Source organism: Citrobacter sp. Cpo012, assembly GCF_030333015.1.
In the GTDB taxonomy this organism is placed as follows: domain Bacteria; phylum Pseudomonadota; class Gammaproteobacteria; order Enterobacterales; family Enterobacteriaceae; genus Citrobacter; species Citrobacter portucalensis.
This window is the reverse complement of sequence record NZ_JAOWGR010000034.1, coordinates 57672-113921: the sequence shown is the minus strand read 5'-3', so window position 1 is coordinate 113921 and position 56250 is coordinate 57672. Positions and strand designations below refer to the sequence as shown.

The 56250-nt window shown below is 51.6% G+C and carries 60 protein-coding genes and 1 pseudogene (2 of these 61 running past the window's edge); 33 read left to right on the top strand and 28 right to left on the bottom strand.

Annotated elements, in window-relative coordinates; all coding sequences use genetic code 11:
• A protein-coding gene (gene mobB, locus OGX90_RS06165) for a molybdopterin-guanine dinucleotide biosynthesis protein MobB (RefSeq protein WP_286623352.1) crosses the window boundary here: on the bottom strand, positions 1–225 show its 5' portion. Its footprint begins 294 nt before the window's first position; the window shows 225 of its 519 coding nt (coding positions 1–225); its start codon is at positions 223–225; the stop codon falls past the left edge of the window.
• Positions 207–791: a molybdenum cofactor guanylyltransferase MobA gene (gene mobA / locus OGX90_RS06160; RefSeq protein ID WP_003028614.1), complete on the bottom strand. Its 585-nt coding sequence runs from the start codon at positions 789–791 to the stop codon at positions 207–209. The genes mobB and mobA overlap by 19 nt, the downstream gene beginning before the upstream one ends.
• A gap of 69 nt (positions 792–860) precedes the next feature.
• Here mobA and OGX90_RS06155 point away from each other — a divergent pair, with 69 nt between their 5' ends.
• From OGX90_RS06155 to dsbA, 3 genes are all read left to right on the top strand, one after another.
• Positions 861–1130 (top strand): YihD family protein, encoded by a 270-nt coding sequence (locus OGX90_RS06155; RefSeq protein WP_003028616.1) that lies wholly within the window; start codon positions 861–863, stop codon positions 1128–1130.
• A 76-nt stretch (positions 1131–1206) separates the two neighbouring features.
• Positions 1207–2193, top strand: a complete 987-nt coding sequence (locus tag OGX90_RS06150) for a serine/threonine protein kinase (protein ID WP_286623349.1) — start codon at positions 1207–1209, stop codon at positions 2191–2193.
• 16 nt (positions 2194–2209) lie between these two features.
• Positions 2210–2833 (top strand): thiol:disulfide interchange protein DsbA, encoded by a 624-nt coding sequence (gene dsbA, locus OGX90_RS06145; protein WP_003028621.1) that lies wholly within the window; start codon positions 2210–2212, stop codon positions 2831–2833.
• A 13-nt stretch (positions 2834–2846) separates the two neighbouring features.
• On the opposite strand, the gene yihG is transcribed toward dsbA, so the two are convergent.
• The gene (yihG, locus tag OGX90_RS06140) at positions 2847–3701 is read right to left on the bottom strand and encodes a 1-acylglycerol-3-phosphate O-acyltransferase, YihG family (protein ID WP_225280869.1); all 855 of its coding nucleotides are present in this window, start codon (positions 3699–3701) and stop codon (positions 2847–2849) included.
• Between yihG and OGX90_RS06135 the strand changes: the two genes are divergently transcribed.
• From OGX90_RS06135 to spfP, 3 genes are all read left to right on the top strand, one after another.
• Positions 3595–3930 carry a hypothetical protein gene (locus OGX90_RS06135; RefSeq protein ID WP_228553268.1) on the top strand — a complete coding sequence of 112 codons (336 nt, stop codon included), beginning with the start codon at positions 3595–3597 and terminating at the stop codon, positions 3928–3930. The genes yihG and OGX90_RS06135 overlap by 107 nt on opposite strands.
• 215 nt (positions 3931–4145) lie before the next feature.
• Positions 4146–6932, top strand: a complete 2787-nt coding sequence (gene polA / locus OGX90_RS06130) for a DNA polymerase I (RefSeq protein ID WP_153753927.1) — start codon at positions 4146–4148, stop codon at positions 6930–6932.
• Positions 6933–7098: 166 nt separating this feature from the next.
• Entirely contained in the window at positions 7099–7146 is a 48-nt protein-coding gene (gene spfP / locus OGX90_RS23880; protein ID WP_071892919.1) for a small protein SpfP, read from the top strand.
• A 119-nt stretch (positions 7147–7265) separates the two neighbouring features.
• On the opposite strand, the gene yihA is transcribed toward spfP, so the two are convergent.
• A complete protein-coding gene (yihA, locus tag OGX90_RS06125) occupies positions 7266–7898 on the bottom strand; it encodes a ribosome biogenesis GTP-binding protein YihA/YsxC (protein ID WP_071845249.1) in 633 nt (210 codons plus the stop codon).
• Positions 7899–8107: 209 nt separating this feature from the next.
• Between yihA and OGX90_RS06120 the strand changes: the two are divergent.
• The 3 genes and pseudogenes from OGX90_RS06120 (at position 8108) to hemN (ending at position 10534) form a co-directional block, all read left to right on the top strand.
• Positions 8108–8293 (top strand): annotated as a pseudogene (locus OGX90_RS06120) (hypothetical protein).
• Positions 8294–8462: 169 nt separating this feature from the next.
• Positions 8463–8972 (top strand): Der GTPase-activating protein YihI, encoded by a 510-nt coding sequence (gene yihI, locus OGX90_RS06115; protein ID WP_003028627.1) that lies wholly within the window; start codon positions 8463–8465, stop codon positions 8970–8972.
• Between the two features lie 188 nt (positions 8973–9160).
• On the top strand, positions 9161–10534 hold the full coding sequence (hemN, locus tag OGX90_RS06110) for an oxygen-independent coproporphyrinogen III oxidase (protein ID WP_020996122.1): 1374 nt from the start codon (positions 9161–9163) through the stop codon (positions 10532–10534).
• 87 nt (positions 10535–10621) lie between these two features.
• Here the strand turns inward: hemN and OGX90_RS06105 are convergent, their stop codons facing one another.
• From OGX90_RS06105 to glnA, 4 genes are all read right to left on the bottom strand, one after another.
• A complete protein-coding gene (locus tag OGX90_RS06105; RefSeq protein ID WP_020996121.1) occupies positions 10622–10732 on the bottom strand; it encodes a YshB family small membrane protein in 111 nt (36 codons plus the stop codon).
• A 113-nt stretch (positions 10733–10845) separates the two neighbouring features.
• A complete protein-coding gene (gene glnG / locus OGX90_RS06100) occupies positions 10846–12255 on the bottom strand; it encodes a nitrogen regulation protein NR(I) (RefSeq protein WP_003825317.1) in 1410 nt (469 codons plus the stop codon).
• Between the two features lie 10 nt (positions 12256–12265).
• A complete protein-coding gene (gene glnL, locus OGX90_RS06095) occupies positions 12266–13315 on the bottom strand; it encodes a nitrogen regulation protein NR(II) (protein ID WP_008786986.1) in 1050 nt (349 codons plus the stop codon).
• A 282-nt stretch (positions 13316–13597) separates the two neighbouring features.
• Complete coding sequence (gene glnA, locus OGX90_RS06090; RefSeq protein WP_008786987.1) at positions 13598–15007, bottom strand: glutamate--ammonia ligase; 1410 nt, start codon at positions 15005–15007, stop codon at positions 13598–13600.
• 379 nt (positions 15008–15386) lie between these two features.
• Here glnA and typA point away from each other — a divergent pair, with 379 nt between their 5' ends.
• Positions 15387–17210, top strand: a complete 1824-nt coding sequence (gene typA / locus OGX90_RS06085) for a ribosome-dependent GTPase TypA (RefSeq protein WP_008786988.1) — start codon at positions 15387–15389, stop codon at positions 17208–17210.
• Positions 17211–17277: 67 nt separating this feature from the next.
• Here the strand turns inward: typA and OGX90_RS06080 are convergent, their stop codons facing one another.
• Together OGX90_RS06080 and OGX90_RS06075 are read right to left on the bottom strand one after the other, a co-directional pair.
• Positions 17278–18066, bottom strand: a complete 789-nt coding sequence (locus tag OGX90_RS06080) for a DeoR/GlpR family DNA-binding transcription regulator (RefSeq protein WP_008786989.1) — start codon at positions 18064–18066, stop codon at positions 17278–17280.
• A 39-nt stretch (positions 18067–18105) separates the two neighbouring features.
• Positions 18106–19002, bottom strand: coding sequence for a sugar kinase (locus OGX90_RS06075; protein WP_008786990.1), 897 nt, complete (start codon positions 19000–19002; stop codon positions 18106–18108).
• A 172-nt stretch (positions 19003–19174) separates the two neighbouring features.
• Between OGX90_RS06075 and yihU the strand changes: the two genes are divergently transcribed.
• From yihU to fabY, 10 genes are all read left to right on the top strand, one after another.
• Positions 19175–20065: a sulfolactaldehyde 3-reductase gene (gene yihU / locus OGX90_RS06070; protein ID WP_008786991.1), complete on the top strand. Its 891-nt coding sequence runs from the start codon at positions 19175–19177 to the stop codon at positions 20063–20065.
• 25 nt (positions 20066–20090) lie between these two features.
• A complete protein-coding gene (locus OGX90_RS06065) occupies positions 20091–20978 on the top strand; it encodes an aldolase (RefSeq protein WP_008786992.1) in 888 nt (295 codons plus the stop codon).
• A gap of 31 nt (positions 20979–21009) precedes the next feature.
• Positions 21010–22020, top strand: a complete 1011-nt coding sequence (locus tag OGX90_RS06060; RefSeq protein WP_008786993.1) for a zinc-dependent alcohol dehydrogenase — start codon at positions 21010–21012, stop codon at positions 22018–22020.
• 69 nt (positions 22021–22089) lie between these two features.
• Positions 22090–23523, top strand: a complete 1434-nt coding sequence (locus OGX90_RS06055) for an MFS transporter (protein ID WP_008786994.1) — start codon at positions 22090–22092, stop codon at positions 23521–23523.
• 104 nt (positions 23524–23627) lie between these two features.
• Complete coding sequence (locus OGX90_RS06050; protein ID WP_020996120.1) at positions 23628–24953, top strand: MFS transporter; 1326 nt, start codon at positions 23628–23630, stop codon at positions 24951–24953.
• 30 nt (positions 24954–24983) lie between these two features.
• The gene (locus OGX90_RS06045; RefSeq protein ID WP_100271692.1) at positions 24984–25874 is read left to right on the top strand and encodes an aldose epimerase family protein; all 891 of its coding nucleotides are present in this window, start codon (positions 24984–24986) and stop codon (positions 25872–25874) included.
• Positions 25875–25964: 90 nt separating this feature from the next.
• A complete protein-coding gene (yihX, locus tag OGX90_RS06040) occupies positions 25965–26564 on the top strand; it encodes a glucose-1-phosphatase (RefSeq protein ID WP_008786997.1) in 600 nt (199 codons plus the stop codon).
• On the top strand, positions 26558–27430 hold the full coding sequence (locus OGX90_RS06035; protein WP_008786998.1) for a virulence factor BrkB family protein: 873 nt from the start codon (positions 26558–26560) through the stop codon (positions 27428–27430). The genes yihX and OGX90_RS06035 overlap by 7 nt, the downstream gene beginning before the upstream one ends.
• Complete coding sequence (dtd, locus tag OGX90_RS06030) at positions 27427–27864, top strand: D-aminoacyl-tRNA deacylase (protein ID WP_003825289.1); 438 nt, start codon at positions 27427–27429, stop codon at positions 27862–27864. The genes OGX90_RS06035 and dtd overlap by 4 nt, the downstream gene beginning before the upstream one ends.
• 44 nt (positions 27865–27908) lie before the next feature.
• The gene (fabY, locus tag OGX90_RS06025; protein WP_003825286.1) at positions 27909–28850 is read left to right on the top strand and encodes a fatty acid biosynthesis protein FabY; all 942 of its coding nucleotides are present in this window, start codon (positions 27909–27911) and stop codon (positions 28848–28850) included.
• Positions 28851–28867: 17 nt separating this feature from the next.
• Here fabY and OGX90_RS06020 read toward each other — a convergent pair whose 3' ends face one another.
• The 3 genes from OGX90_RS06020 to OGX90_RS06010 form a co-directional block, all read right to left on the bottom strand.
• A complete protein-coding gene (locus OGX90_RS06020) occupies positions 28868–29314 on the bottom strand; it encodes a helix-turn-helix domain-containing protein (RefSeq protein WP_048215203.1) in 447 nt (148 codons plus the stop codon).
• Entirely contained in the window at positions 29311–29622 is a 312-nt protein-coding gene (locus OGX90_RS06015; RefSeq protein ID WP_048215202.1) for a type II toxin-antitoxin system HigB family toxin, read from the bottom strand. Before OGX90_RS06015 ends, OGX90_RS06020 begins: the two co-directional genes overlap by 4 nt.
• Positions 29623–29706: 84 nt before the next feature.
• Positions 29707–30636: an alpha/beta hydrolase gene (locus tag OGX90_RS06010; RefSeq protein ID WP_111466282.1), complete on the bottom strand. Its 930-nt coding sequence runs from the start codon at positions 30634–30636 to the stop codon at positions 29707–29709.
• A 219-nt stretch (positions 30637–30855) separates the two neighbouring features.
• Here OGX90_RS06010 and OGX90_RS06005 point away from each other — a divergent pair, with 219 nt between their 5' ends.
• Positions 30856–31167, top strand: coding sequence for a type II toxin-antitoxin system RelE/ParE family toxin (locus OGX90_RS06005; RefSeq protein ID WP_286623344.1), 312 nt, complete (start codon positions 30856–30858; stop codon positions 31165–31167).
• The gene (gene nadS, locus OGX90_RS06000; RefSeq protein WP_038635893.1) at positions 31168–31455 is read left to right on the top strand and encodes a NadS family protein; all 288 of its coding nucleotides are present in this window, start codon (positions 31168–31170) and stop codon (positions 31453–31455) included.
• Positions 31456–31498: 43 nt separating this feature from the next.
• On the opposite strand, the gene fdhE is transcribed toward nadS, so the two are convergent.
• From fdhE to fdnG, 4 genes are read right to left on the bottom strand one after another with little or no spacing between them, the layout of a single operon-like run.
• Positions 31499–32428 carry a formate dehydrogenase accessory protein FdhE gene (gene fdhE, locus OGX90_RS05995; protein ID WP_003028685.1) on the bottom strand — a complete coding sequence of 310 codons (930 nt, stop codon included), beginning with the start codon at positions 32426–32428 and terminating at the stop codon, positions 31499–31501.
• Positions 32425–33060 (bottom strand): formate dehydrogenase cytochrome b556 subunit, encoded by a 636-nt coding sequence (gene fdoI, locus OGX90_RS05990; RefSeq protein ID WP_003028686.1) that lies wholly within the window; start codon positions 33058–33060, stop codon positions 32425–32427. Before fdoI ends, fdhE begins: the two co-directional genes overlap by 4 nt.
• Positions 33057–33959, bottom strand: a complete 903-nt coding sequence (fdoH, locus tag OGX90_RS05985; RefSeq protein WP_003825273.1) for a formate dehydrogenase O subunit beta — start codon at positions 33957–33959, stop codon at positions 33057–33059. The genes fdoI and fdoH overlap by 4 nt, the downstream gene beginning before the upstream one ends.
• Before the next feature lie 12 nt (positions 33960–33971).
• Complete coding sequence (gene fdnG / locus OGX90_RS05980) at positions 33972–37022, bottom strand: formate dehydrogenase-N subunit alpha (RefSeq protein WP_100247862.1); 3051 nt, start codon at positions 37020–37022, stop codon at positions 33972–33974.
• 194 nt (positions 37023–37216) lie between these two features.
• Here fdnG and fdhD point away from each other — a divergent pair, with 194 nt between their 5' ends.
• Complete coding sequence (gene fdhD, locus OGX90_RS05975; RefSeq protein WP_286610517.1) at positions 37217–38053, top strand: formate dehydrogenase accessory sulfurtransferase FdhD; 837 nt, start codon at positions 37217–37219, stop codon at positions 38051–38053.
• Here the strand turns inward: fdhD and OGX90_RS05970 are convergent.
• Together OGX90_RS05970 and OGX90_RS05965 are read right to left on the bottom strand one after the other, a co-directional pair.
• Positions 38020–38526 (bottom strand): YgjV family protein, encoded by a 507-nt coding sequence (locus OGX90_RS05970; protein WP_128612241.1) that lies wholly within the window; start codon positions 38524–38526, stop codon positions 38020–38022. The two genes, fdhD and OGX90_RS05970, sit on opposite strands and share 34 nt — an antisense overlap.
• A 58-nt stretch (positions 38527–38584) precedes the next feature.
• Entirely contained in the window at positions 38585–39106 is a 522-nt protein-coding gene (locus OGX90_RS05965; RefSeq protein WP_286610520.1) for a Crp/Fnr family transcriptional regulator, read from the bottom strand.
• 129 nt (positions 39107–39235) lie between these two features.
• On the opposite strand from OGX90_RS05965, the gene OGX90_RS05960 reads away from it, so the two are divergent.
• On the top strand, positions 39236–39448 hold the full coding sequence (locus tag OGX90_RS05960; RefSeq protein ID WP_003825262.1) for a YdgH/BhsA/McbA family protein: 213 nt from the start codon (positions 39236–39238) through the stop codon (positions 39446–39448).
• Positions 39449–39490: 42 nt separating this feature from the next.
• Here OGX90_RS05960 and OGX90_RS05955 read toward each other — a convergent pair whose 3' ends face one another.
• Complete coding sequence (locus OGX90_RS05955) at positions 39491–39814, bottom strand: AzlD domain-containing protein (RefSeq protein WP_003825260.1); 324 nt, start codon at positions 39812–39814, stop codon at positions 39491–39493.
• The gene (locus OGX90_RS05950; protein ID WP_003825259.1) at positions 39814–40473 is read right to left on the bottom strand and encodes an AzlC family ABC transporter permease; all 660 of its coding nucleotides are present in this window, start codon (positions 40471–40473) and stop codon (positions 39814–39816) included. The genes OGX90_RS05955 and OGX90_RS05950 overlap by 1 nt, the downstream gene beginning before the upstream one ends.
• Before the next feature lie 101 nt (positions 40474–40574).
• Here OGX90_RS05950 and OGX90_RS05945 point away from each other — a divergent pair, with 101 nt between their 5' ends.
• On the top strand, positions 40575–41123 hold the full coding sequence (locus tag OGX90_RS05945; RefSeq protein ID WP_103015338.1) for a helix-turn-helix domain-containing protein: 549 nt from the start codon (positions 40575–40577) through the stop codon (positions 41121–41123).
• An 83-nt stretch (positions 41124–41206) separates the two neighbouring features.
• Here OGX90_RS05945 and rhaM read toward each other — a convergent pair whose 3' ends face one another.
• The 5 genes from rhaM to rhaB form a co-directional block, all read right to left on the bottom strand.
• Entirely contained in the window at positions 41207–41521 is a 315-nt protein-coding gene (gene rhaM, locus OGX90_RS05940; RefSeq protein ID WP_003825253.1) for an L-rhamnose mutarotase, read from the bottom strand.
• Positions 41518–42666, bottom strand: a complete 1149-nt coding sequence (gene fucO, locus OGX90_RS05935; RefSeq protein WP_020996115.1) for a lactaldehyde reductase — start codon at positions 42664–42666, stop codon at positions 41518–41520. The genes rhaM and fucO overlap by 4 nt, the downstream gene beginning before the upstream one ends.
• Before the next feature lie 74 nt (positions 42667–42740).
• On the bottom strand, positions 42741–43568 hold the full coding sequence (gene rhaD / locus OGX90_RS05930; protein ID WP_057066661.1) for a rhamnulose-1-phosphate aldolase: 828 nt from the start codon (positions 43566–43568) through the stop codon (positions 42741–42743).
• A gap of 143 nt (positions 43569–43711) precedes the next feature.
• Complete coding sequence (gene rhaA, locus OGX90_RS05925) at positions 43712–44971, bottom strand: L-rhamnose isomerase (RefSeq protein WP_286623340.1); 1260 nt, start codon at positions 44969–44971, stop codon at positions 43712–43714.
• A complete protein-coding gene (gene rhaB / locus OGX90_RS05920) occupies positions 44968–46437 on the bottom strand; it encodes a rhamnulokinase (protein ID WP_219988282.1) in 1470 nt (489 codons plus the stop codon). Before rhaB ends, rhaA begins: the two co-directional genes overlap by 4 nt.
• A gap of 303 nt (positions 46438–46740) precedes the next feature.
• On the opposite strand from rhaB, the gene rhaS reads away from it, so the two are divergent.
• Positions 46741–47589 carry an HTH-type transcriptional activator RhaS gene (rhaS, locus tag OGX90_RS05915; protein WP_008787013.1) on the top strand — a complete coding sequence of 283 codons (849 nt, stop codon included), beginning with the start codon at positions 46741–46743 and terminating at the stop codon, positions 47587–47589.
• 147 nt (positions 47590–47736) lie between these two features.
• Positions 47737–48585 carry an HTH-type transcriptional activator RhaR gene (rhaR, locus tag OGX90_RS05910; RefSeq protein ID WP_048215191.1) on the top strand — a complete coding sequence of 283 codons (849 nt, stop codon included), beginning with the start codon at positions 47737–47739 and terminating at the stop codon, positions 48583–48585.
• Here rhaR and rhaT read toward each other — a convergent pair.
• Positions 48582–49616: an L-rhamnose/proton symporter RhaT gene (gene rhaT, locus OGX90_RS05905; RefSeq protein WP_003825242.1), complete on the bottom strand. Its 1035-nt coding sequence runs from the start codon at positions 49614–49616 to the stop codon at positions 48582–48584. The genes rhaR and rhaT overlap by 4 nt on opposite strands.
• A gap of 289 nt (positions 49617–49905) precedes the next feature.
• On the opposite strand from rhaT, the gene sodA reads away from it, so the two are divergent.
• Positions 49906–50526 (top strand): superoxide dismutase [Mn], encoded by a 621-nt coding sequence (gene sodA, locus OGX90_RS05900; RefSeq protein WP_286623336.1) that lies wholly within the window; start codon positions 49906–49908, stop codon positions 50524–50526.
• Positions 50527–50759: 233 nt separating this feature from the next.
• Positions 50760–51743, top strand: coding sequence for a 2-keto-3-deoxygluconate transporter (kdgT, locus tag OGX90_RS05895; RefSeq protein ID WP_020996114.1), 984 nt, complete (start codon positions 50760–50762; stop codon positions 51741–51743).
• A gap of 39 nt (positions 51744–51782) precedes the next feature.
• Here kdgT and OGX90_RS05890 read toward each other — a convergent pair whose 3' ends face one another.
• Complete coding sequence (locus OGX90_RS05890) at positions 51783–52679, bottom strand: dihydrodipicolinate synthase family protein (protein ID WP_125363048.1); 897 nt, start codon at positions 52677–52679, stop codon at positions 51783–51785.
• Positions 52680–52831: 152 nt separating this feature from the next.
• On the opposite strand from OGX90_RS05890, the gene yiiM reads away from it, so the two are divergent.
• The 4 genes from yiiM to OGX90_RS05870 form a co-directional block, all read left to right on the top strand.
• The gene (gene yiiM / locus OGX90_RS05885; RefSeq protein WP_286623334.1) at positions 52832–53506 is read left to right on the top strand and encodes a 6-hydroxyaminopurine reductase; all 675 of its coding nucleotides are present in this window, start codon (positions 52832–52834) and stop codon (positions 53504–53506) included.
• Between the two features lie 227 nt (positions 53507–53733).
• Positions 53734–54438: a GntR family transcriptional regulator gene (locus OGX90_RS05880; protein ID WP_032945585.1), complete on the top strand. Its 705-nt coding sequence runs from the start codon at positions 53734–53736 to the stop codon at positions 54436–54438.
• Positions 54439–54446: 8 nt separating this feature from the next.
• Positions 54447–55400: a sugar phosphate isomerase/epimerase family protein gene (locus OGX90_RS05875; RefSeq protein WP_020996111.1), complete on the top strand. Its 954-nt coding sequence runs from the start codon at positions 54447–54449 to the stop codon at positions 55398–55400.
• Positions 55401–55522: 122 nt separating this feature from the next.
• Positions 55523–56250, top strand: the 5' portion of a protein-coding gene (locus tag OGX90_RS05870) for an MFS transporter (protein WP_095533158.1). 523 nt of this gene lie beyond the right edge of the window; 728 of the gene's 1251 nt are visible here — the first part of the coding sequence; its start codon is at positions 55523–55525; the stop codon falls past the right edge of the window.

The following is a 56250-nucleotide window of genomic DNA, read 5'->3' as shown; positions in this document are numbered from 1 at the left end:
ACGTTGCTGGCTGGCGACCAGCGTTTGTGCTGCACCGGCTTTACGCAGTTCATAGCTATCTTTACCGGGCTTGTCGACATCCATATTGTGATGAGTATGTTTAATCAATCCGGGACGTATACCTCTGGCACGTAGCTCCGGGATCAACTTTTTGAGCAGCGTGGTTTTTCCCGTCCCGCTCCATGCCGCAATGGCGAGTAATGGGATCATGATTTTTCCTGCCATTTTGCGAGCTCTTCGGGGGTGTTCACGTTTACGAACGCATCTTTATGATCGCTGAAATCGACAGCATGACCGCCAGCCAGACGCATAAAGACCATAACGCGTCGTTCACCGGACTGAAGATAATCCTGCAGCAAAGGCTGCATAGAGCGGTGCATCAGCGCAATGGTTGGGTGATCTCTTTCCCCATCATGCACCCAGACAACGGGTGCAGCTTTACGTTGCTCTTTTAGACGAGCGACCAGATCGTGAGGAATATAGGGCATATCGCACGGGCAAAACAGAAACCACTCCCCCGTTTGCTGCAGGAATACCGATAGCATCCCGGCCAGTGGGCCAGGGAAATCGGCCAAGGAATCGGGAATAACTTTCAGGCCGCTTTGCTGGTATATATCCCGGTGGCGATTGGCATTAACCACCACGGTTTCGACCTGCAAAGCGAGAATGTCGGCCACATGCCGCCAAAGAGGTTTACCGTCCAGTTCAAGCAGACCTTTATCGGTCCCACCCATCCGTCTGGCCTTACCGCCAGCCAGCACAACCCCTGTTATTGCACTATCCAGAATCACTGATATCGCCTCTTTTAATGTGGGATTGACCCTGCTAACGTATCTGTATTGAGCCTAAGGAGCACAACCATGAAATGTAAACGTCTGAATGAAGTTATTGAACTCCTCCAGCCTGCCTGGCAGAAGGAACCCGATCTTAACCTGATGCAATTTTTGCAGAAACTGGCGCAAGAGTCAGGTTTTGACGGCGAACTGGCGGATTTAACTGATGACATTCTGATCTATCACCTGAAAATGCGAGACTCAGCGAAGGATGCTGTCATCCCAGGTATTCAGAAAGATTATGAAGAAGATTTTAAAACCGCACTACTCCGCGCTCGTGGCGTAATTAAAGAGTAAAAGCTTGTAATCGCCGCCACCGAAAGCGCTGCGAAATGATATCCTGAATCATTCGTAGTATTTTCCGGATGATGGGATGAACGACAACGCTTTTAATTTCCAGACGCTACACCCGGATACCATCATGGATGCACTGTTTGAGCAGGGGATCCGGGTGGATTCCGGGCTTACCCCGCTTAACAGCTATGAAAACCGTGTCTATCAATTCCAGGACGAAGACCGTCGACGCTTTGTCGTTAAGTTTTATCGCCCTGAACGTTGGTCTGTCGATCAGATCCAGGAAGAGCACCAGTTTGCTCTGGAACTGGTAAGCGATGAAGTCCCGGTAGCTGCGCCGTTGGTACTGAACGGCCAAACGCTGTTAAGCCACCAGGGTTTCCATTATGCGATTTTCCCCAGCGTCGGTGGGCGCCAGTTTGAGGCCGACAACATCGATCAGATGGAGGCGGTCGGGCGCTATCTCGGGCGTATGCACCAGACCGGATCCAAGTGTACTTTTGCCTTCCGACCGACGATTGGCCTTGAAGAATACCTGACTGAGCCGCGTAAAGTTTTTGAACACGCACAGCTTATCCCATCAGGGCAAAAAGTGGCTTTCCTGAAGGCAACGGATGCGCTTATCGCGGTGGTTACCGAACGCTGGCATACGCGTTTTACTGCGTTACGCCTGCACGGTGATTGTCATGCCGGTAATATTCTGTGGCGCGATGGCCCGATGTTTGTCGATTTAGATGATGCCCGCAATGGTCCGGCTATTCAGGATTTATGGATGCTCCTCAATGGTGATAAAGCTGAACAACGCATGCAGCTAGAAACCATTATCGAGGCTTATGAAGAGTTTAGTGAGTTCGACATCTCTGAAATCGGACTGATAGAACCTTTACGCGCTATGCGTTTAGTTTATTATCTTGCCTGGCTGATTCGACGTTGGGCTGACCCTGCGTTCCCAAAAAACTTCCCGTGGTTAACCGGGGAAGATTACTGGCATCGTCAGACCGCGACCTTTATTGAGCAGGCAAAAATTCTGCAAGAGCCCCCCTTACAATTAACGCCAATGTATTAATCGGAGAAACTTGAACATGAAAAAAATATGGCTGGCGCTGGCTGGTATGGTCTTAGCTTTTAGCGCATCTGCAGCGCAGTTCCAGGATGGTAAACAATACATCACCCTGGAGAAGCCTGTTGCGGGTGAACCGCAAGTGTTGGAGTTCTTCTCCTTCTACTGCCCGCACTGCTACCAGTTTGAAGAAGTGCTTCATGTATCTGATAACGTGAAGAAAAAACTGCCGGAAGGCACCAAGATGACCAAATACCACGTCGAGTTTCTCGGGCCGTTGGGCAAAGATCTGACGCAGGCATGGGCGGTTGCTATGGCGCTGGGTGTTGAAGATCAGGTCACTGTTCCGCTGTTTGAAGGGGTTCAGAAAACCCAGACCGTTCAGTCTGTTGCTGATATCCGTAAAGTGTTTGTCGATGCGGGTATTAAAGGCGAAGACTATGATGCGGCATGGAACAGCTTCGTAGTGAAATCTCTCGTGGCACAGCAGGAAAAAGCAGCGGCTGATTTACAGCTGCAGGGCGTTCCGGCGATGTTCGTGAATGGCAAATATCAGGTCAACCCGCAGGGCATGGATACCAGCAGCATGGATATCTTTGTACAACAGTATGCGGATACCGTGAAATACCTGGTCGGTCAGAAGTAAAAGCAAAAGCCGGTCACTGACCGGCTTTTTTATTTGCAGCTTTAATCGCGTCGAGCTGCGCGTCTTTCTCACTCCACAGCGTATTCAACCACAGCTGAAAGCGGCGCTTGAATGCCTTATCGTTCACGTAATCACCGTGTAACTCTTCATGGATTGGCTCCAGATTCACCCGCACGACAATCCTCGTTAGCTTACCGCTCAGCATATCGTAGAACGGTCGGCTACTGTTTTCCGGATAGCACAACGTGACATCCAGCATTTTATCGAACTGTGACCCCAGCACATTTAATGCCATCGCAATACCGGCCGCCTTGGGTGGGAGCAGGTTTTGATAAGGAGAACGGGTCTGCTCACGCTTCTCATGAGTAAAGCGCGAACCTTCGACAAAATTCACTATGGTTGTCGGGTGTACGCGAAACTTCTCGCAGGAACGACGCGTTGTTTCGACATCTTTACCACGGCGTTCCGGATGGCGAAGCAGATAGCCACGTGAGTAGCGTTTCATAAACGGCATATCCAGCGCCCAGCAGGCCAGGCCAATAAAGGGCACCCAGGCCAACTGCTGCTTGAGGAAATATTTATTCATCGGGATGTGCTTACGGAACAGAACGCAAAGCACAACGATATCGGCCCAGCTGTAATGATTACAAATGAGCAGATACCAGTTTTTTTTGCTAAGACCTTCCAGTCCTTCAACATCCCACTTCAGCCGTGGATTAAGGTGCAGCAGTAGCGCCAGACCTTCACACCAGCAGTACATCATGAAATTACAGAAGACAGAAACCTTGCGCCAGACGACAGGAATGGGCAAAAGGAGTTTCACAACCCCGGCAAGGATGATCGGCACAGAACAAAAAATTGTGACCAATATGGTCAATACGATACTCAGCAACAGCGTTATCGCAGCGAGTATTCTCGTCATAATTAAATTATTCAAAAGGTTAGCCATAGACAGTGCGCGAAAGAGGCGCAAGGGGCTGATTTTATCAGAAAACGAACCAAATGATGGATCTTCCCTGAATAGAAAAAAAGAGAATATCTATCCACATCAGGATATAAGCTTTAAAAATGGAATAAAATGCCGTGCATTTATTTAACTAATTGAAATTATTGTATAAATACAATGGAGCATTAATTGCCTTGCTATATTTAAAGAGCTGAAAATTATTTATTCACAAAGTTATCCACAGCTGTCTTTGCGAGCAAAGCAGAAGATCTGCAAAAGTTTTTCGACAAATGCGGCGAAAAACTCATGTTTTCATCCTGTCTGTGGCATCCTTTACCCATAATCTGATAAACAGGCACGGACATTATGGTTCAGATCCCAGAAAACCCACTTATCCTTGTAGATGGCTCATCTTACCTGTATCGCGCATACCACGCGTTCCCACCGCTGACTAACAGCGCAGGAGAACCTACGGGCGCGATGTACGGTGTCCTCAACATGCTGCGTAGCTTGATTCTGCAATATCAACCAACCCATGCAGCGGTGGTATTCGACGCCAAGGGTAAAACCTTCCGTGATGAATTATTCGAACATTATAAGTCTCACCGCCCACCGATGCCGGACGATCTGCGTGCGCAGATTGAACCTCTGCATGCGATGGTAAAGGCGATGGGGCTGCCACTGTTGGCTGTTTCTGGCGTGGAGGCGGACGATGTTATCGGTACGCTGGCGCGGGAAGCAGAGAAGATCGGTCGCCCGGTGCTGATTAGCACCGGTGATAAAGATATGGCTCAGTTGGTGACGCCGAATATCACCCTTATCAACACCATGACCAATACGATCCTTGGCCCGGATGAAGTGGTGAATAAGTACGGCGTCCCGCCGGAACTGATCATCGATTTCCTGGCGCTAATGGGTGACTCCTCAGATAACATTCCTGGCGTTCCAGGCGTAGGCGAAAAAACCGCTCAGGCACTGCTGCAGGGGCTGGGTGGGCTGGATACCCTCTATGCCGAATCAGACAAAATAGCGGGGCTGACCTTCCGTGGTGCGAAAACCATGGCGGGCAAACTTGAGCAGAACAAAGAGGTGGCGTACCTCTCTTATCAATTGGCTACCATCAAAACCGATGTTGAGCTGGAATTGACCTGTGAGCAGCTGGAAGTCCGTCAGCCCGCTGCAGAAGAACTGCTTGGCCTGTTTAAACAGTATGAATTTAAACGTTGGGTTACCGACGTTGAAGCGGGTAAATGGCTACAGGCGAAAGGGACGAAGCCGGCGACAAAACCGCAAGAAACTATTGTCGTCGATGAAACGCCTGAGGAGCCGGCCACGGTTCTTTCGTATGAAAACTATGTGACGATTCTGGACGAAGCGACGCTGGAAGAGTGGATCGCTAAGCTGAAAAAAGCACCTGTCTTTGCCTTCGATACTGAAACTGACAGCCTGGACAACATTTCCGCGAATCTGGTTGGCCTGTCTTTTGCCATTGAACCGGGTGTGGCGGCGTATGTTCCTGTTGCCCACGATTACCTGGATGCCCCTGACCAGATCGCGCGCGACCGTGCGCTGGAGCTGCTAAAGCCGCTGCTGGAAGATGAGAACGCGCACAAAGTCGGGCAAAATCTGAAGTACGATCGCGGCATCCTGGCGAACTATGGCATCGAGCTGCGCGGCATCACCTTTGACACCATGCTCGAATCCTACATTCTTAACAGCGTCGCTGGACGACACGATATGGACAGCCTGTCGGACCGCTGGCTGAAACATAAAACCATCACCTTTGAAGAGATCGCCGGAAAAGGCAAAAACCAGCTGACCTTTAACCAGATAGCACTGGAAGAGGCTGGCCGTTACGCTGCGGAAGACGCCGACGTTACGCTACAGCTGCATCTGAAAATGTGGCCAGAATTGCAGCAGCATAAAGGGCCGTTGAACGTCTTTGAAAATATCGATATGCCGCTGGTGCCGGTTTTGTCTCGCGTTGAGCGCAACGGTGTGAAAATCGATCCGGCTGTTCTGCACAAGCATTCAGAAGAGCTGACGCTGCGTTTGAATGAGCTGGAGCAAAAAGCGCACGAGATCGCCGGAGAAGCGTTTAACCTCTCTTCCACTAAGCAACTGCAAACTATCCTGTTTGAAAAGCAGGGTATTAAGCCGTTGAAGAAAACCCCTGGCGGCGCGCCATCAACGTCGGAAGAGGTACTGGAAGAGCTCGCGCTGGATTACCCATTGCCGAAAGTGATCCTGGAATATCGTGGTTTAGCAAAACTGAAGTCGACCTATACGGATAAGCTTCCGTTGATGATTAACAAGAAAACCGGGCGCGTGCACACCTCATACCATCAGGCGGTTACTGCCACCGGGCGCTTGTCTTCAACGGATCCAAACCTGCAAAACATCCCGGTACGTAATGATGAAGGTCGTCGTATTCGTCAGGCGTTCATTGCGCCAGAAGACTACCTGATTGTCTCTGCGGACTACTCACAGATTGAACTGCGTATCATGGCGCACCTTTCACGTGATAAAGGTCTGCTTACCGCGTTTGCCGAAGGGAAAGACATTCACCGCGCAACGGCGGCAGAAGTCTTTGGTTTACCGCTTGATTCTGTGACCAGCGAGCAACGCCGCAGCGCTAAAGCCATTAACTTCGGTTTGATCTACGGGATGAGCGCCTTTGGTTTGGCGCGCCAGTTGAATATTCCGCGCAAAGAAGCACAGAAGTACATGGATCTCTACTTTGAACGCTACCCTGGTGTGTTGGAATACATGGAACGCACCCGCGCGCAGGCGAAAGAGCAAGGCTATGTAGAAACGCTGGAAGGTCGCCGTCTCTATTTACCGGATATTAAATCCAGTAATGGTGCTCGTCGCGCTGGTGCTGAACGTGCGGCCATTAACGCCCCGATGCAGGGAACTGCCGCAGACATTATCAAACGAGCCATGATTGCCGTGGATGGATGGCTGCAAACCGAGCAACCGCGCGTGCGCATGATCATGCAGGTACACGATGAACTGGTGTTTGAAGTGCACAAAGATGATCTGGAAAGCGTCTCCAAAAAGATCCACCAACTGATGGAAAACGAGACTCAGATTGACGTGCCGTTGCTGGTGGAAGTCGGGAGTGGTGAAAACTGGGATCAGGCGCACTAAGGGTTTACTTAATAACGCTCCTTTTTCGTAACTAAGCAACATAAGAGAGAGCTTTTTGTGATGTCCATTAGAATTCCCTATGTAAGGAATGAAAAAAAATTACAAAAAGTGCTTTCTGAGCTGCTCAAAAAAGAGTAAAGTTATTCTCGTAGGGTACAGAGGTAAGATGTTCTATCTTTCAGACCTTTTACTTCACGTAATCGGATTTGGCTGAATATTTTAGCCGCCCCAGTCAGTAATGACTGGGGCGTTTTTTATTGTGCGAAAGAAAAGTTTTGCACATGCTGTAGGCCGGATAAGACGCGCAGCGGCGTCATCCGGCATATCGGTGGGTTATTCCTCTTCCTGCACCTCTTCAACTGGTGCCAGTTCACTAAACCAGCTATCCAGTTTTTGCCGCAGTTTGTCCACACCCAGTTTTTTCAGCGATGAAAATGCTTCTACCTGCACATCACCGTTAAAAGCCAGTACGGCTTCACGTACCATATTCAGCTGCGCTTTGCGTGCGCCGCTGGCCAGCTTATCTGCTTTAGTCAGCAGTACCAGAACCTGAACGTTGCTCTCAACTGCCCACAGGATCATCTGTTGATCGAGATCTTTTAACGGGTGACGAATATCCATCAGTACCACCAGACCTTGCAGGCTCTGACGCTTTTCCAGATATTCAGCCAGCGCGCGTTGCCATTTACGCTTCATTTCTTCTGGAACTTCGGCATAACCGTATCCTGGCAAATCGACCAGGCGTTTGCCGTCAACGACTTCAAACAGGTTGATGAGCTGAGTACGACCCGGCGTTTTAGATGTACGCGCCAGACCTTTTTGATTCGTCAGGGTATTTAGCGCACTGGATTTGCCTGCGTTGGAACGGCCAGCAAAAGCCACTTCGATACCGGTATCGGAAGGTAAGTGGCGAATATCAGGCGCACTCATCACAAAGTGCGTCTGTTGATAATTCAAGTTAGTCAAAGCAGTCCTCTCCATCAATCAGGGCTTTGCAGCGATTATACCTGAACCCCAGCAAAAGGCTGGTTTTTCGACGAGTGAGCTGTGTAAGTAAAAACCTCGCGCTTTGTGAGACATTGCCGACAGTTTCTATACGAGATGACAGAGTAAAAAATGACAGAACTAAAATAAATCATATGGTTACATTTGGGCGCTATTCTTAAAATCAGAAATTGTTACCCAGGTTACTTGTACGTTTAAACCAAAACGGTAAAGTAGCGTCCATAGCGAGGAAGCTGAAAGGATAGACGACTCAGGATGAGGGTCAGGAGCGCCAGGAGGCGAAGACACAGGATTGTCAGGAAGACAAACGTCCGGAGACGTTAGTAAAAGGAAATGGAAACAACACGGAATGTTAGAGGCTAAGGGAAAAACAGGGTGTGTTGATAGCCAACAGGGATTGTAGAGCCCGTAAGGGTTGAGAGTCAGGAAAAAAGGCGACAGATTACTCTGTCGCCTTTTTTCTTTATTTCTGCTAGATTCCGGCGCAATTATATACTGAATAAAAACAGCCAAAGACGAATCATGATGAAACCAACTTCTACACCACGCGGTAAAGGTCCTGCAAAAGCGCGTCGTAAAACACGCGAAGAAATTAACCAGGAAGCTCGCGACCGTAAGCGCCAGAAAAAACACCGTGGTCATGCGGCAGGTAGCCGTGCGTCCGGTAGCGAAGGCGCATCTGGTGGCGGAAACCAAAATAAGCAAAAAGATCCTCGTATTGGCAGCAAAACCCCCATTCCATTGGGCGTGACCGAAAAAGTCACCAAACAGCACAAACCGAAGAGTGAGAAACCTATGCTTTCACCACAGGCTGAGTTGGATTTACTGGAAACGGATGAGCGCCTGGATGCGCTGCTGGAGCGTCTTGAAGCAGGAGAAACCCTGAGCGCGGAAGATCAGTCCTGGGTTGATGCCAAGCTGGATCGCATCGATGAGCTGATGCAAAAGCTGGGTCTTTCTTACGATGACGAGGAAGAAGAGGAAGAAGAAGAAAAGCAGGAAGACATGATGCGCCTGCTGAAAGGCGGCAACTAACGGTTTTACACCGTGGGTCTTCCCGTCCTGCTTATAACCCTTCCGGTTATATGTTATCTGGTGTGGTTATTCGTTAAACTACAGCGGTTGTCGCGGCGACAGAAGTGGCTGCGCAACCGACTTATCACCCGTACTGGGGTTAAGTCGGTACGCCGTACCCGCCAGAGACGCCATCGGAAGGAGTGAGCATGTCAGAGCAGTTAATAGACTGGGACCTGGCCCTGATCCAGAAATATAACTATTCCGGGCCACGATATACCTCGTACCCGACCGCGCTGGAGTTTTCTGAAGACTACGGCACTGAAGCATTTCTAAAGGCCGTGGCGCGTTATCCTGAGCGTCCTCTCTCGCTGTACGTTCACATCCCGTTCTGCCACAAGCTGTGCTACTTCTGCGGCTGTAACAAGGTCGTGACTCGCCAGCAGCATAAAGCCGATCAATACCTCGATGTCTTAGAACAAGAAATTATTCATCGCGCACCGCTGTTCGCCGGACGCCATGTCAGTCAGCTGCACTGGGGCGGCGGCACGCCAACGTACCTGAATAAAGCGCAAATCAGTCGTTTGATGTCGCTGCTGCGTGGCAACTTTAACTTTAACGACGACGCTGAAATCTCGATCGAAGTGGATCCGCGAGAAATTGAGCTGGATGTGCTCGATCATTTACGCGCTGAAGGTTTTAACCGCCTGAGCATGGGGGTGCAGGACTTCAATAAAGAAGTTCAGCGCCTGGTGAACCGTGAGCAGGATGAGGAATTCATCTTTGCGCTGCTGAATCATGCGCGTGAGATTGGCTTTACTTCGACGAATATCGATCTGATTTATGGTTTGCCAAAACAGACGCCGGAAAGTTTCGCCTTCACCCTGAAACGCGTTGCTGAGCTGAATCCAGATCGACTGAGTGTCTTTAACTACGCGCACCTGCCGACGCTGTTTGCCGCTCAGCGCAAAATTAAAGATGCCGACCTGCCCAGCGCGCAGCAGAAGCTGGATATCCTGCAGGAAACCATCTCTTCACTGACCGAAACTGGCTATCAGTTCATTGGCATGGATCACTTTGCCCGTCCGGATGACGAACTGGCCATTGCTCAACGCAAGGGTGTGCTGCATCGTAATTTCCAGGGTTATACCACCCAGGGTGATACCGATCTGCTGGGAATGGGCGTGTCAGCCATCAGTATGATTGGTGACAACTACGCGCAGAACCAGAAAGAGCTGAAGCGCTATTATCAGCAGGTAGACGAGCAGGGGGACGCGCTGTGGCGCGGAATTGCACTGACCCGTGACGACTGCATTCGTCGAGATGTTATTAAGCTCCTGATCTGCAACTTCCGCCTCGACTATGCCACTGTGGAACAGCAATGGGATCTGAACTTCGCTGACTATTTTGCCGAAGACCTGAAACTGCTGGCACCGCTGGCGAAGGATGGGCTGGTGGATGTCGATGAGAAGGGGATTCAGGTCACGCCGAAGGGCCGTCTGCTGATCCGTAATATTTGCATGTGCTTCGATGCGTATCTGCGCCAGAAAGCACGGATGCAGCAATTCTCGCGGGTGATTTAACGCTTTTCCGGGTGGCGCTTCGCTTATCGTGCCTACGAAAATCTCAATACGTAGGTCGGGTAAGCGAAGCGCCACCCGGCGAACCCGCTAGCTGAACAGTCCAACCAGCGCTGCGCACAATACTGCGGCGACCGCAGTTTGTGGCGTATGGCTTTCGACCGCACCGCTCGACAGCAGATTAATGATTGATTCCAGCATGATGACTTCCCCCCCGTTAGTCGGGCACGATCATACTTAACTCATCGGAACAGTAAAGCGCAAAATAGCAGCTATTTGCGCTCAATTATTAATCTTTACACAGTGACGATATGTCACTCCATTCCGAGTTCTTTTAGCTTACGCGTCAAGGTATTACGACCCCAACCGAGCAAGCGTGCCGCTTCCTGTTTATGCCCCTGGGTATGACGTAGCGCGGTAGTCAACAGCGTGCGCTCCATCTCTGGTTGGGCCTCAGAAAGCAAGTTTTGATGACCGGAGCGTAATGCCCGATCCGCCCACTGTGCCAATAGCGTTGCCCAACTATCCGGCTGCATATGGGACGGTGCGTCTGGCACAGAGGTTTCAAACAGCTCGGTTGGTAAGTCCTGAATCAGGACTTCCTGCCCGGCGGCCATTACGGTTAACCAGCGGCAGGTGTTCTCAAGCTGACGCACGTTACCTGGCCAGGCCAGACGGGTGAGCGCAGCCTCGGTTTCCGGGTGTAATTGTTTGGCTTCCACCCCCAGTTCGCGGGCGGCCTCCTGCAGGAAATGACGCGCCAGGCGGGGGATATCTTCCCGACGTTCGCGCAGTGGCGGCAGATGTACCCGGATGACGTTCAGGCGATGGAATAAGTCCTCACGGAATTTGCCTTCCTGTACGCGCAGTTCAAGGTTTTGGTGCGTGGCGGCGATAATGCGCACATCCACTTTCACCGGTGCGTAACCACCCACGCGGTAAAACTGTCCATCGGCTAATACGCGCAATAAACGCGTTTGCACGTCCAGCGGCATATCGCCAATTTCATCGAGGAACAGCGTACCGCCGTCTGCCTGTTCAAAGCGCCCCTGACGAATGGTATTCGCCCCGGTAAACGCGCCTTTCTCGTGGCCAAACAGCTCAGATTCGATCAAATCTTTCGGGATTGCCGCCATGTTCAGCGCGATAAACGGCGCTTTGACGCGCGGGCTATGACGGTGCAACGCATGGGCGACCAGCTCTTTACCGGTTCCTGACTCCCCATTAATCAATACGCTGATTGAAGACCGGGACAGGCGACCAATAATGCGAAAGACGTCCTGCATTGCTGGCGCTTCGCCGATGATGTCGGTTGTGGGGCCGTTAATCTGAACATTGCGCGGCTGCTGCTGTTCCTGATAATGACTGATGGCGCGCTCGACCAGCGCCACCGCTTCATCAATATCAAAAGGTTTGGGCAGATAATCAAACGCTCCTTGCTGATAGGCGCTGACGGCAGCATCCAGATCGGAGTGCGCGGTCATTATGATGACCGGAAGCATCGGATGCCGCTGTTTAATCTGTTTTAACAGCGTCAGGCCGTCCATACCCGGCATGCGGATATCTGACAACAGCACGTCCGGCGTTTTGCTGGCCAGCGCGTCCAGTACCTCTTTACCACTTTCAAATGTGGTACAGCTTAGCCCTGCCCCTGCGAGCGCACGTTCAAGCACCCAACGGATGGAACTATCGTCATCAACGACCCAGACTATTCCTCGTTGCATAAACGTCACCTTATTTCCTGATAGGCAGGTAAACCGAGAACTCGGTATGACCCGGCCAACTGGTAAATTCAATTTTGCCGGAATGTTGATCAATCAAATTACGGGCGATAGACAATCCAAGGCCGGTACCGCCTTCGCGACCGCTAACCATTGGGTAGAACAGCGTATCCTGCAAATGCGAGGGGATACCTGGACCGTTATCCTCTACATCAATTCGTGCCGCCAGACGGTAACGCATGCCGTGTAGCGTGAGCTGAAACGCGGTGCGGGTGCGCAGAATGATCTCGCCGCCTTCCGGTCCCAGCGCCTGCAAAGCATTGCGTACGATGTTCAGCAAAACCTGCTCGATCTGGTCCGGGTCGTGCAGTAATTCGGGCAGACTTGGGTCGTAATCCCGGATTAGCGTGACGTTTTCCGGCAGCTCCATCGAGACCAGCGCCACCACGCGTTCCGCCACTTTGTGAATACTTTCCGTGATGTGCATGCCGGGCTGTTGTGGCCCCAGCAGACGGTCGACCAGATTACGCAGGCGGTCCGCCTGTTCAATAATGACTTTGGTATATTCGGTCAGCGCCGGGTCCGGAAGCGCTTTACTGAGAAGTTGCGCCGCACCGCGTAATCCGCCCAGCGGGTTTTTAATTTCATGTGCCAGACCACGCACCAGATCGCGGGCAGCAATCTGCTGGGCGTGCTGGAGCTGTTCCTGACTCAGACGGCGCTGGTTATCCATAGGGGCCATCTCCAGCAAGATAAGGCCATCAGGCAGCCTCTGAGCGGTCACAGAGAGGATATGTGAGTGGCTGTCTATCACCAGCGTCACTTCGTTATCCGTAAAGCCCTGGCCTGCTTCCAGGCTCTCTCGCATCAGTCCGATGTTTAAGGAGAAATAACTCAACAGATCGGGAAGCGGTGTACCAAACAGTTTGCGGGAGCTTTGGGCGAGCAGCTGCTGTGCCGCCGGGTTGGCGTAATGTACAGCCAGCTCATCGTCGACGAGTAAGATGCTGTTGATTAAAGAATTTAGGATCTGCCCAGCATCGGGCAGCGTGCCGGTTGCCATTCAGCAGTCTCCTGAAAAGTGTTGCACCAATTTAGTGCATTATAGCTTTTTACATCAAAAAAGCGCGAAAAAGCAGGTTGTTAGTGGAGAAAAAAGCCCATCCAGAGATGGGCTACAGATGACTGGCAAACATAGATGCCGGATGGCGGATTTGCCTTATCCGGCCTACAAGGTAATGTTACCCTCCAGGCCTGATAAGTTTGCGCCATCAGGCGTCCTATCATTCACCATCGATCTCAAGCCTGCCTGAGCAGGCTAAAAGTTCCACGGCAACTCAAACGATTAAACGCTGTAGTACAGCTCAAACTCTACCGGGTGCGGAGTCATGCGCACGCGGTCATCTTCTTCGCGACGCAGCGCAATGTACGCATCGATCGCTTCATTGGTGAACACGCCTCCTGCGGTCAGGAACTCGCGGTCCAGATCCAGTTCTTTCAGTGCTTCTTCCAGAGAACCAGCAACCTGTGGGATCTCTTTCGCTTCTTCCGGCGGCAGGTCGTACAGATTTTTGTCCATTGCTTCGCCCGGGTGGATCTTGTTCTTAATACCGTCAAGACCAGCCATCAGCAGCGCTGCGAAGCACAGGTATGGGTTAGCAGCCGGGTCCGGGAAACGCACTTCGATACGACGCGCTTTCGGAGAAGCAACTACCGGGATACGGATAGACGCAGAACGGTTACGGGCAGAGTAAGCCAGCATTACTGGTGCTTCGTAACCCGGGACCAGACGCTTGTAGGAGTTGGTGGTCGGGTTAGCCAGGGCGTTGATCGCTTTAGCGTGCTTGATTACGCCACCGATGTAGTACAGCGCCTGCTCAGACAGACCCGCATATTTGTCACCGGAGAACAGGTTTACGCCGTTCTTGGACAGGGACATGTGGCAGTGCATGCCGGAACCGTTATCGCCAAACATTGGTTTTGGCATAAAGGTCGCGGTTTTACCGAAACGGTGAGCGACGTTGTGAACGACATATTTGTAGATCTGAATTTCGTCCGCTTTTTTGGTCATGGTGTTAAAGCGGGTCGCGATTTCGTTCTGACCGGCAGTCGCCACTTCGTGGTGATGCGCTTCAACAACCAGGCCCATTTCTTCCATGATCAGACACATGGTAGAACGGATATCCTGAGAAGAATCTACCGGAGGAACCGGGAAGTAACCGCCTTTCACGCCTGGACGGTGACCTTTGTTACCACCTTCGTATTTGGTGGAGGAGTTCCATGCGCCTTCGATGTCATCGATAGCCACGTGGGAACCGGAAATAGTTGCGCCGAAACGGATGTCGTCAAACAGGAAGAATTCTGGCTCTGGCCCGAACAGAACGGTGTCTGCGATGCCGGTAGAACGCAGATACTCTTCAGCACGTTTAGCGATGGAGCGCGGGTCACGGTCGTAGCCCTGCAGCGTACCTGGTTCCAGGATATCGCAACGGATGATCAGGGTAGACTCTTCAAAGAACGGGTCGATGAGAGCAGTAGACGCATCTGGCATCAGAACCATGTCTGATTCGTTAATACCTTTCCAGCCACCGATTGAGGAGCCGTCAAACATTTTGCCTTCTTCAAAGAATTCGGCATTTACCTGATGAGCAGGAATAGTGACGTGCTGTTCTTTACCTTTGGTATCAGTGAAGCGTAAATCAACAAACTTCACTTCGTGTTCGTTCAGCATCGTCAAAACGTGTTCAGCGGACATACTTACTCTCCCGGATTGGTCATTGTCGTCGTGGTAACGAAGTCTTCAATTCTGCAAAAATTGGCCGTGTCGCCATAAAAAATATAAAGCGAAATCTGTGCCAACTTTTAAATTGCCCCTAAAAGGCGTTATCATGCGCACCATCGTGCAAAGGGGCTGCACCATGAAGGTTGTATTGCACCATTATAGTGCTTTAATGTGAACATTAAGCACCATATTGGTGCAAAGCATGTCAGATTACCCCTTTTAACGCTCCGTGAATGTGATCACAAAGAAACTCTGCAATACTTGTTTGCGGAGGATGTTTGTGATCCTGTTTTGTACTGCGATTAATCCGTGTACAATAACGCGCTATTTCTAAAATGCCTGAGGCAAAGTTGTGATCGAAAATTTGCGTAACATCGCCATCATCGCGCACGTAGACCATGGTAAAACGACCCTGGTAGACAAGCTGCTCCAACAATCCGGTACGTTCGATGCACGTGCTGAAACCCAAGAGCGCGTGATGGACTCCAACGATTTGGAGAAAGAGCGTGGGATTACCATCCTCGCTAAAAACACCGCTATCAAATGGAATGACTACCGTATCAACATCGTTGATACCCCGGGGCACGCCGACTTCGGTGGTGAAGTTGAACGTGTAATGTCCATGGTCGACTCTGTGCTGCTGGTGGTGGATGCAATGGACGGTCCGATGCCGCAGACGCGCTTCGTGACCAAAAAAGCCTTTGCCCATGGCCTGAAGCCAATTGTTGTTATCAACAAAGTTGACCGTCCTGGCGCGCGTCCTGACTGGGTTGTTGATCAGGTATTTGACCTGTTCGTTAACCTCGACGCTACCGACGAGCAGCTGGACTTCCCGATCGTTTACGCTTCTGCGCTGAACGGTATCGCGGGTCTGGATCACGAAGACATGGCTGAAGACATGACTCCGCTGTATCAGACTATCGTTGATCGTGTACCGGCTCCGAGCGTAGATCTTGATGGCCCGCTGCAGATGCAAATCTCTCAGCTGGACTACAACAACTACGTTGGCGTAATCGGTATCGGCCGCATCAAACGCGGTAAAGTTAAACCGAACCAGCAGATCACTATCATCGATAGCGAAGGCAAAACCCGTAACGGTAAAGTCGGTAAAGTTCTGACCCATCTGGGTCTGGAACGTATCGAGAGTGATATTGCCGAAGCAGGCGATATCATCGCGATCACCGGTCTGGGCGAACTGAACATCTCCGACACCATCTGCGACCCGCAGAATGTTGAAGCGCTGCCAGCTCTGTCCGTTGATGAACCGACCGTTACCATGTTCTTCTGCGTAAACACCTCTCCGTTCTGCGGTAAAGAAGGTAAATATGTTACCTCTCGTCAGATCCTTGACCGCCTGAACAAAGAGCTGGTGCACAACGTTGCGCTGCGCGTTGAAGAAACCGAAGATGCGGATGCGTTCCGTGTATCCGGTCGTGGTGAGCTGCATCTGTCTGTTCTGATCGAAAACATGCGTCGTGAAGGTTTCGAAATGGCGGTTTCCCGTCCGAAAGTAATCTTCCGCGAAATCGATGGCCGTAAACAAGAGCCGTTCGAAAACGTAACGCTGGACGTTGAAGAGCAGCACCAGGGTTCTGTGATGCAGGCTCTGGGTGAGCGTAAAGGCGACCTGAAAAACATGAATCCAGATGGCAAAGGCCGCGTACGTCTTGACTACGTGATCCCAAGCCGTGGTCTGATCGGCTTCCGTTCAGAATTCATGACCATGACTTCCGGTACCGGTCTGCTGTACTCCACCTTCAGCCACTACGACGATGTTCGTGCGGGTGATGTTGGTCAGCGTCAGAACGGCGTACTGATCTCCAACGGCCAGGGTAAAGCAGTTGCGTTCGCACTGTTCAGCCTGCAGGACCGCGGTAAGCTGTTCCTGGGTCACGGTGCTGAAGTTTACGAAGGCCAGATCATCGGTATTCACAGCCGCTCTAACGACCTGACTGTAAACTGCCTGACCGGTAAGAAACTGACCAACATGCGTGCGTCTGGTACTGACGAAGCAACGGTTCTGGTTCCGCCGGTTAAGATGACTCTGGAGCAGGCTCTGGAATTCATCGATGACGACGAACTGGTAGAAGTAACACCAACCTCTATCCGTATCCGTAAGCGTCACCTGACTGAAAACGATCGTCGCCGTGCAATGCGTGGCGCGAAAGAAGAGTAATTAACACTCTTTTTCAGGTAAGCACAAAAAAGCCGCTGATTATCAGCGGCTTTTTTTATCTAAAAGATCAGGTCGTTTCCTGCTCTGCAATGACTAGCTCAATATTTTCTAAATCAAGCAATTGCTTGAATGAATTTGGTGGCTGGGAATCGGTAAAAAATGCCCGAATTTTACGCATATTACCGATGGATACAGCGGCTGAGGCGGTAAACTTAGTATGATCAGCAACTAACAGCGTATTACGTGCATGCTTAATCATCGTTTTGGCGACAAGCGCTTCGTTAACGTCAAATTCTAATAGTGTGCCGTCTTCCTCGATGGCACCAATACTGGTAATCAAATAGTCGGCTCTAAATCCTTCAATAAAGTTCACTGCTCCTGGGCCAACAATACCGCCATTATGAGCACGTAACGTTCCACCGGGCACCATAACCTCAAGATCTTGATTCTTATATAAGATCTGCGCAACACGAAGACTGTTAGTAATGATGCGAAGATCCCGACGGTTCAGCAAAGCTCGTGCGACGGCTTCCACCGTTGTACCAATGGTAATAAATACCGTACAGCGTTCAGGAAGATAATCAGCAACCGCTTCCGCTATCGCTTCTTTTTCCTGGGTAAGGGACAACTCTCGCTGTTCAAAGGCGGTATTCATGACGCTGGATACACGTCCGGCTCCACCATGATGTCTGGTGATCAAGCCCTGTTCGCTTAACTTACGAATATCCCGGCGCACGGTTTGCGTGGACACGTCCAGCAATTGTGCGAGCTCTTCGATATTCATATAGCCGCGTTCTGTAATGTAATGAACAAGTTGATCGTGTCGCGGATTACCGGTGACTTCAATGATGCTCATGAATACTCCTGGACTTCTTCCCCGTAATTGTTGGCTATTTTACGCATAAAGTGACAAAAATGATTCGGTTTGCGCACGATTAGGAATTCCGGCTCGTCCGCCCGCCTGAGTGCATTTCATCGCCGCCACCGCACTTGCGAAGCGAATCGCCTGGTCAGTCGGCATTTGCTCTGCAAGAGCTGCTGCCATTGCACCATGGAAAACATCGCCTGCACCGGTTGTATCCACAACATTGACAGAAAATGCAGTCTGTTGACACATATGACCATTTTCGATCCATAGTGACCCTTCGCCGCCAAGCGTAACGTACACTTTACCATTGGTTTGCTCAGCGGCCAGTTTAAGTGCCTGTTGTGCATCATCTTGCCCGGTCATTCTCTTCAGACCTGGAGTTGAAAAAACGGCATGATCGGCAAGCGCCACCAATGGGGTTATATCTTGTGGTGTCATATCGGCATCCAACAGCGTTGGAACTCCGGCGGCACGTGCCAGTTCGAAGGATTTCAACGTCCCTTCATGCCAACGTACATCGGCCAGAACGATGTCATAACGGGAAAAATCAATCGACTCCAGCCACCTTGCATCCGTATCGAGATCCGGGCTTGGATAGTTCACGATAATGCGTTCGCCATGCTGGTCGACCAAAATTGCGGACTGGGATGAACGGGAGTTCGGGTATTGCCGGCAGAACGCGGTATTGACCCCCCAGCTCTGAAGCTCGTTAAGCAAGGTATTCCCACAACTGTCATCGCCTACACGGCCTATAAAATCAACGTCAATACCAAGCCGGGCAATGGCGACAGCTGCTGTTGCCGCCGGGCCGCCACCTGTCTCCAGATATTGATTTGACTGATATTTTCCCCCGCCATCGGGCAGGTTGTTCAGAGAATAAATACGGTCCTGAACGGTGATTCCAACACATGCAATTCTGGTCATATTTGGTTAGTCCTGTGTGATCTTGTCTTCTTTTGTTCATTTTAATGACATAAATGATCAAATTAGTGACGCGTGTCTTGTTTTTAGTCATAAATTACAAATATGCTCAAAAACAGACGAAAACGAGTTTTTAATTGTAATTATTTTGTCAACCTGAGACAGGAGAGCATTCATGACAACCGTTGCATTTTTGGGCTTGGGCCAGATGGGCAGCCCAATGGCTAATAATCTGTTGCAAAAGGGACATGCTTTGCGTGTGTTCGACGTAAACCAACAGGCAGTCAATGAATTAGTACAAAAAGGTGCGACTGCTGCTCAAACACCTGCTGAAGCCGCTAAAGGTGCCGAATTCATAATCACTATGCTGCCAAATGGCGACATCGTTCGGCAAGTTCTGCTGGGTAAAGATGGCGTCAGCGAAGGCCTGTCCCCCAATGCCCTGGTTATTGACATGTCCACGATTCATCCATTGCAGACCGATGAGTTGATTCATGAGATGAAAGAGAAAGGCATCAGCATGATGGATGCCCCCGTGGGCAGGACGTCAGTTAACGCGATTGACGGCACGCTGCTGATTCTTGCTGGCGGAACGCCTGAACAGGTTGAACGTGCTCGCCCTGTGCTGATGTGTATGGGGAATGAGCTGGTGGAAGCTGGCGGTCCCGGTATGGGGATCCGCGTAAAGCTCATCAATAACTATATGAGTATTGCGCTGAACGCCTTGTCAGCGGAAGCCGCTGTTCTTTGCGAATCATTGGGTTTGAGCCTTGATGTGGCCATTAAGGTCATGAGCGGTACTGCCGCAGGCAAGGGGCACTTTACGACAACCTGGCCTGGCAAGGTACTTAAAGGAGACCTTTCTCCGGCATTCATGGTGGACCTCGCGTTGAAAGACCTGCGTATTGCCGTCGATGTCGCTAGTCAGACCGGTGCGCCGCTCAATATGGGCATTGCAGCAGAAACCTATTACACCCGTGCCAGCGAGAACGGTCGAGGCCGTCAGGACTGGAGTGCGCTGTTATCTCAGGTTCGTCAGCAGGCTGGCCGACCAGATTCACTCTAAATTTTAAACAGTTACAGGAGTTATTATGTCTTCCCACAATACCCCATACACGCTGAAAGATATTTCTCGCCCTGGCGGTGGATTTGCCATGCTGGCCGTTGATCAGCGTGAAGCAATGCGTCTGATGTTTGCAGCGTCTGGACATCCTAAACCTGTTGCCGACAGCGTATTGACTGATTTTAAAGTTGCAGCAACACAAATTCTGTCTCCCTACGCTTCAGCGGTTCTGGCAGATAAACAATTTTGTCTCGATCAGATTGTCTCTCAAGGTGCAGTCGCTGATTCATGTGGACTGATTGTGGCGGCTGACCATTTTGTTCCGGGTAATGGTATTCCGGTTGATAGTGTCGAAATTGACAGAGCAATTGATCCGCATAAAGCCCGCGAAATGGGTGCGAAAGCCATGAAGTTGTTAGTGCTGTGGCGTGAAGATGAACCCGCAGAAGAACGTTTGGCTATGGTGGCTGAGTTTGTTCAACGCTGTCGTAGCGCAGGGCTGGTCAGCATCATTGAGCCGGTCGTTCGTCCTCCTCGTCGTGGCTGGGAATTTGACCGGGAAAGCGCCATCGTTGCCGCAGCGGCTGAACTCGGCTGCACCGATGCTGACCTCTATAAAGCTGAAATGCCATTAGGCGGCAAAGGTGATGAACAGACCCTACTTGCTGCGTGTCAAAAGTTGCATGAACAAATGAAAATGCCGTGGGTCATTCTCTCTTCTGGTGTTGATGCGGACATTTTTGGCCGCGCGGTCCGTATCGCCATGAAGGGTGGAGCTTCCGGATTCCTGGCAGGGCGTGCCGTTTGGGCATCGGTTGTTGGTGCTCAAGATCCGCAAACAATGTTGCGTGATGTGTCGGTTCCACGCTTACAACGCCTGGCAGAAATCGTCGATGAAGGGATTTCTCAGCGTTAATCACCCATTTTAACGAATCTGGAGAAGAACCATGGATAAGATTACCCAAGTTCTATTTTCTGATATTGGGAAGGTGACCACCCAATATGTTGAGCTGCCGCACCAGGAACTTAAACCGCAAGAAGTCCGCATTGCTCCGGTGTTTTACGGAATATGTGGCTCTGATCTGCATGTACTGAAAGGAGGACACCCATTTGCAAAACCTCCGGTTGTGCCTGGACATGAAATTGCGGCACGCGTAACTGAAGTGGGCAGTGAAGTAACGAATGTTAAGCCGGGCGATCATGTCGTAGTCGACCCAATTATGGCCTGCATGGAGTGTCGTGCTTGTAAAGCGGGTCGCTTTAATCTGTGTGAGCCGCCACAGGTTGCTGGCTTCCGGGCGCCGGGTTTTGCCCGCTCGCAGCACATTGTACCTGCACGAAACTGCCATGTTGCACCTGCTTCGTTACCACTAAAAGCACTGGCTTTCGCTGAGCCCGCAGCCTGCGCGCGTCATTGCGTGAGCCGTATGCCGAAAGCGTCATTGGAAAGTGTATTAGTGATTGGTGCAGGGACAATTGGTTTATCCATCGTTCAAGCATTGCGCATCATGGGTGCGGGAAAGATCACCGTCATCGAGCCTGATGCCGCCAAGCGCGCGTTGTCGTTAAAGCTAGGTGCCACGGAAGTCTGGGCTCCGGGGGAATTGGATGCACAGGTCCGTTTTACGGGGGCAATTGATGTTGTTGCCGCCCAGGCCACGCTGAATGATGCATTTACCCATGTTTATGCTGGCGGAACGGTAGTGTGCATGGGGGTACCGAGTGGCCCACGTGAAATTCCTCTTCCGATGATGCAGCGCTTCGAACGCGATTTGTTGAATTCCGGCATGTACATCCCGGAAGACTTCGATGCCGTGATTGAATGGCTTGCGGATGGGCGGTTTGACACCAGCGAACTGGTGACCGATCTCTTCCCTGTCGAAGATGCGGATAAGGCGTTTGAACGTGCGCAGCAAAATGACTCTATAAAAGTCATGCTGCAATTTGCTGAGGTTTGATGCTGTAACCCTCTGTCTGGCGCTGCTTAAGGGTAGCGCCATCCTACAACAATGAAAAAGGATGCTGCGATGAGTCACATCACCAGTCCTACACCTTACTCGATCGGTCGTCCCCAGGACGTGATTGATATTGTTAATAAACATTCAGCAGTAAACACCAGTGTCGGCGTCATTTTTATCGCTCTTGGTGGCATTCTAATTGATGCCTATCAGGCGGCGATGGTGGGTTTTGGTAATAAATATATCGCATTGCAATTTGGTATTTCACCGGGGCTGGCGGCGACGGTTAACGCCTCTGTTTTAGTCGCCGCCCTGATTGGTGGATTACTGGCGAACCGTGTGATTAACCGCTTTGGTCAAAAGCGTGCATTTATCATCGGAATGGGCCTGTGCACAATAGGTGCCGCAGCTGTCGCGATAGCCCCGAACATCTGGTGGGTGCTGGTGTGTCGCGTAATCATGGGATTTGGCTTGGGTATTGATTTCCCGCTGGCAACAAATGCGGTGGCAGAGCTACGCGGCTCAACATCTAAGAAAACCGGTTCGTCGGTTAACCTTTGGCAAATGGCCTGGTATGTATCAACTACGGTCGTCTATCTTGTGCTGCTTCCACTGTTGTTGTCGGGTATCGCGGAAGAGCAATTATGGCGCTATGGTATTTTCATTGGTGCTATTTTTGCCGTCATTATCATGATTCTGCGTTATTTCTTCATCGGTGAGTCTGCAATGTGGGCCGCACGAGTCGGACGTTATGATAAAGCCTGCGATATTCTGGCTAAACGCTATGGTGTTCATGCTCGCGTTGCTGCCAAACCAAAAAACGATGATTTTTCTGCTGAAAAAACAGAAAGTAAGTTTCATGGCGGCTATGGGATTTTATTTAACTCACGTTATCGCAAACGCACTATTCTCGGCTGCGTTGTGGCGACGATGCAAGCCTGGCAATATAACGCCGTGGGTGTTTATTTACCGCTGACTTTGGCGGGAATACTGAGCGGTGGATTAACCGGGGCTCTTAGCGGTTCTGCGGTAGTGAATGCCCTGTGTGGCATTACAGGTGGATTGATTGGTTCTCTTATCCTCCAGCGTTTGGGAACTCGCCTTCAGTCGATGTATGGTTTCGCCGTCGTAACGGTTGCATTACTGGCTTTAGGTGCATTAGCAACCACCAACCCATGGCTTTCTTTAGGTTTGTTGGGCGCAATCATTTTCTTCCATTCAGCGGGCCCGGGCGGCCTGGGAATGACCATTGCCACACTTTCTTATCCGCCATCTATTCGCCCGACAGGCGTAGGATTTGCTCGTGCAATTATGCGTACTGGGGCGATTGCCGGACTTATTTTCTGGCCTATGTTGTGGGGTGCATTAAAGACAGAAGCGTTCTATTGGCTGGCAATTGTTCCTTTTCTCGGCTTCCTGACATGCGTGTTGATTAAGTGGGAACCACTTGGTGCAAACGTTGACGCTGAAGACGCTGAGGTACTGGCTGAGTTGGATAAATAACAAGCAAGCGCGTCGCAACATGTCGACGCGCTTTTTCGTATAAATCCGCCGCTTTTTTAGTGATTTTATTGCGCAGATTTCTCGCCGACCCGGAGAGGAAAATTATGGCTGAAATAGAACATGTACCAGGGAAAGAGCTATCCGGCAAAGCCATGAGACGCGTTGTCATGGGCAGTTTCGCTGGCGCGTTGATGGAATGGTACGATTTTTTTATTTTCGGAACGGCGGCAGGGCTAGTCTTTGCTCCCCTGTTTTTCCCTGATAGCGATCCTTTTATTGGTTTAATCGCCGCATTCGCCACCTTTGGTGTGGGTTTTCTGTCACGTCCGCTTGGAGGCATTGTTTTTGGCCACTTTGGCGATAAAGTCGGTCGCAAAATAACGTTGATTTGGACGTTAGCGATAGTTGGTTCCTCAACGTTTTTAATCGGTTTCATTCCAACATACCAGGATATTGGGATCTGGGCCCCGATTATATTGATGGTTCTGCGCCTGGTTCAGGGGTTCGGTCTGGGTGGGGAATATGGCGGGGCTGCATTGATGACTATTGAATCTGCGCCTGAGGCGAAGCGCGGATTTTTAGGTTCGCTCCCACAAACGGCAGCCTCAGTTGGGATAATGCTGGCGACAGGGGTGTTTGCATTATGCAATCACTTCCTGACTCAGGAAGAGTTTCTGGCCTGGGGATGGCGTATCCCTTTTTGGCTATCTGCCATCATGTTAATTGTTGGGATGTTTATACGGTTACATACTGAAGAAACACTGGATTTTAAAAAACAAAAAACGGCTGTCTCACAGGAACAATCAGCACCACCGTTGATTGAACTTTTCCGTAAGCATCCACGGAATATTCTGTTAGCGCTAGGGGCCAGGCTGGCGGAGAGCGTTTCGTCGAACATCATTAATGCCTTTGGTATTGTTTATATTTCCAGCCAGTTGGCATTATCAAGGGATATTCCACTCAACGGCATGCTAATCGCCTCAGCAATTGGCATTGTGTGTTGTCCATTAATTGGTTGGATCTCTGACCGCGTTGGGCAACGGAAGATGTATTTATTTGGCGCTGGTTTTTGCATCCTTTTTGCATTCCCATTCTTCCTGCTGCTGGATACGAAAAGCACACTTATCATCTGGTGCTGCATGATCCTTGGCTATAACCTGGGGCCAACGATGATGTTTGCAGTACAGCCCACCTTATTTACCCGTATGTTCGGAACACGAGTGCGCTATACGGGTCTTTCCTTTGCCTATCAGTTCTCAGCAATTCTGGGTGGGTTAAGCCCGCTCATTGCCTCCAGCTTGTTGGCGCTGGGAGGCGGGAAACCGTGGTATGTAGCACTGTTTCTGTTTGTTATCTCAATACTTTCATTCAGTTGCGTCTGGCTTATCGAGCCACATTCAGACAATAAAAATGACGCTAATAACATTTAACTTCTTACCGAAATATCAGAGAGCAATAACATGAACAATGAATTGAATACTGAGCATTATCAAGCATTACAACGTGCTTTTGATACCGCCTGGCCGGGACCGATCGGCCAACCCATTTTTTTGGAAAAAGGACATCTACGTCTGCAACTTTTTCCGCGCGATGGTGCCAGAATCACCTCGCTTCAGGCGTTTGGTTTTGAAGTGTTGCGTCAATGGGAGCCACAGCGTAAAGCATTTCAGTATGGCTGCTTTCCTATGGTTCCTTGGGCAGGCCGCCTTGGCGATGCAACATTGACCGTGGGGGAGAACCAGTACGTATTACCTGCTAACAAACCGCCTCATGCTCTACATGGTATGGCCTGTTATTCATCATGGGAAATTGTCGAACATAAAGCGGATACCTTGAAACTGCGCATGCCACTGGGCGCTCCCTGGCCCTGGCAAGGAGAGGTCCTGCAGACGCTGACTCTTGAAGACGATGCGTTAATTCTGCGACTTGAAATTCACACCATGTCTGAAACTTTTCCGGCATCTGCTGGATGGCACCCCTGGTTTGCAAAACAACTGGGCCAGCAGAATGAAGAAGATGAATTATTGGTATGTTTTAAGGCCGACTGGCAGGAAGAAGCCGGGAATAATGAGTTACCAACAGGTAATAAAATCCCCCCACAATCAGGCCCGTGGGATGACTGCTTTGGTTTTAATGATGGTCTCAATGTCAGATTACAGTGGCCAGGTAAGCTGAGTATGACGATGACATCGAGTGCGCAAAGCCTGGTCGTTTTTGACAAACAGCCCGACGCAACATGTGTCAATCCGCTTACTCAGGCGCCAAATGCGATAAATAGGACACCGCAGTTTGTCAGTGCAGGTCTTCCGTTGGTGATTGAGTCGCGCTGGCAATTTACACAGGAATTCTGATGGCTTAGCCAATAATCCCGACAGGGACTCATAGTCAAACTTCTCCTTTCCCGCTACAGTTATTCATCCACGGCGAATAAGGAGAAGGGCATGCTCTATATCTTTGATTTGGGTAATGTGATTGTCGATATCGACTTCAATCGCGTGTTAGGTACTTGGAGCGATCTGAGCCGTGTACCGCTGGCTTCGTTAAAGCAAAGTTTCACCATGGGAGAGGCTTTTCACCAGCACGAGCGAGGTGAAATAACGGATGAAGCCTTTGCCGAAGCGCTATGTCATGACATGGCGCTACCGCTAAGCTATGAGCAGTTCTCCCACGGCTGGCAGGCCGTTTTTGTTGCCTTGCGTCCTGAAGTCATCGACATCATGCAAAAGCTGCGTGAGCAGGGGCATCGGGTGGTCGTCTTGTCGAATACTAACCGTCTGCACACGACGTTTTGGCCGGACGAATACCCCGAAATCCGTCAGGCTGCTGACCATATTTACCTTTCCCAGGATCTTGGCATGCGTAAACCGGAAGCGCGGATTTACCAGCATGTCCTGCAGTCTGAAGGTTTTTCTGCGCATGAGGCGGTATTTTTCGACGACAACGCCGATAATATTGAAGGGGCTAATCGGTTAGGGATTACCAGCATCCAGGTTGTCGATAAAACGACCATTCCGGACTATTTCGCGAAGTTGCTATGCTAAAAAATGTTCAGCAACAAGCCAGGCACCATACGCGTCCTGTTCGGGCCTGGCTGAAGCTACTATGGCAGCGGATTGATGAGGACAACATGACGACGCTGGCAGGGAATCTTGCCTATGTCTCATTGCTCTCATTAGTGCCGCTTATTGCCGTAGTTTTTGCGCTTTTCGCTGCATTTCCGATGTTTTCTGACGTCAGCGTCCAGCTACGTCATTTCATTTTCGCAAACTTTATCCCGGCGACGGGAGATGTCATTCAGCGTTATATCGAACAGTTCGTTGCCAACTCGAACAAAATGACGGCCGTTGGGGCGTGCGGGTTGATTGTGACAGCGCTATTACTGATGTATTCCATTGATAACGCGCTGAATACTATCTGGCGTAGCAAGCGTACTCGGCCTAAAGTTTACTCTTTCGCCGTCTACTGGATGATTTTAACGCTGGGGCCGCTGCTGGCGGGGGCCAGTCTGGCAATCAGCTCTTATCTGTTGTCATTGCGCTGGGCCAGCGATCTCAACACGGTGATCGATAACGTCCTGCGTATTTTCCCGCTGGTGCTTTCCTGGCTCTCTTTCTGGCTGCTTTACAGCATCGTACCGACTACACGTGTACCTAACCGTGATGCGGTTATTGGCGCCTTTGTGGCCGCTGTGTTGTTCGAAACCGGAAAGAAAGGATTTGCGCTCTATATCACGATGTTCCCGTCTTATCAGCTCATTTACGGTGTCCTGGCGGTGATCCCCATTTTGTTCGTCTGGGTATACTGGACCTGGTGTATCGTCTTGCTAGGCGCGGAAATAACTGTCACTCTCGGGGAATACCGCAAACTTAAACAAGCCGCAGAACAAGAAGAAGCAGAGCAACCATGATTGCATTAATTCAGCGCGTAACCCGTGCCAGCGTCACCGTGGAGGGCGAGGTGACGGGTGAAATTGGCCCAGGACTTTTGGTCCTGTTAGGTGTCGAAAGGGATGATGACGAACAGAAAGCGAACCGCCTGTGCGAGCGCGTACTCGGCTATCGAATCTTTAGCGATGCCGAAGGCAAAATGAACCTTAACGTGCAGCAGTCAGGGGGCAGCGTGCTGGTGGTTTCACAGTTCACGCTGGCGGCAGATACCGAACGCGGCATGCGCCCGGGGTTTTCAAAAGGGGCTGCGCCCGATCGTGCAGAGGCGCTGTATGAGTACTTTGTTGAGCGTTGCCGCCAACAGGAAATGAATACGCAAACCGGTCGATTCGCTGCGGATATGCAGGTTTCACTGGTTAATGATGGCCCCGTGACGTTCTGGTTACAAGTATGAACCAGCTACCGGTGTGGCCGCGGACAACAAGAGAGAATACGACGATGTATCACCTTCGAGTACCGCAAACAGAAGAAGAATTAGAGCGTTACTACCAGTTTCGCTGGGAGATGCTGCGTAAACCGTTGCACCAGCCTAAAGGCTCCGAACGGGATGCCTGGGATGCGATGGCGCATCACCAGATGGTGGTGGACGAAGAGGGGAATCTGGTCGCAGTAGGACGTCTGTACATCAATGCGGATAACGAAGCCTCCATACGCTTTATGGCCGTTGACCCCTCCGTGCAGGAGAAAGGGTTGGGCACGCTGATGGCGATGACCCTGGAGTCTGTGGCGCGTCAGGAAGGGGTAAAGCGCGTAACCTGTAGCGCCCGTGAAGATGCGGTCGAATTTTTCGCCAAGCTGGGGTTTGTGAGCCAGGGAGAAATCACCACGCCGCAAACCACGCCGGTGCGTCACTTTTTGATGATTAAACCCATCGCGACGCTGGACGACATTCTCCATCGCGGGGACTGGTGCGGACAGCTACAGCAAGCCTGGTACGAACATATTCCATTGAGTGAGAAAATGGGTGTGCGCATTCAGCAATATACCGGGCAGAAATTTATCACCACGATGCCCGAGACGGGCAATCAGAACCCGCACCATACGCTGTTTGCCGGGAGCCTGTTTTCACTGGCGACGCTAACGGGCTGGGGGCTAATCTGGCTAATGCTGCGCGAGCGTCATCTCGGCGGGACGATAATCCTTGCTGACGCGCATATACGGTACAGCAGGCCGATCACCGGGAAACCTACAGCCATCGCCGATCTGGGCTCGCTGAGCGGAGACCTGGATCGTCTGGCAAGAGGTCGTAAGGCGCGCGTTCAGATGCAGGTCGGGGTATTTGGCGACGACACGCCGGGTGTGGTGTTTGAAGGCACTTACATTGTGCTACCCGCAAAACCGTTTGGCGCATATGAAGAAGGCGGGAACGAGGAAGAGTAAGTCAGAGGGTATCTTCTCTACTCGATGAATGCGTCTGCCGGAAGATTAAAGCGTTCTGCAAGCGCTTTAATATGGCTTACAGTCAGTGCTCTGCGACCATTTAAGATGTTGCTGACGTTCGATTTTGAACCGAGTTCGTTGGCAAGGTCTGCTGCTTTGAGACTGTATTGGTCCATGAGCGTACGCAATACTGAAACGCCAGAGGGTGTTTTCTCCAGGTGTTGGTTGAGTGCTTTGAATTCCGGCGCATGTTTTTCATATTTACTGATTCGGGCACAGAGCAATTCAAATAGTGGGTTTTCAAGATCGTCGTGGTCGACCAGATACTCCACTAGCGCAAGTGCCCTGCGATACTCAGTGTCATTTCGGTCTTCCCCCAACAGTGGGATGGTTTTTACCGCATCGCTGAAGGTATCAACAATCTTTTTTGCGCTGGCTGCATCCATATGACGATGCGTTCTCATTCTTTATTACCCCGATAATATGCTGTCAGTTTGTCATATTCGGCATGGGAAACGATATGTTTGACAAATATCTTATGTGACCTGAAATCTATGTAGGAGATGAGTCTTAGGCTGTTACCAGAAACATCAATCACCCACCATTTATCTCTGTACTTAAAATTATCCAGTGAAGGAATATACTGCTTCATCTCTTCAGGCTGAATGAATGTTTTTTTCTCCAAAACATTCAGTAAATCAGCGAGAGCAAGCTGATGATTTGGATACATGAGCATTGCCTCGTTAAAAGGTTTTCGGCTGATAACATGCACGGTGTAGTTCCATTACAAGGTTTTCAACCTGAAAACAAAATAACGCAACGCAATTAAGTTTACAAGATGAAAACACTATATTAATTAAGCATGTCTTACTGCTGTAGAATTTATGGCGCGCCAGGCAACATCCCGCATTGCGCTTCGTGCCGCTTGACTCACCCCTGCTAGCTGGAAAAATCCGTGGATAACACCGAGATAGCGTTGGCAGGTGCAATCCACGCCCTGCTCCTGGAACCGTTGATACAGGGCCTCACCTTCATCTCGCAGTGGGTCGAATTCAGCTGTAATGATGTGCGTGGGCGGTAAACCGTTGAAGTCTTCGCGCCAGAGCGGGCTGACTTCGGGATGCAATGGATCGGTTTGCGGCATATACATCTCGTAGCCCGACAGCAGTGTGTCGCGGGTGATAATGTAATCCTGTCCATTATGGTCATAGCTCGCAAAGCTGGCGGTTGCATCCAGCATCGGGTAGATCAGCATAAGCTGCGCAGGTTGCCATTGCCTGGTAGCTTTCAGGCGTAGTGCGGTGACCAGCGCCAGATGCCCGCCAGCGCTGTCGCCAGCCAGCGTAATGTTGTCCCGGTCTACTCCCAGTTTCTTGGCATACTTCCAGATAATATTGGCCCCCGATTCAGCATCGTTATGTGCTGCCGGGAAGATGTGCTCTGGTGCGAGGCGATACTGCACCGCAATGACCCGACAGCCGCTGTACCAGGCGAGTTGCCTTAGCTGGTTATCATGAGTGGTAAATCCGCCGCTGACAAAGCAGCCGCCGTGATAATAGATAACGCAGGGGAGATTTCCCGTGCAGCCCCGCGGCGAAACTACGCGAAACATCATGGCATCGAGTTCAATATCTTCAACCTGTACGCGGGTTTCAGTGTCTCCGGCCAGTACCGTGCTGGCGATGTAGCCTGCTCTCCGGTCATCAATATTCTGCTCGCGCGAAGAAGGACGTCCCGCCGCGATAAATGCCTCAACCAGCTGTGCAATCCCGCTTTCCAGTGCCATTTTCACATCCCCTTATCTGTATGGATATACAGGTTTATAACCTGGATAACTAAGAATGAAAATGGGAAAAATGGGGGTGGTTATGATTCTGGAAAGCTGCTCGCAGATTAAATACCGTCATTGGTTTCTGCTGTTTGAATTCTGTATTGTGAGGAAAATGTACTATACGCCATTGACGTATAGTTAATTTCTATTAATATAGTCCAATGGCGTACTAAAATGCTATCCATAGAAACGGAAATCTTCACTGAAGACGTCAAAAAATTACTGGATGATGATGAATACCGTAGATTACAGATATTCCTTGCGATTCAGCCTGATTGTGGCGATCTGATACAAGAAACGGGTGGACTGAGAAAGGTTCGCTGGAGAGCGCGAGGGAAAGGCAAACGTAGCGGTGTGAGGATCATTTACTTTCATCAAATCAGAAAATCACAAATTCGATTGTTGCTGATTTATCAGAAAGGGATCAAGGATGATCTGACTCCACAAGAAAAAGTGCTGCTGCGTATGTTGAATGAGAGGTGGTAAATGGATAAGGCACTATTTGAGCGATTAACTCAAAGTATGGTTCAGATGAATGAGATCGCTGAAGGAACGCGACAACCTTCCCGTACCTTTCATATTGACGCCATGAAAATAAAGGAAATTCGCCAGTCTTCAGGATTATCACAGACTCGTTTCGCAGATTTGATATCGGTAAGCGTGGATACGTTGCGAAATTGGGAGCAAGGGCGTCGTTCACCGACCGGTCCAGCAAAAGCGTTGTTACGTGCTATTGCCAATGATCCAAAACATGTCATTCAGGCACTAAGATAATCCCCGGCAGTTTGGTTCAATTGCCGGGGGAAGATCTTAAAACTTACTCCCCTTCACCCGGGAACAGGAACGGGTTGATAGAGCTGCGGGCAAAGCCCTCTTGCTCCATGTGCGCGTCCAGCATCAGTGAAGCGAGATCGTCAGCCACGGCTTCAACTTTAGGGTCTTTTTCCTGATAGAGAATCTTCAGGTAAGTCCCACAGTCGCCGCAGCTTTCAGCTTTAATTGCCGCCTGTTCGTTATCCAGCGACCAGTAGTTCAAATCACGGCTTTGCTCGCAGTTGCTGCACTTCACGCGCACCACGTGCCACTCGGTTTCGCACAGGTTGCAGTGCAGATAGCGCAGCCCCTGAGTGGTACCGATTTGCACCATGCTGGAGACCGGCATTGAACCACACACCGGGCAGTACTGACGCTGTTCACCGTATTCCGCACGGGCTTTGCCGGGGATCAGGCTTGCCATCTGCGCCCAGTAGAGCGACAGGGCAGCCCAAATGAACGGCGCTTTATCGCTGCTGACGGAGGCGAAATCAGAGGCAAACAGTGCGCTGGCCATCAGCTCCAGTTCCTGCTCTGAGGCTTTTTCCAGATTTTCGATCACGGCAAGCGCAGGGCCGCTCATTTCTGGTTTCAGCTCAGCAATTAACGATTGCAGCAGTTTTTGCCAGTGCTTGTCGCGTGGCAGTACGTGGATATCCAGCGGCGGTTTGCCCTGATCGTTCGCTTCTTTGATGCGAGCGGTCAGATCCATCTGCAGCGGGTGGTCGTACAACACCACTTCCTGCGCGTGGGCAATCAGCGCGGCAAAGCGCAGGTAGTCGCCCAGCGGGTTGTTCTCGGCCAGCTCGCGCAGGCGCTCAGCGCGGCGGTTATACAAATTTTTGAGTCTGGGGAATAATAACGGCGGAATCATATCCGCCGTGCGTTTCTCGCTCTTCTCCAGCTCATCTTGCGGGATTATGCGAATACTCATTCAGATGACTTTTCCTGTTTCTGGCGGACTTCACGGTACCAGCGCGGGTGATGTTTCTTCGCCCATGAACTGGTAACCCATCCTTCCACCATCGCGGTAATGGTGCCTTTCACCCAAAGGGCGGCGTAAATGTGCACCATGATAACCACAATTAACGCTACTGCGGCAAATGAATGCAGCATTAACGCGAATCGGATCACCGGGATTGAGAAAGCAGGCGCAAAATACGGACGCCAGATGACCACTCCGCTCACCAGCAACAGGACCAGGAAGATAATCGCCGCCCAGAATACGCATTTCTGGCCGAAGTTATAACGTCCCGTGTCACCTACTTCCTCGTTGACGACAATCTTACGAATATTCTTCGCCCAAAAGATATCATCCCGATTGATTAGATTGTGGTGCCAGTAACGGAAAAACATGATGATAAACGAGGCAAACATGATCACGCCGACAAACGGGTGCACAATTCGCGCCAGTTGTGGAGTGCCCATGATGTGCATCAGCCAGTTAAAAGACGGGAAGAGAAAGCCCATCCCGCTCACCGCCGCCAGAATGAAGCAGAAGGCGGTGATCCAGTGGTTGATGCGTTCCGGCGCCGTGTAGCGCACGATGGTGTCACGTCGTTTCATTTGCGCACCTCGTCGTCTTTTTCATGCAGATTGTCTTCTTCCTCTTCCGCACGGTTCGGGCCTACGCCGACGTAGTGGAAGATGCTGGCCGCAAATGTCGCTGCAAAGCCGACGGCTGCGAGGGGTTTCCAGATGCCTTTCCAGAACTTAACGGTTGCGCTGATCTCCGGGTTCTCCGGCAGGCCGTGATACAGATTCGGTTTGTCCGCATGGTGCAATACGTACATTACGTGCGTACCGCCAACACCCGCCGGATCGTACAGACCCGCGTTTTCGTAACCACGCGTTTTCAGCTCCGCCACGCGTTCGCCTGCCAGCGTTTTCATCGACTCTTTGGTGCCGAAATGAATGGCGCCGGTTGGACAGGTTTTCACGCAGGCCGGTTCTTGCCCGACCACAACACGGTCAACGCACAGCGTACATTTGTAGACGCGGTTGTCTTCCGGATTGAGGCGCGGCACGTCGAACGGGCAGCCCGCGATGCAGTAGCCACAGCCGATACACTGCTCAGACTGGAAGTCGACAATACCGTTGGCATACTGAATGATTGCGCCTTCAGCCGGACACGCCTTCAGGCAGCCCGGATCGGCGCAGTGCATACAGCCATCCTTGCGGATAAGCCATTCCAGTTTGTCGTTTTGTTCCACTTCCGAGAAGCGCATCACCGTCCAGGATTTGGCGGTCAAATCAGCCGGGTTGTCGTACACCCCAACGTTGTTGCCCACTTCATCACGGATGTCGTTCCATTCAGAACACGCCACCTGACACGCTTTACAGCCGATACAGGTGGTGACGTCGATAAGCTTCGCCACTTCTTCCTGATGGTCCCGCGCCTGAGGCGCGGGGGTGAAACCGTTAGTGGCGGAACGACGAATGATGTCTTGCGATTGATAAGCCATAGGTCGTCTCCGTTACACCTTTTCCACGTTCACGAGGAAGGACTTAAATTCCGGCGTCTGCGTGTTCGCATCACCGACGAATGGCGTTAACGTGTTAGCGATAAAGCCTTTTTTCGCCACACCTTCGTAGCCCCAGTGAATCGGAATACCGATAGTGTCGATATCCTTACCGTTAGCCTTCAGCGTGCGAATACGTTTGGTCACCACAGCCTTGGCCTTAATGTAGCCGCGATTAGAGGAAACTTTGACGGTATCGCCGTGGGAGATACCGAGCTTATTCGCCAGCTTCTCGCCAATTTCCACAAACTGTTCCGGCTGAGCGATGGCATTCAGCAGCGCATGCTTGGTCCAGTAGTGGAAGTGCTCGGTCAGACGGTAGGTTGTACCGACGTACGGGAACTTATCTGCTTTACCCAGTGCTTCTTCGTCACCTTTAAAGATGCGCGCGGCAGGGTTAGAGATAACGTTCGGGTGCAGCGGGTTAGTCCCCAGCGGTGTTTCAAACGGCTCGTAGTGTTCCGGGAACGGACCTTCCGCCATCTTATCGATAGCAAACAGGCGTCCCATCCCTTCCGGCTGCATGATGAACGGCCCTACGTTGCTGCCAGGTGCGGCAGCACTGTAGTCCGGAATATCCATCCCGCTCCACTTCGCCCCATCCCATTTCAGGATCTGACGTTTTGGATCCCACGGATTCCCCTGCGGATCAGCGGAGGCGCGGTTATACAGAATGCGTCGGTTAAGCGGCCATGCCCAGGCCCAGCCCAGCGTATTACCAAGGCCTGACGGGTCGGCGTTATCGCGACGTGCCATCTGGTTGCCTTCCGGCGTCCAGCTACCGGCAAAAATCCAGCAGCCGCTGGAGGTCGTGCCATCGTCACGCAGTTGGGCGAACGAGCTAAGCTGTTGGCCTTTCTTGACGATAACCGCACCGGTTGCCGGGTCGGTAATGTCGGCCAGCGCTTTACCGTTGCTCTCCATCGCCACTTCTTCCGAAGCCGGTTCGTGCGGGGTGGAGTAGTTCCAGGTCATGCTCAGCACCTGTTCCGGGTTCGCGCCACCTTGCTCGGCATACATCTTGCGCAGGCGCAGGAAGATACCGGCGAGGATTTCGCCATCGGTAACGGCAATCCCCGGGGCATCAGCGCCTTTCCAGTGCCACTGCAGCCAGCGGCCGGAGTTGACGATAGAACCATTCTCTTCGGCGAAGCAGGTGGATGGCAGACGGAATACTTCGGTCTGGATTTTCGACGGATCAACATCGTTCGACTCACCGTGGTTCTGCCAGAAGGTGGAAGTCTCAGTGTTGAGTGGGTCGATAGTGACCAGGAACTTCAGTTTGGACAGTGAAGCCACAACTTTGTTTTTGTTCGGGAATGACGCGACCGGGTTAAAGCCCTGGCAGATATAGCCATTCACTTTGCCCTGATTCATCATCTCGAAGTACTGCAGGACGTCGTACCCTTTATCCCACTTCGGCAGCCAGTCGAAGCCCCAGCTGTTTTCCGCTGTCGCTTTATCGCCAAAGAAGGCTTTCATCATCGAAACGAAGAATTTCGGGTAGTTGCCCCAGTAGTTCACCTGACCTTCCAGCAACGGTTTTGGCGTGTTGGCGGCAAGGTAGGTTTGCAGGTCAGTCTGTTTCTCGCTTGGCAGCGTCATATAGCCTGGCAGGCTTTGTGACAGCAGACCTAAGTCGGTCAGGCCCTGAATGTTGGAGTGACCGCGCAGGGCGTTAACACCGCCGCCAGCCATCCCCATGTTGCCAAGCAGCAACTGGATCATCGCCATGGTACGGATGTTCTGCGCACCCACGGAGTGTTGTGTCCAGCCCAGGGCGTACAGGAACGACGCGGTTTTATCTTTGGCACTGGTTTCTGCGATGTACTCACAGACCTTCAGGAAGTCGGCCTTTGGCGTACCGCAGATGTTTTCTACGACGTCCGGCGTGTAGCGGGAGACGTGCTGTTTCAGCAGGTTCCATACGCAGCGCGGATGTTGCAGGGTGACATCGCGTTTGGCGAAGCCTTTTTCATCCAGTTCGTAGTTCCAGCTGGTTTTGTCATACTTGCGTTTGTCCGCGTCGTAGCCGGTGAACAGGCCATCTTCGAAACCGTAATCCTCACGCACGATCAGGCTGGCGTTGGTATAGGCCTCAGTGTATTCGCGGTTAAATTTTTCGTTGTTCAGCAGGTACAGCAAAACGCCTGACAGGAAAGCAATGTCAGTACCGGAACGAATTGGCGCATAGAAATCAGCCACCGCAGCGGTTCGCGTAAAGCGTGGATCGATAACAATCAGCTTCGCGCCGTTGTGAATTTTGGCTTCCATCGCCCAGCGGAATCCGACCGGGTGAGCTTCAGCGGCGTTACCGCCCATCACCACGACGAGGTTGGCGTTTTTAATGTCGACCCAGTGGTTGGTCATCGCACCGCGACCAAATGTTGGAGCAAGACTTGCTACCGTTGGTCCGTGTCAGACGCGTGCCTGGTTGTCGACCGCGAGCATACCGAGCGCGCGGGAGAATTTTTGCGTTAAATAGCCGGTTTCGTTACTGGAAGCGGAAGCACACAGCATTCCGGTGGAAAGCCAGCGGTTAACGGTTACGCCTTCAGCGTTTTGTGCAACGTAGTTAGCGTCGCGGTCTTCTTTCATCAGCTTAGCGATGCGGTCAAATGCCTCATCCCAGCTAATCTGTTGCCACTTATCTGAGCCTGGTGCGCGATATTCCGGGAATTTCAGGCGGCTTTCGGAGTGGATGAAGTCCACAAGTCCTGCCCCTTTCGGGCACAGCGCGCCACGGTTCACCGGGTGATCCGGGTCCCCTTCGATATGGAAGATGGATGCTTTGGCGTTTTTTGCGCCGTCACCGAGGCTGTACATTAACAGTCCACAGCCAACGGAACAGTAAGTGCAGGTGTTACGGGTTTCGCGGGTGCGCAGCAGTTTATATTGCCGTGTTTCCGCGAGCGCTACGCCGGGTGCAAAGCCCAGTGCCGCTGCCGTGGTGCCTGCCATACCGCCAGCGCAGATCTTAAAGAACTGCCTTCTGCTGACCTGCATGGTTCGCTCCTTGTTTCGACATTGTCACGTTCCCTTCGCTTTTCTGTAACGCGAACGCGAGGGAAGTGGTTGTTATTTTTCTTTGCGGACGGGACCGCAAAGGTCCAGAATTGGGTGAATTTCCCTCCGTCCAGGAGGGATTTGTAAAGAATACCACAATGTTGGTATGCGTGTTCCAATATGGTTAAAAGAAAGTGAATAAGATTATTCAAGAAAACATCAAGAATGTGACATCTTCGACAGGATCGCGCCAGTTGACCCTCTGGAAGCGCGAGGATTTGCAACATCCTCAGCCTGATGAGGTAGCTGAAGAAGTGCCTGTTGCGCTGGTATACAACGGGATTTCGCACGTGGTGATGATGGCATCACCGAAAGATCTTGAGCACTTCGCGGTGGGTTTTTCACTTTCTGAAGGCATTATTGAGTCCCCGCAGGATATCTACGGAATGGACGTAGTGCCTTCCTGCAACGGATTGGAAGTGCAGGTTGAACTGTCCAGCCGTCGCTTTATGGGGCTGAAGGAGCGTCGTCGCGCGCTGGCCGGTCGCACCGGTTGCGGCGTTTGTGGCGTGGAGCAGCTCAATGACATTGGCAAGCCGGTCCAGCCGCTGCCGTTTACCCAGACATTCGATCTGGCGAATCTTGATAACGCTTTACGACATCTCAACGATTTTCAACCCGTGGGGCAACTGACAGGCTGCACGCACGCGGCTGCCTGGATACAGCCGTCAGGTCATCTGGCGGGCGGGCATGAAGATGTTGGACGTCATGTTGCGTTGGATAAACTGCTGGGACGACGTGCAATCGAAGGGGAAACCTGGCAACAGGGCGCGGTATTAGTCTCCAGCCGTGCCAGTTATGAGATGGTGCAGAAGTCGGCGATGTGCGGTGTGGAGATCCTGTTTGCTGTTTCTGCGGCGACAACGCTCGCCGTGGAAGTTGCCGAACGTTGTAACCTGACGCTGGTGGGTTTTTGCAAACCGGGCAGGGCGACGATCTATACGCATCCGCAACGTCTGGTCGCGCAGTGACGCCACCAGGCGGCCAGAATACTGCCGGAAAATGCCAGTTCCATGATTACGGCAACTGGCGAGCCAACAATCATATTGTTCAGCAGCCAACACAGGCTGCCACACAAGGTGTATCCCCGTAATTTTCCGCTGCGTTTTTGAAATGACGCAAATGTCATCAGCAGGCTTCCCATCAGCGGCAAAATACTCGACAGATTTTGCCAAAGATAAATGCTACACAGCAGCGACCCCAGCATAAATCCCCACATCACCCAGCGGTGAAAAGTGACGATGGCCGTCGCATAGCGGCATGCGGCAATGATCATTAACCCAGCCGCAGCGTGTTGATCCAAAAGATAGAAATGGATAGCTAACAGAGAAGTAGAGCTGGTGAGCAGCGTTAAAGTGATAGCCCGGCGTTGAAAATGAAAAGCGGAAATATCCAGTAAGAAGCTGATGCCAGCCAGCATCTGAGAAAGAAGAAATGCGTTCATTGTGGTCGCCATCTATTAAAGAGTGACGGGACAATAATCGACACATCACCGTAAGGCGTTAACCTTTGTTAAGACGCTGGCGAATACGAGACAGGCTAACGGGGGTAATGCCGATATAGCTGGCAAGATCGCGCTGGGTGAGCTGTGACTCCCAGTCCGGGAAGTGTGTTTGTACGTACTGATAGCGTTGCTCTGGGGTATTGAGCAGCAGCATTTGCTCTTTTTTCTCTTTGTAGATCAATTGCTGGACCAGTAGCTGAGTCTTAATATCCTGATTTTCCGGTGCATCCAGCAAAGCCAAGGGGATTTCAGTGGTTTCTCCCGCGGCGATCATTTGCAGACTGTAATCGGCAGGTGTGTTAGTTAGCCAGTTCAGGTACAGAAAGCAGTATTCCCCGGCAAAGTAGAACTCTTTAACTCTTTCAACACCGTTGTCCGCGTGATAAACCGCACGAGCCACACCATGATGTAAAAGATGAATTTTACTTTGTAGTTCACCCTGACGAAGTAACCAACTACCCGCCGGTTGCGTTTTTCTACGGCTGCCTGCGAGGCATTTTGGTTCTTGATTACGCGACATCTTATCTCTCAAATAATTTGAATAAGACTGGCAAATCCTTCCGCTTTAAGTTGTTCGGGTATCAGCCTATTATTTATCACATCAAGGCACGGTGCCTTACTCAAACAACTAAGTTAAAGGGTTTATATTATGAAAAGCATCAAAACTTTTGTCGCAGTTATCGCTCTGGCTACTTCTTTTGGTTCTTTCGCTGCTCAGACAGTGACCGCAACCGGTTCTACGCTGGAAAGCGCTGAAGCAAAAATCGCCGCTCAGGCTGAACGTGCGGGCGCCAGCGATTACAAAATCACTCAGGCATACACCGGTAACCGCGTGCACATGACCGCTGAACTGCTGAAATAAGATACCTTAGTACTGTCGAAAGAGCGCCCTTGAGGCGCTTTTTTAGTTTATACCCGCCATTCGCAGCAATGCGGTCACCACTGCGGCAGCGACGATCACCACGATTAGCGGCATCTTGCGCCAGGCGAGAAATACCGCAAAAGCCACGCCCAGCACGCGCGCCATGCCAGCGAAGTGTTCACCTTCGTAAAAGGTGGTCGCCAGCGCAACGGAGAACAGTAATACCGTTGCGGCGTCGGAAAGCAGCGCCTGCGAGCGTTCCGAGAACGCTAATCGGCTCCCAAGCTTCGCTCCTCCTAAACGCATTAAATACGTTCCCAGAGATAACATGGCGATACCGACGATAAACAGCGTCATGTTGCCCATTATTTTTTCCTCGTCAGTAAGCCAAACAGTGAGAGCAAAACAGGTAAACCGACCGGCGCAAAGGGGATGGCGGCAAGCGACAACCCGGCACCGCTACAGGCGCGAATCAGCGTGGTGCGGTTTTTAAAGGCCGGGACCACTAAGGCTAATAAAATTGCAGGGAAGACGGCATCCAGACCGATGGTTTCCGGGGCGGGGAGCAGTTTGCCGACGCCCGCGCCGATCAGTGTGCCAACAGGCCAGAAAATCGCGACGCCCAGACCGCACAGCCAGAAGGCGGCTTTACGTTGTTCGGGCGTTTTTTGCGACAGGCCAAAGACTACGCTTTCGTCGTTCATGATATGACAGCCGAGGAAACTCGCAGCCCGGGAGCCCACCAGATCGCGTACCGTGACGCCAAACGGCACGTGTCGGGCGTTGACCAGTAAACCGGCAGCAGCCGCCGCCAGTGGGTTACCGCCGCTGGCGACGATACCGATAAACATAAACTCGGACGCACCCGCCAGTACCGTAATCGAAAGCACAAACGGTACCCACAGCGGGAAGCCGTAGGCCATCGCCAGCGAGCCGTATGACATGCCGACTACGCCGACGGCCAGACAGACTAAAAAAATTGCTTTTATCGTGTCGCCTTTGAGACTGGAAAAATAATGTTTCATACCGTTTTAGCCATATCGAACGAATTTCCATTATAATGAACGCGACCAGTTAATATTACAAGTCGAACGATTCGTTCGATATAAAGAACATGGAGTCGTGAATGACCCAGCCCATCAGTATGATCGCGAAAAGCCTTGTGCGTGAACGTCAGCGCACCGGTTTGTCATTGGCAGAGATTGCCCGTCGCGCAGGGATTGCAAAATCGACACTCTCGCAATTGGAAGCGGGCAATGGCAATCCTAGCCTGGAAACGCTCTGGTCGCTGTGTGTGGCGTTGGATATTCCCTTTGCGCGCCTGCTGGAGCCGCAGGAACAAAAAACGCAGGTGATTCGCCGCGGCGAAGGAACAAAGGTGGTGGCCGAGCAGGCCCACTATCAGGCCATTTTACTGGCCGCCTGCCCGCCGGGGGCGCGGCGGGATATCTATCTGCTGCTGACGCAACCGGGCGCGGATCGTATTTCACAGCCGCATCCACCGGGATCGGTTGAACACATCATCGTGACGCAGGGTAAGGCGATAGTAGGATTGACGGAAGCGCCGGAGGAGTTAGGCGAGGGGGACTATATTTGTTACCCCGCCGATCGGGCGCATATTTTTAAAGCGCTGGAGCCTGACACTCAGGCGATTCTGGTTTCTGAGCAAAATTGAATTGTCGGATGGCGCTATCGCTTATCCGACCTACAAAAAATAAAACCGTAGGCCCGGTAAGCTTGCGCCACCGGGCATATAACTTACTGCAAATAAAACACTTCTTTTAGCTCTGCGCTAACCGGGCTGTTGTCCGGGTTTGCTGGCATTACGTCACGCATATGCTTCCACCAACGTTGGCAAACGTCGGTGCTGGCAACGGCATTCCAGCGTTCTTCGGACTCAATCTCAACGGTGGCGAACAGCAGATTGCGCGCCTGATCGAGATAAATCGCGTAGTGATGGGCGCCGTGCTCTTTCAGCACAGCTTCCAGCTCTGGCCAGATGGGATTGTGCCGACGTTGATATTCAACGTGCGCGTCGGCATTCACCTGCATCACAAAGGCCTTGCGGATCATAACGCCTCCAGATACAGCTCGCGGACCTCGTCGCGGCTGGCGGTGCGCGGGTTGCATGGCGCACACGGATCGGCCAACGCTTTATCCAGCCAGCCTTCAATATCCTCTTTCGTCACGCCAAGGGAACTAAAGCCCGCAGGAATACCAACACGCTTGCTGAGTGCACGAATCGCGTTGATGGCCTCCATACTTGCCGCTTCATCGCTCATGTCACGGGTATCGACGCCCATCGCCTGCGCCACGCGGGCAAAGCGCGCTACGGCGTTCGGACGGTTAAAGTTTTCGATTACCGGCAGCAGGATGGCGTTGCAGACGCCGTGTGGCAGATTATGGGTTGCGCCCGGCTGGTGCGCCAGCGCATGCACCAGACCCAGACCAGCGCTGTTAAATGCCATCCCCGCCAGATACTGACCAAACGCCATTTGCTCACGAGCTTCGAGGTTATGACCGTCGTCGACCGCTTTTGGTAGCCACAGGTTGATCAGGCGAATCGCTTCCAGTGCGTTAGCGTCGGTGAGCGGATGAGCACCAACGGAAACATAGGCTTCCACCGCGTGGGTCAGGGCGTCCATACCGGTTGCGGCGGTGACGGAGGCCGGGATTTCCAGCATGACGCTGGCATCATCCACAGCGATGTCCGGGATGATATTCGGGTCGATGATCACCTCTTTAACCTTACGGGCAGAGTCGATAATGACCGCGTTGCTGGTCATCTCTGCTGCCGTACCGGCGGTAGTGTTGATGGCGACCAGCGGGACGCCAGCATTTTTCACTTTGCCCACGCCGGAGTAAGCGGTAGAAGGGCCAGGGTTGGCTGTCAGGATTTTCACCGCTTTGGCGGTATCGATCGGGCTGCCGCCACCGAAGGCGATGATGTAGTCACATTCTGCGTTCTGATAGGCTGCAAAACCTTTCTGTACCAGCTCTTCTGTCGGGTTCGGGAATACTTCATCAAACAGGTGGTAAGACATTTGATGTTTATCCAGCGCGGCAAACAGGCTATCCAGCAGGCCCAGTTTTACCAGTTGACCATCGGTGACGATCAGCGCTTTGCCCCATTGTTTATTCGCCACGAGATTCACCATATCGGCAATCGCGCCGGCGCCATGCAGGCTAATTTTTGGCAGTGCCAACATAAAGCTCATCACTATTCTCCTTAATAATAAAATCCTGTAGGCCGGATAAGGCGAAGCCGCATCCGGCGTTGAGTTGGGAGGTATCAGTACAGCTCTATGGCGCTTGCCAGCGGCGTAACACCAAAGCGTTTGCCAAGTGCGACCAGCTCTTCACGTGAGATGGTCTGCTTCATACCGCCCATCGAAAAGATTTTGACCAGAACTTCGGCGGATTTCTCTGCGGTATCTATCAAACCGAACGCTTCGTCGAGGGTAGGTCCGCTTCCGAACACGCCGTGGAACGGCCAAAGTACCAGCGAGTGTTTCTGCATTTCCTCGGCGGTAGCCTGACCAATTTCATCTGTACCCGGCACCATCCACGGGAGAATGCCAACGCCATCCGGGAACACCACCAGGCACTCGGTGCTGCCTTCCCACAGCTTGCGGGTAATCAGCGCTGTATTGTTTTCCAGTACGTAGGTCAGAGCGATCAGGTTGGTGGCATGGCAGTGCATGATCACGCGGTCTTTACCGTTCGTCGCTTTAATGCGTTCGCAGTGAGAGAGGAAGTGAGCCGGCAGTTCAGAGGTCGGCACGGCCTCGTGGGTCAGGCCCCAGAGGATGTGGTAGCCCGCACCGTCGCTGTCTACTTGTACCACGCCCAAGTTTGCCGCGGGATCGAGCTGGACGTTACGGAAAAACTTACCGGAACCGGTGACGATAAACGGTGTGTTTGCCAGCAGCGGCATCGGCTGACTTAGCGCAATATAGCGTGGTTTTTCGTGGAAATCGGCGCTAAACGGCGCGATATCTGCTTCATCAAGACGCAGCGTCAGGTTGCCGCCATTACGCTCGTCCCAGCCTTTCAGCCACGCATCAGAAGTGGCTTTGATCATCCCCTGGACGAACCAGGAAGTCGTAATTTTTTGCATGTTCGGTGTTCCTGTTTATTGCCCGAACGTTATCGGGTCTTACGTAGGCCGGATAAGCGAAGCGCCATCCGGCAATCGTGTTTCATTTTTTGCCGGATGGCGACGCGGGGCGTCTTATCCGGCCTACAAGCCTGGCGTCACGGTTAGCTACGTTTGCTCAAAATCTCTTTTTCATAAGCGCGCACGCTGTCCAGCCACTGGCTGCCCGCAGGCGTGTCATGGCGCTGGCAATACATCTCCCAGACGGCCTGCCACGGCAGCGATTTTTGCTCTTCCAGCAGGGCCAGACGTGCGGTGTAGTCGCCGCTGGCTTCGAGCTGACGCAGTTGCTCGGTGGGTTCTAACAGCGCGCGCAGCAGGGCTTTTTTCATATTGCGGGTGCCGATCACCCACGCGGCGATGCGGTTAATGGAGGCGTCGAAGAAGTCGAGGCCAATGTGTACGCGGTCAAACAGGTTGTGGCGAACGATCTCGCTGGCAATCGCCTGAGTTTCATCATCCAGCAGCACCACGTGATCGCTGTCCCAGCGCACCGGACGGCTGACGTGCAGCAGCAGACGCGGCACATACAGCATGGCGGCGGAAATTTTGTCGGAGATCACTTCAGTCGGATGGAAGTGGCCCGCATCCAGACACAGTGCGGTCTGGCGGCTGGTGGCGTAACCCATGTAGAACTCGTTAGAGCCCACGGTGTAGCTTTCCGCACCGATGCCAAACAGCTTGCTTTCGACGGCATCGATATGGTGCGCCGGGTCGAGTTTCTCGCTGATCACTTCGTCCAGTGCGTCCAGCAGACGCTGGCGCGGTGCTAAACGGTCAACGGTGATGTCTTTCATGCCATCCGGGATCCAGATGTTCATCACCGATGGTGTACCCAACTGCTCGCCAAAATACGCCGAGACGCGACGGCTGGCTTTGCAGTGATCGATCCAGAACTGGCGAATGGTGTCGTCGGCGTGCGCCAGCGTGAAACCGTCGGCGCTCAGCGGGTGTGAGAAGCAGGATGGGTTGAAATCCAGCCCTAACTGGTTCGCTTTCGCCCACTCCACCCAGTTTTTAAAGTGCTCAGGTTTGATTTTGTCGCGGGCAACCGGCGTATCAGATTCCAGATAGATCGCGTGCAAATTCAGACGTTTTGGACCAGGAATCAGGCTCAGCGCCTGCTCCAGATCGGCCCGCAGTTCGGTGGCGTTACGCGCTTTACCCGGATAGTTACCGGTAGCCTGAATACCGCCAGTGAGCGAGCCTTCCGGGTTTTCGAAACCGGCGACATCATCGCCCTGCCAGCAGTGCATGGAGACCGGCAGACGATCGAGCTGGCGTAAGGCCGCCTCGACATCAATGCCTACCGCGGCGAAACGCAGTTTTGCCAGTTCCCAGGCTTGTTCAAGTTGAGTGGTCATGCGCAAAGCTCCTTTGTCTGTCGTAGTGATTGAAACTGCGCCTGGTAGCGGGCAATTTCACTTTCAGGATTGGGAATGAAGGTGGTCAGTTCGTAGTTGGCGCGTACCACCTGACGGAAATCATCGACATTGTTTAGCTCGTCCAGCGTCATCAACTGGATGCCAATATTGCCGAGCGTGGAGGCCTCAATCGGCCCGGACATCACGCGAATACCGCAGGCATCCGCACATAGCTGGTTCAGTAAGGTGTTCTGGCAGCCGCCACCGACAATGTGCAGTTGGCTAAATGCTGCACCACGCAGTTGTGCCAGTTCTTGCAGGATGTCGGCGTACAGCAACGCCAGGCTGTCGAAGATACAGCGCGCCAGTTCGGCGTTTTGCAGGGGAACGGGTTGGCCTGATTCACGGCATGCTGCCTGAATTTCTGCACTCATATCGTCGGGGTTGATAAAGCGATCGTCGTTCGGGTTTATCAGGAACTGGCAGGCCGGCAGCGCTTGCGTTTGGCTGATAAGCGTTGGCAGGTCGGTAATCTGGTGCTCTTTTAATACGCGCTGGAGCAGCCACAGCCCCATAATATTTTTCAGGACACGGTAGCGTCCTTCCGCGCCGCCTTCGTTGGTAATATTCGCCGCCAGCGCCGCATCGTTGGTATACGGTGTTCTGCTCTCAAAGCCCATCAGCGACCAGGTCCCGGAAGAGAGATAGGCGCTGTTTTTGTCGGCCAGCGGAGAAGCAATGACCGCGCTGGCCGTGTCGTGACTGGCGACGGCGACAACCGGAATTTGGTTTTTCTGTGGGCAAATCCAGTGGCCGATCACGTTCCCTGGATGCGTCGGGCGACCAAACCAGGCTTTGTCTGCCCCGGTCCACGCCAGCAGTGTGTCATCCCAGTCGTCGGTATTGATATTGACGAGCTGGGTGGTGGTGGCGTTGGTGTATTCCCAGTTCATTTTGCCGGTCAGGCGAAAGCTGAAGTAGTCGGGGATCAGCAGGGCGTGGGCCACCTGCGGGAGCAGTTCTGGCTGCTGTTCAACCAGCGCACGCAGTTGATACAGGGTGTTAAAGGGCAGAAACTGAATGCCGCTACGGCGGTAAATTTCACCTTTACCCGGCTGCTCCATCGCCTGCGCCATAATGCCGGTCGTGCGGCTGTCACGGTAAGAGACCGGCAGACCGACACGTTGACCAACGTTATCGATCAGAACGTAATCCACGCCCCAGGTATCAATGCCGATGCTGTCTATCCGAATGCCTTCATCGCAGACTTTTTTCAGGCCAAGACGAATATCGTTTTCCAGGCTGTCGATGTCCCAGGTGTCAAAACCGTCTGTTTTTTGCAGGCAGTTCATGAAGCGGTGGATTTCACGTAGCGTCAGGGAGCGGTGTTCACTGTCGTAACGCGCCAGCATTACGCGCCCACTGGATGCGCCGAGATCGACTGCGACACAATGGCGAAAAGTCATAGCGAGGTCCTTCTGAGTTTTATTGCAATCAGTCTAAGAACCCCAGATAAAGCGTACCTTCTTGACAGTGACAGCCACAATTAGCGGCTGGCAACATGGCAAAGGTGAACGTGACGCTGTTCACAATTTCTATTAATAGGACCTGTTTTAGCGGATGTGACGCCTTCCGCAATTCGCGATCTTTCCCGCCATTTCTTGAAGAATTGACCGTGTTTACGCACTTTGGCGTCAAAAATTTAAGGTGAGGGTGATAACCCTTAATTACTATTCAGCCATGTTCATTTGATCGGGAAGGATGTCATCATGACGGTATTGCATTGCGTGGATTTTTTTCCGACAGGTAAAGCGCCAGTGGCTATTGAACCGCGGCTTCCTCAACCTGCGTTTCCAGAGCATCATCATGATTTTCATGAAATTGTGGTGGTCGAACATGGAACGGGGATCCATGTGTTCAACGGGCAGCCTTACACCATCAGCGGCGGTACGGTGTGTTTCGTTCGCGATCATGACCGGCATTTATATGAACATACTGACAATCTGTGCCTGACCAATGTGTTGTATCGCTCTCCGGATGCGTTTCAATTTCTGGCTGGGCTGAATCAGCTTTTACCTCAGGAACAGAACGGGCAGTATCCCTCCCATTGGCGGGTGAATCAGGGGGTGTTGCAGCAGGTTCGACAACTGGTGGGGCAGATGGAAGCGCTCGGTGAGGGGATGGATACACCAACGGCGGCAAATCGCGAGATCCTGTTTATGCAACTGCTGGTGCTGCTGCGTAAAAGCAGCCTGATGGAAGCTGCGACCGATAACGACGCGCGGCTTAACCTCCTGATGGCGTGGCTGGAAGATAACTTTGCCGACGAGGTGTGTTGGGAGGCGCTGGCCGAGAAGTTTTCCCTCTCTTTGCGCACTCTGCATCGCCAGCTCAAACAGCAAACCGGATTGACGCCGCAGCGCTACCTTAACCGCTTGCGGCTGATCAAGGCCCGGCATCTGCTTCGCCACAGTGATGACAGTGTGACAGACATCGCTTATCTCTGCGGATTCGGCGACAGTAACCACTTTTCGACGCTTTTTCGTCGTGAGTTCAAGTGGTCACCACGCGATATTCGTCAGGGGCGCGATCTCGTTGTGGCAAGCCGCCTCCAGTAACGCGAAAGCTATCAACGTTTTTTACCGCCGAATCTCAGATAATCATGTCCCTTAACGCCGGATGGTGGCTACGCCTTATCCGGCCTACGTGTCACGTAATCTGTAGGTCGGATAAGGCGTAGCCGCCATCCGACAGGGAATATTGTGATGGCGAATCATCTGGTCCTTCTGAAATCAGATTTCTTTGCGCATGAGCAGCAGGCTGTGGCCGTGGCTGACCGTTATCCGCAGGATGTCTTTGCTGAGCATACCCACGAGTTTTGCGAGCTGGTCATGGTCTGGCGCGGTAATGGTCTGCATGTCCTTAACGATCGCCCGTACCGGATAACCCGTGGCGATCTGTTTTACATTCGCGCCGAAGATAAACACTCCTACACCTCCGTGAACGACCTGGTGTTGCAAAATATCATCTACTGCCCGGAGCGGTTGACGCTGAATGTTGACTGGCAAGGGGCGATCCCCGGATTTGACGGTACGCCGAGGCAGCCGCATTGGCGACTCGGCAGCGTTGGCATGAGCCAGGTCCGACAGGTGATAAGCCAGCTTGAACATGAAAGCAATCAACGTGATGCACAGGCTTTTACCATGGCTGAGCTGCTGTTCGGGCAGTTGGTGACACACCTTAAGCGGCATCGTTATGCCACGGATACGCTCCCGGCGACCTCCAGTGAAACGCTGCTGGATAAACTGATTACCGCGTTAGCCGGTAGCCATGAGCATGCGTTTGAACTGGATACGTTTTGCGAGCGCGAACAATGCAGCGAGCGCGTTTTGCGCCAGCAGTTTCGCAGCCAGACCGGGATGACCATCAACCAGTATCTCCGCCAGGTGCGGGTTTGCCATGCGCAGTATCTGCTCAAACATAGTCGGTTGATGATTAGCGAGATTTCCATGCGCTGCGGCTTTGAGGACAGTAACTACTTTTCGGTGGTATTTACGCGGGAAACCGGGATGACGCCGAGCCAGTGGCGTCATCTCAGTACTCAGCATGCTTAGCTGGCCATTCCCAGACCGACAATGTTTGCCGCGACAATGATCACTACGCAGCCGAGGCTTAGCACGCTGACCGGACGACGACCCGCATTTTTCCACTCTTTCAATACCAGACCGACAATCCCGCCGCACAGAACATAGAAGCTCATGTGCAGCATCCAGCTTACATAGTCATACTGCGCCGGAATACGTGCGTGGCCCCAGGCGTAGAAGAAGAATTGCAGATACCACATCAAGCCACCAAGCGCAGAGAGCAGCACGTTGGTGATAATCAGCGGTTTGGCTAACGAGAAGTCGGCTTTTATCGACAAGTTCTTCACTTTTGCCAGACGAATGAAGCAGAAGCCCAGGTTAACAAGCGCGCCACCGCCCATAATAACCACATAGCTAGGCAGGGCGACATACAGCGGATCGACGCCCAACGCGGCGGCGGCATCGTGCATCGGTTTCGCCGCGTTCATCGCAAAGGACATCCCGGCGGAGAAAATACCGCACATGACGGCCAGAACCAGACCTTTTTTCAGGTTGAAATCTTCCGCTTTGATGCCCATTTTTCGTTCTTTTAACTGACCGGCACGGGTAACAATGCCCACTCCAATCAGCGCGACCAGTACGCCAAGCAGCGTCATGCGGCCACCAGAGGTATTGATCAGTACATCAAAATTGCCGTTGATAATCGGGGTCATCAGCGTGCCGACAATCAGCGTAATACCTATCGCAATCCCGATACCCATCGACATACCGAGATAGCGCATGGTCAGGCCATAGTTGATATTGCCAATCCCCCACATTGCACCAAACAGAAATACCGGCGCCAGTGTGGAGAGGCTGAAGGAGCTGAAGTAGGCCCAGAAATCGGGAAGTAACATGGCGCTGATGGTCCACGGCAGGATTATCCAGGAGACGATCCCGCCAACCGACCACATCGTTTCCCATGACCAATGTTTGACTTGCTTGAACGGGGCATAGAAACAGGCGGCACTGGCTGCCCCTATCAAATGCCAAAAGATACCCATCGTAATCGCGTTACTCATGACTTAATCCTCGTTATTTTTTATCGTCGGTAATGACCCCTCCGACCTAACGAGTTTAAAAATTACGCAGGTGGTTAACCTTTTGACGATTGCCGCCCTTTTGCGCATGTTGGCAATTATCACGTTAAGTGGGTGATTCGGCTCACATCTTTAACAATGGGTTTGATTCATTAAGACCATGTAAAAAGTACGGCATTGATAATCATTTTCAATATCATTTAATTAACTATAATGACCCAACTGCTTACGCGGCGTTAACACTGGCCGCCCGATAATACTGGAGATGATTATGAGTTATACACTGCCATCCCTGCCGTACGCTTATGATGCCCTTGAACCGCACTTCGATAAGCAGACGATGGAAATCCACCACACCAAACACCACCAGGCTTACGTAAACAACGCCAACGCTGCGCTGGAAAGCCTGCCTGAATTCGCCAGCCTGTCCGTTGAAGAGCTGATCACCAAACTGGATCAACTGCCAGCAGACAAGAAAACCGTACTGCGTAACAACGCGGGCGGTCACGCTAACCACAGCCTGTTCTGGAAAGGCCTGAAAACCGGTACTACGCTGCAGGGCGACCTGAAAGCGGCTATCGAACGTGACTTCGGCTCCGTTGACAACTTCAAAGCTGAATTTGAAAAAGCAGCGGCAACCCGCTTTGGCTCCGGCTGGGCGTGGCTGGTTCTGAAAGGTGACAAACTGGCTGTTGTTTCCACCGCCAACCAGGATTCCCCGCTGATGGGTGAAGCTATCTCTGGCGCTTCCGGTTTCCCAATCGTGGGCCTGGACGTTTGGGAACACGCTTACTACCTGAAATTCCAGAACCGTCGCCCGGACTACATCAAAGAGTTCTGGAACGTCGTGAACTGGGACGAAGCTGCCGCGCGTTTCGCAGCAGAAAAATAAGTTCTACGCTTTAACAAAGCCCTGCAAGCGATGCTTGTGGGGTTTTTTTGTGATCAAACTCAATATAAAAACAATGATCCACTTAAATTGAAACAAGGTTTTATTATGCGAGTGGGATCACTTTTATAGTCTCTATGAATGTCTATCTTCTTTTCATCAAGACGGGCGCATCTCAAAGCAAGATGCAATCGCCCATAAAAATTGCCCCATTTTTATGTCTACAGGTGATGGAAATGCAGATCAAACGTACGATAGAGAAAATCCCAGGCGGTATGATGCTGGTGCCGCTTTTCCTGGGCGCGTTGTGTCATACCTTTTCCCCCGGCGCCGGGAAATATTTCGGTTCTTTTACCAACGGTATGATCACCGGTACGGTGCCTATCCTGGCAGTCTGGTTCTTTTGCATGGGGGCGTCGATCAAGCTAAGCGCCACCGGCACCGTGCTGCGTAAATCAGGTACGTTAGTCATCACCAAGATTCTGGTGGCGTGGGTGGTTGCAGCGATTGCTTCACGCATTCTGCCGGAACATGGTGTAGAGGTCGGATTCTTCGCTGGGTTGTCTACGCTGGCGCTGGTGGCCGCGATGGATATGACCAACGGCGGGCTGTATGCCTCGATTATGCAGCAGTACGGCACCAAAGAAGAGGCCGGGGCGTTTGTCCTGATGTCGCTGGAGTCTGGCCCGCTGATGACCATGGTGATTCTGGGAACCGCCGGGATCGCGTCGTTTGAACCACACGTATTTGTTGGTGCGGTATTGCCGTTCCTGATTGGCTTTGCGCTGGGGAATCTGGACCCTGAACTGCGGGAGTTCTTCAGCAAAGCGGTGCAGACGCTGATCCCGTTCTTTGCCTTCGCATTAGGTAACACCATTGATTTGAGCGTGATTGCGCAGACCGGCGTGCTGGGTATTCTGCTGGGCGTGGCGGTGATTATCATCACTGGTATTCCATTGATTATCGCCGATAAACTGATTGGTGGTGGCGATGGTACGGCGGGGATTGCCGCTTCCAGTTCTGCGGGGGCGGCGGTTGCTACGCCTGTGCTGATTGCTGAAATGGTTCCGGCATTTAAACCGATGGCACCGGCAGCAACTTCCCTGGTCGCCACGTCGGTGATTGTGACCTCCATTCTGGTGCCGATTATCACGTCTATCTGGTCGAAAAGGGCCAAAGCAAGGGCGGCAGAAATTGATATTCGTGGCACCGTGAAGTAAGTCTCTTAAGCCGGATGGTGCACCATCCGGCTTAATTATTTACCCTTTGACGACAAACACCTCATCGATTGTTCGACACTCACTCTCGTTCAACTCTCCACCGGCATTACGTGACACGCTGGTACAATAGCCAAACTTACGCGATACCACGGTTTTGATGGTGGTGACAAAATCTTCGCCGATGGCATAGATGGACATGTAGGTGCCAATCTGGTCCTGAATATCGCGAAGCGCTGCCAGGTCGCCCTGTTTGAACGCTTCCCGCGCGCTGACAAACAGTTCCGGCATGACGTTGTTCAACCCTGAAATAATCCCCGCGCCACCTGCTAACAGGTTGGGAATGTAGTATTCGTCATAGCCGGACAGCACGGCAAAATCCTCCCGCACGGCGCGGGTGGTCTGAATCATACTGCGGGTATGGGACTGGCAGTCGACGGTGTCTTTAATGCCAGCGAAATTCGGGAACTCGGCGGCGAGGGTGGCTACCAGTTCGGGGGTTAAATCGCAGCCGGTGCGTGCCGGGAAGTTATAAGCAAACCATTTGCCGCTGAGTTTCTGCCCCAACTGACGGAAGTAGCTCAGCAGCTGTTTCGCCGTTTGTCCGTAGTAGTAGGGCGGCAGGATCATCACGGCATCGTAACCTGAGCGATACGCTTCCTGCGCCATCAATAAAACATCATTCTGGCAGGTGGATGAGACGTTGGCGACCATCTTCAGCGAGCTCATGGCGCGGGCCTCGCGGATCAGCAGCAGTCTTTCTTCGAGCGTGAAGGAGGCAAATTCCCCGATGCTGCCCATCAGCAAAATCACGTCGATTTTGGCCTCGGTAAGGCGTTTGAGATGTTGGCTTAGACCGTTGAGATCGATCTTGCCATCATTGTCCATTGGCGTAATGGAAGGACACCAGACGCCAGCAAATTGCGATTGACCAGTCACGTTGTCGACTCCTTATTTGAAATGATGTTTCAAAACCAGATTACATTGATAGCATGTGTCCCTAAGTTTCATGTGAACCGTGCTCTCATTTTGAGCGACTGGGGTAAAATAAATGTGGTGTAATGGGGGAAATTTATCGGGAGAGGGAACAGATGCGATATCCGGTCGATGTTTTTACAGGCAAAGTTCGGGACTACACGGGAAGCCGTCCCAGCGCGATTGCTAAAGTCCAGATTGACGGTGAGTTGATACTGACCGAACTGGGGCTGACGGGGGATGAACAGGCGGAAACGAAAATTCACGGCGGGCCGGATCGCGCGCTGTGTCACTATCCGCGTGAACACTATCAGCACTGGAGACAAGCGTTTCCGGAGCAGGCGGAGCTATTTGTCGCGCCTGCGTTTGGTGAGAACCTCTCTACTGAGGGGCTGACTGAAGATAATGTGTATATTGGCGACATTTTCCAGTGGGGAGAGGCGCTGATTCAGGTCACGCAGCCGCGCTCGCCGTGCTTTAAGCTGAATTTCCATTTTGGCATCAGCGATATGGCCAGCCAGATGCAAGATGCGGGCAAGACGGGCTGGCTGTGTAGCGTCATCGCGCCTGGTCAGGTGTCAGCAGACGCACCATTGATTCTGGCGTCACGCGTGAGCGACGTCAGCGTGCGGGAGGCCATTGCTATCGCCTGGCATATGCCGTTTGATGATTCGCAATATCACCGTTTACTGTCGACTGCTGGGTTATCAAAAAGTTGGACCAGAACGATGCAAAAGCGCCGTTTAAGCGGCAAGATCGAAGACAATTCCCGCCGTTTGTGGGGAAAATAAACCTACCTTCATCTGGCAATTAAATCAGGTGGTGACACCTGATTTACCTCTCCCCGTGGTTCATCCCCCTGCGTACCAAACCGGGCAAAAACCTGACGGTCACGGTTTGCTTCAAAGCCATTCTTGATACCTGGTCCACAAAAAGAAACTCTGCGTTGAAAAAAAACTTGAGTATTTCCTGCACTCAAATATCTTAGCTTCAAATTGGTTTAAACCAGATGAGCGAAATGAAAAAGAAAAACAATGTTGATGTGCTCAGGGAGCGCTTTGAAAGCTGGTTAAACGAGAAGAATTTACCAGCGGGGTCCAAATTGCCTTCGGAAAGGGAGTTATGTGAGCTGCTGGATGCAAAGCGTATGACCTTACGTCAGGTTCTGATTGAGCTTGAGATCGATGCGCGTATTTTCCGCAAGAACCGCAGTGGTTGGTTTATTTCGTCGAAGCGATTTATTTATAACCCTAAATCACTTTCCAGCTTCAATGCTGAAGCCTGTGCCCAGGGACGTAAGCCTTTTTGGGATTATTTAACCAAAGAAACCATTGATACAGTCCCACACCATGTTGAGGATGTTTTTCTCTCTTCGGGCGATCGTTATCTGATTACCGGTTGGTGCGGTCTTGATTCACATAAAGTGTTTTACCATGAATCCTATATTGATGCCGATGTTGCGCCAGGATTCATTAATAAATTGGGCAATCAGTCTTTTGCCAGCGTCTGGGAAGATGCATTTGGCCATGTTTTAAATATCAAAGAAATGGTTTTTAAACCGGTCAATATGCCAGAAGTGGCCTGCAAAGAGCTGGGTGTTGCGCCTAATACGTATGGAATTTTAGTAGAAAAACATCGGGCTACCCGAGATAAAAAAGTGGTTCAGGTTGATTTCGAATACTGGCGACTTGAATCAGTGGAACTTGTTATTCGCGATGAATGAGAAAAATAATGGGAAAATGTAACCAAGAACTTCTTGCGGAACGCGCGAGAAATATACCGCTGTACCTACATGCTTATGCTTTTCATCTGAATATGCGCTACGAGAGAGTCCTGCCGGGGGATCTTCTGGATATTGCGCATCAGCAAAAATTGAAGGGTGTAAAAATACATGTTGAGGATGGTGAGTCCCAATCACTGCAGAAACTGAACGATCAGCAGCTACACGATTTTAAAGAGAAGGCCAAAAAATATAATCTGGATGTGCATATCGAAACGAGCGCATCGGATAAGGCGACATTGACGGATGCCATCCGTATTGCTGTTGCTACTGGTGCAACTTCAGTGCGTTTCTACCCGCGTTATGAAGGGCATCTCAACGATGTTATGGCGAAGATTGCCAATGATATTGCGTGGCTGTCTCAGTATGACGATTGCGGACTAAGCTTTACTATCGAACAGCATGAAGATCTGCAAGGCCATGAGCTGGTGACGCTGGTTAATAATAGCGGGATGAAAAATCTCTCTATTCTGTTTGATTTTGGCAACATGATTAATGCCAATGAGCAGCCGCTTTCTGCGTTAGAGGTTATGTCTCCTCTGATCACTCAGGTGCATATCAAAGACGCAAAAATTATTAAAGAAGGTAAAGGCTGGGGGCATGAGGCTTGTCGTTCAGGACACGGCGATTTACCCATGGAAGAGATGCTTAAGGCATTATTACTTTTAGGTGAAGATAAACCGCAAGTACATGCTTTTGGCCTGGAAGAAGAAGTTGAATATTATGCCCCTGCATTTCGCTTCGACGATGAGGGTGATAATCCATGGATCCCATGGCGCGATGCAAGTTATACGCCGCTGCCTGACAGCAACATGATTGATGCGCGACTGGCGCAGGAAAAAGAACATGCTCTTGCCCAAATAAAATACATTCGTGATATATGTGACAAGTTTATAGGCAATTAATTAGTTTTCTTAAAATATTATTAAATGCGGAAAGGATTATGAAAGTAATCCCCTGGCTTTATTAATTATACAATTTAATTTAGATATTTCTCTCAACAAGCAATGAGGGTTTAATCATGTTCATGAATAAATGGGCAAGGCTCTGTTTTTTGATTTTAGGCGGCGGCACGATATTCAAGCTTTCAAGTATGAAAGATGTTTTCTATGTGCCAATGCAGAATGACTGGGGTTTAACTAATACGCAAATTGGGTTGAGCTTTACGGTTTATACGATTGTTCAGACAACCGGACTTTTTCTTTCTCTCTATATCGCAGATCGTTACTCCAAGAAAATATTATTACCGTTCGGTCTGATTGGCGTTGGGTTATGTGGCTTATATCTGGCAACGCTACCGTCATTTACTGGTTATCTCATTTGCTTTGCCGCGATGGCTTTCTTTGCCGATGTGGTTTATTGGCCGGTGTTGCTGAAAGCCGTTCGTTTGCTGGGAACGAAAGAAGAACAAGGACGCATGTTCGGCTTTTTAGAGGCCGGACGTGGCGTGGTGGATGTTATCGTTGCATCTGGCGCTCTGTTTGTTTTCGTCCAGTTTGGTGAAGGTAAAGCGGGGATGCAGGCGGGCCTGTTGTTCTATACGGTAATTACGCTTGTGGCAGGTATTGTGACGTACTTTATTGTCGATGATGACAAAGTGAAAGGCGGCGAGAAAACCAGTGCCAACATGGAAGTGTTAAAGGGTATCAAACATGTTTTGTCCTGCCCTAATGTTTGGCTGGCTTCTTTAGGTATTTTCTTCGTTTATGCCGCGTACTGTGGACTGACTTACTTTATCCCGTTCTTAAAAGATAT

Bases quoted from the DNA above. Each gene is read 5' to 3' on its own strand.
- OGX90_RS06020 (WP_048215203.1), bottom strand. From the start codon at position 29,314: ATGAGAACGCATCGTCATATGGATGCAGCCAGCGCAAAAAAGATTGTT.
- hemN (WP_020996122.1), top strand. From the start codon at position 9,161: ATGTCAGAGCAGTTAATAGACTGGGACCTGGCCCTGATCCAGAAATAT.
- rhaT (WP_003825242.1), bottom strand. From the start codon at position 49,616: ATGAGTAACGCGATTACGATGGGTATCTTTTGGCATTTGATAGGGGCA.
- OGX90_RS05970 (WP_128612241.1), bottom strand. From the start codon at position 38,526: ATGAACGCATTTCTTCTTTCTCAGATGCTGGCTGGCATCAGCTTCTTA.
- OGX90_RS06035 (WP_008786998.1), top strand. From the start codon at position 26,558: ATGCTAAAAAATGTTCAGCAACAAGCCAGGCACCATACGCGTCCTGTT.
- OGX90_RS05950 (WP_003825259.1), bottom strand. From the start codon at position 40,473: ATGAAACATTATTTTTCCAGTCTCAAAGGCGACACGATAAAAGCAATT.
- yiiM (WP_286623334.1), top strand. From the start codon at position 52,832: ATGCGATATCCGGTCGATGTTTTTACAGGCAAAGTTCGGGACTACACG.
- OGX90_RS05955 (WP_003825260.1), bottom strand. From the start codon at position 39,814: ATGGGCAACATGACGCTGTTTATCGTCGGTATCGCCATGTTATCTCTG.
- OGX90_RS05875 (WP_020996111.1), top strand. From the start codon at position 54,447: ATGGGAAAATGTAACCAAGAACTTCTTGCGGAACGCGCGAGAAATATA.
- fucO (WP_020996115.1), bottom strand. From the start codon at position 42,666: ATGAGCTTTATGTTGGCACTGCCAAAAATTAGCCTGCATGGCGCCGGC.
- yihI (WP_003028627.1), top strand. From the start codon at position 8,463: ATGAAACCAACTTCTACACCACGCGGTAAAGGTCCTGCAAAAGCGCGT.
- fdoH (WP_003825273.1), bottom strand. From the start codon at position 33,959: ATGGCTTATCAATCGCAAGACATCATTCGTCGTTCCGCCACTAACGGT.
- dtd (WP_003825289.1), top strand. From the start codon at position 27,427: ATGATTGCATTAATTCAGCGCGTAACCCGTGCCAGCGTCACCGTGGAG.
- rhaR (WP_048215191.1), top strand. From the start codon at position 47,737: ATGGCGAATCATCTGGTCCTTCTGAAATCAGATTTCTTTGCGCATGAG.
- glnL (WP_008786986.1), bottom strand. From the start codon at position 13,315: ATGGCAACCGGCACGCTGCCCGATGCTGGGCAGATCCTAAATTCTTTA.
- fabY (WP_003825286.1), top strand. From the start codon at position 27,909: ATGTATCACCTTCGAGTACCGCAAACAGAAGAAGAATTAGAGCGTTAC.
- fdhE (WP_003028685.1), bottom strand. From the start codon at position 32,428: ATGAGTATTCGCATAATCCCGCAAGATGAGCTGGAGAAGAGCGAGAAA.
- rhaD (WP_057066661.1), bottom strand. From the start codon at position 43,568: ATGCAAAAAATTACGACTTCCTGGTTCGTCCAGGGGATGATCAAAGCC.
- OGX90_RS06050 (WP_020996120.1), top strand. From the start codon at position 23,628: ATGGCTGAAATAGAACATGTACCAGGGAAAGAGCTATCCGGCAAAGCC.
- yihU (WP_008786991.1), top strand. From the start codon at position 19,175: ATGACAACCGTTGCATTTTTGGGCTTGGGCCAGATGGGCAGCCCAATG.
- rhaM (WP_003825253.1), bottom strand. From the start codon at position 41,521: ATGATCCGCAAGGCCTTTGTGATGCAGGTGAATGCCGACGCGCACGTT.
- rhaS (WP_008787013.1), top strand. From the start codon at position 46,741: ATGACGGTATTGCATTGCGTGGATTTTTTTCCGACAGGTAAAGCGCCA.
- OGX90_RS06065 (WP_008786992.1), top strand. From the start codon at position 20,091: ATGTCTTCCCACAATACCCCATACACGCTGAAAGATATTTCTCGCCCT.
- nadS (WP_038635893.1), top strand. From the start codon at position 31,168: ATGGATAAGGCACTATTTGAGCGATTAACTCAAAGTATGGTTCAGATG.
- OGX90_RS05945 (WP_103015338.1), top strand. From the start codon at position 40,575: ATGACCCAGCCCATCAGTATGATCGCGAAAAGCCTTGTGCGTGAACGT.
- OGX90_RS06080 (WP_008786989.1), bottom strand. From the start codon at position 18,066: ATGAGCATCATTGAAGTCACCGGTAATCCGCGACACGATCAACTTGTT.
- glnA (WP_008786987.1), bottom strand. From the start codon at position 15,007: ATGTCCGCTGAACACGTTTTGACGATGCTGAACGAACACGAAGTGAAG.
- OGX90_RS06005 (WP_286623344.1), top strand. From the start codon at position 30,856: ATGCTATCCATAGAAACGGAAATCTTCACTGAAGACGTCAAAAAATTA.
- OGX90_RS05965 (WP_286610520.1), bottom strand. From the start codon at position 39,106: ATGTCGCGTAATCAAGAACCAAAATGCCTCGCAGGCAGCCGTAGAAAA.
- OGX90_RS06045 (WP_100271692.1), top strand. From the start codon at position 24,984: ATGAACAATGAATTGAATACTGAGCATTATCAAGCATTACAACGTGCT.
- sodA (WP_286623336.1), top strand. From the start codon at position 49,906: ATGAGTTATACACTGCCATCCCTGCCGTACGCTTATGATGCCCTTGAA.
- OGX90_RS05880 (WP_032945585.1), top strand. From the start codon at position 53,734: ATGAAAAAGAAAAACAATGTTGATGTGCTCAGGGAGCGCTTTGAAAGC.
- dsbA (WP_003028621.1), top strand. From the start codon at position 2,210: ATGAAAAAAATATGGCTGGCGCTGGCTGGTATGGTCTTAGCTTTTAGC.
- OGX90_RS06150 (WP_286623349.1), top strand. From the start codon at position 1,207: ATGAACGACAACGCTTTTAATTTCCAGACGCTACACCCGGATACCATC.
- OGX90_RS06105 (WP_020996121.1), bottom strand. From the start codon at position 10,732: ATGCTGGAATCAATCATTAATCTGCTGTCGAGCGGTGCGGTCGAAAGC.
- polA (WP_153753927.1), top strand. From the start codon at position 4,146: ATGGTTCAGATCCCAGAAAACCCACTTATCCTTGTAGATGGCTCATCT.
- OGX90_RS06135 (WP_228553268.1), top strand. From the start codon at position 3,595: ATGAAATTACAGAAGACAGAAACCTTGCGCCAGACGACAGGAATGGGC.
- fdoI (WP_003028686.1), bottom strand. From the start codon at position 33,060: ATGAAACGACGTGACACCATCGTGCGCTACACGGCGCCGGAACGCATC.
- rhaA (WP_286623340.1), bottom strand. From the start codon at position 44,971: ATGACCACTCAACTTGAACAAGCCTGGGAACTGGCAAAACTGCGTTTC.
- rhaB (WP_219988282.1), bottom strand. From the start codon at position 46,437: ATGACTTTTCGCCATTGTGTCGCAGTCGATCTCGGCGCATCCAGTGGG.
- OGX90_RS05960 (WP_003825262.1), top strand. From the start codon at position 39,236: ATGAAAAGCATCAAAACTTTTGTCGCAGTTATCGCTCTGGCTACTTCT.
- OGX90_RS06155 (WP_003028616.1), top strand. From the start codon at position 861: ATGAAATGTAAACGTCTGAATGAAGTTATTGAACTCCTCCAGCCTGCC.
- glnG (WP_003825317.1), bottom strand. From the start codon at position 12,255: ATGCAACGAGGAATAGTCTGGGTCGTTGATGACGATAGTTCCATCCGT.
- OGX90_RS06055 (WP_008786994.1), top strand. From the start codon at position 22,090: ATGAGTCACATCACCAGTCCTACACCTTACTCGATCGGTCGTCCCCAG.
- kdgT (WP_020996114.1), top strand. From the start codon at position 50,760: ATGCAGATCAAACGTACGATAGAGAAAATCCCAGGCGGTATGATGCTG.
- OGX90_RS06075 (WP_008786990.1), bottom strand. From the start codon at position 19,002: ATGACCAGAATTGCATGTGTTGGAATCACCGTTCAGGACCGTATTTAT.
- OGX90_RS06010 (WP_111466282.1), bottom strand. From the start codon at position 30,636: ATGGCACTGGAAAGCGGGATTGCACAGCTGGTTGAGGCATTTATCGCG.
- yihX (WP_008786997.1), top strand. From the start codon at position 25,965: ATGCTCTATATCTTTGATTTGGGTAATGTGATTGTCGATATCGACTTC.
- OGX90_RS06060 (WP_008786993.1), top strand. From the start codon at position 21,010: ATGGATAAGATTACCCAAGTTCTATTTTCTGATATTGGGAAGGTGACC.